The following is a 57,671-nucleotide window of genomic DNA, read 5'->3' as shown; positions in this document are numbered from 1 at the left end:
GAAATGTGGGTTAAAATTGCTATCCAAAATACCACCAGAACTCAGGTCTTCGGCTATGGTATCAATTGATTTGAGGTAGCTGATCTCGCTTTCAATGTACCTCAGCAGTGATTCATCAATATTGGGCAAATTCCTGTTATATGATATGCTTATAGTTTTAAAGACCTGCCCAATTAGCTTTTTAAAGAAATGGATTAATCTATTTTGTTCGCTAATGCTTTCGCACTTTTGAAGTTCTTGATTAAAATGGTTGCAGCAGGAGTGATAAAAAGATGGATGATTGAAATTTAAGGAGGTGAGGAGTAGGATAATCCCTGGCATTTGTAAAGGAGCCGCAAATTTCTTTAACTCTATTTTAAGCGATTCGAAAAAATCATGGAGATATCCGGCCTGTTCGAAAGTGAAACGGCCTATACCGCTATTTAGTTGTTCAAAGATATGCGTAAAGATCTCGATGGTTTCATTATCAGTATGCAGTCCTTCGAGGTTTTTTAAGATCTGGCTGGAATTTTCCGCAATAACTAATAATAGTTGTTTCTGAGTAATTACGGAGACAGGGCTATGATAGTCGAAATAGTATGGGAAATAATGCTGAAGGTCCAATACCATCTGGTTAAGCAGATTTGATATGCTACTAATTTCTTCAGTTTTGTTTTTTTGACCAGCATTATGATTATCCCCATTCACTATAGTTTCTAACTCCTCCATTAATTGGATCAACCCTCTTTGGTGTTGTGTTAAATAAACCCTTAATCTATCAGGCGCTATTTGAGTAATATTATGCTGAATGGAGCTGAGTATTCGTTTACTTTCCTTTAAGATTTCACCTTGTAGTTCCTTACGCGGCCGTTTATATGCTGTTCCTGCGGTAAGGGCATCTAAAATTGTTTCCCTGAAGCTTATAAGTTCATACATCATTTGCTTAGTAACCAATTACTTAATTCTAGGCTTTTATTTTCATTTTTTTGTATTTAGTGTGGTAAAACGAACCGTTAACGTGGTGATACTTAATTTTAGCACGGTTTGTTGGCTAGTTTGTATGTCTATTTGATTTTAATAAGTCTTGGTATATTCAGCAAATTAGTTGCGCAGCTAAGCAAACTGAAATATTTTGATGCGCACCTGTAGAAATTTGTTCAACACCGTTAAGTTTAAGCCCTAAACTGTGGTTATTTATCATAAAAATGCCCCAGAAAGTGTTTAACTTTTTGGGGGCATCCAATTGAGTTTTTTAGTTAAAACAGCCTACTCTGAAGCGGCTTCAGCATTAACAGCACCGACAGCAATTTCGGTCAGGGCTATGTCTGTTGCTTTTTCATTCTCCAGGGTTTGTCCTAGTAGCTCAGCTACATCCGAACGGTCCATATTTTCTGCGAATACTTTTAAGGTTCCATAGGTGGCAATCTCGTAATGCTCTACCTTTTGAGCAGCAACGATCAATCCGGCATCGCGGATCATGGTGCCAGTATCGGTATCTTCTATAATACCATTTGCTTCTTCCAGTAATCCTGCCATTGCATCGCATTTTTTTGCTGCAGGTTTCTCATCCAGTAACCCAAAAACCTGTTCCAAAGTATCTATATGGAGCTGGGTTTCCTGCGTATGTTTTTCAAAGGCTGCAGCGAGCTTGGGACTGGTTGCTGCCTTTTTCATTTTGGGAAGTGCTTTTACCAAATGTTTTTCTGCCCAATAAATATCCTTTAACTCATCAATAAAAAACTCGTGGAATTCAGATGATTCAATTTTTCCTGTTGTATTCCCCGCTGTTTTATTTGTTGTTTTGGTGCCAGCCTTAGCTGAAGCTGATTTTGTTTTAGTTGCCATATGCTTTATTTTATTTATAATTTTCTTTATTATAAAAAACTGTACATATGGCTAATGGTTTAGGAAATTATGCAAAACGCGTATTCCCCGTGGGCATGATAGGTAGTTATCACCGCATGGGTACTGGCTACCTATTTTAAGCTTATATATAAAAAGGCAAAACAATTTTGTGACTAAGAGGATTTTTCAGTAAATGGTTACAATGGAAAAACAGGAACTGATACCCACCCAGCAGATCGGTCAGCAAACCGATGCTGAAGAAGAAAAGATACTAGTTTCGACTGTTGAAGCTAAGGCTACATATCAAAAGGTAGTTCAGCACCTGTTGGACGTTAACGAGTGGTATAGGATTTCTACTATTGAAGCCAGCTGCTTTAAACTGTTTGACCAGAACGGATCTCCACTTAATAGAGCCGCTCTTGAGGGTGATTATATTAGAATAGACATACCCGGTCCGGGAACAGCTGCTGGAAAAGGTTTTGATTGGGTATATATTGAACAGTTAGAGAAATATGCCGATGATGGTTCGGACATCGACTTTACCCTGTTTGTAGCGAGGCCCAGTAGGGTTCCAGGTATTTTTGGAGGAAAGATAGCCCATTTTTTTACCGATAGGGCCACATCTACATTTATTGTTTTCCGTAGAGCTAACGTACTTAGCGTTGAAGTGCATGGACGGAATGAAGTGCCGAACACACAGGACCAAAACCTATTAGACAAGACCAGGAACCTAGTGGTGAATGGTGGAAGTACCATTGGCATGTCCTTTGCGCAATGGCATCTTTTGGTTTCTGGGATTTTGAAGCAGACTAGGTTGGACCTGTAGAAGAAAAGAGCACTGAGGTAAAGTCTGCAGAACCTGAAGGCATTGCCCAATGGAACGATTATACAAAGGAATTATAATACCCACTTTAGGCTGATAAGACCAGGTACATATGTCTGGTCTTTTTTGTTTTGAATGCTCCTCTGATTCTTAATCAATGTAAGATTAGTTAAGATGAATTAAAACTTTATGGAATGCGAAATGTTGTTTAAATAAATAACTCTTGCGACAACCATAAGGCTTGTCTTGATGAGGTAAAATCATAATGAAGAATATTATTTTAGCAGAGGATCATGAGGTCATCAGGACCGGACTTACAATGCTTCTGGAATCCACCAACGAATATAAAATTGTTTTTGCTGCAGGTAATGGACAGGAAGTACTCAATGCGCTGGATCAGGGATGTCAAGCCGATCTTGTAGTTTCTGACATTGGGATGCCCGTTATGGATGGGATTACAATGATCAGCGCACTTAGGGAAAAGTATCCAAAGGTTCCTGTATTGATTATTTCGATGCTTGAAGACGAATCACATCTATATCAGGCCATGGGCGCAGGGGCAATGGGTTTTCTCACCAAGTCGGTAAATTCTAATGAACTGTTTTTCGCAGTTTCCAAAATTTTTGCAGGTGAGCGCTATGTTTGCTCGGGACTTTCAATCAGGTTGGTCGATAAGATGATTGATACTGCCCTTTCATCAAGACTGGGGATGCTAAGTTCTGAATTCTCTTCAAGAGAGATCGAAATTCTTCAGCTTATCGGGCAGGGTCTTACCAATGCAGAGATCGCAGATAAGCTTTTTATTTCTCGCAGAACTGTTGAAGGGCACCGTCAGAGCTTGATCGATAAAACAGGTGCCAAAAATACGGCTGTCCTGATGCGTTTTGCCTACACTAATGGAATTCTAAACTAATGTAGGATATGGTTGGCAATTAAAAAATTTATATTATGAACGGCGGAAGGATCTGGTTTGTTCGCGAAGAAGGCACAGGCACAACTTTCTTTATTGAACTTCCGAAAAATTAATTTTTGGGTACTTCGCTCAGAAAAACAAGTATTTTCCACAAGTGACGATTTAGATAGGAGGAGGTGTTTTAGTGATAGTGTATAAAAAAGAGGATAGCAGTTTTGTAATTGCTATCCTCTTTTGAATTATGCTTGGTACTGCTTGAGGTATCTTTTTAAGAGGATTCTGGCCTCATGAATATAAGTTTTAACCGTTCCTAGCGGAAGTTGCATTTCTTCGGCTATTTCATGATATTTATACCCTTCAAAGTAGCGGATAAAAGGGGCTGAATATTTTTCAGGAAGCAATGCAAGTGCACGGTTAATGTCTTGTAGCGCGAAATTGCCTTCTGAGGCATTTGTTGTTGCGCTAAAATACAGGTTTGCCGAGGTAATCTCTTCTTCCTGTACAGTAAGGTCTCTGGTTTTTAGATTTTTTCGATAACTATTAATAAAGGTGTTCTTCATGATCACGAACAGCCATCCCTTAATATTGGTACCATCTTCAAACTTGGAGAAAAAACGGGTTGCCTTGAGCAACGTATCCTGTAGCAGGTCATTGGCATCTTCTGTATCCCTCGTAAAATTAAGCGCGTGCAATCTCAAAGACGACGCGTGAAAGTTAATGGTCTCGCTGAATTCTTTCTGTGTCATAAGGCTCTGTTTTAGCGTTTAATGATAAAGTACAAAAGCTATACCAGCGGTGGCATCCGTTAGCATTCAAATTGAGCCCTATAGGTAGATTCCGCAACCGCTGTATTTTTACCTGCCTTCAATCTTAGTTGGTCAAAACGCTTGTTCTTAAATGCACAATATGTTGCCTAAATGATAAACTGGTATATATTATGCCCAACAATTTAGTCTCTAATGTTGTTGCTAGTAAAACAATGAAACAAAATATCAAAGGTTATTATTCCGGTACCAGCGGCCTGTTGTTGCCTGTGCCAAATAAAATGCATTATCCCGATGCGTTTAAGGAGCGTTCAAGGTTATGTTATTACGGTTCATTAATGAATAGTATCGAAATCAACAGCTCATTTTATAAGATTCCGCTCGCCTCCACTGTAAAAAAGTGGAGTGAAGAGGTTCCGGAAGATTTCCGCTTTACTTTTAAACTTTTCAAAGGCATCACCCATGCTCCACAGTTGGGATTTGACCCTGCAGATATTGCCAGGTTTATGGAGGTAATTGCCAATGCCGGGCATAAGAAGGGTTGTATTTTGGTCCAGTTTCCGCCGAGCGTGAGGATTGCCAATTTCCCCCAGCTTTCCCGATTAATGTCTTGCCTGCATGAACATGATTCCGAAAACGCCTGGAAGATTGCACTGGAGTTCCGGCACACATCATTATATGTAGAAGAAGTAATGGAGCTATTGGATGAAAATGGACTTGGTATTGTTACTCATGATAAAGGTACAGCAGCGAGCCCTCTTGATGATACCGATAGCAATTTTCGTTACCTGAGGTTTCATGGACCAGGTGGCAATTATCGGGGTAGTTATCCTGAAGATGTGCTTGCTGAATACGCAGGTTATATTGCCGAATGGCTATCGGCGGAAAAGGAGGTTTTTGTTTATTTTAACAATACCATGGGAGATGCTATTGGTAATCTAAAAACCCTCAAGCGTTTTGTAGCGGATATCGTTTAATGTTTAATACGTTCTAGCTTTTTTTGCACGATCTGCAGTCTTTTTTGCCACCTCGCAACTACTTCGTTTTCAATCAAAGGAAGACCCTTTTTACCAAGCAATCCAAGGCTCATGGCGAGTGCTCTGGTATCACTTGCCTTTTCAGGATGTTCATCTATATAACGCTGTTGCTGTCTTTCCGTTTCCTGTTCAAGGGCATTGACCGCTTTTTTAATGAGTTCAATTTCTTTCGAATATTCATGCAGTTTCCGGTAAGCCATCATCAAACGGTTATTGGCATCAATATGGGCAGGCTTGTTCTTGAGCAATAGCAGGTATTGCTTAACCGCTTCTTTAAGCAAACCATCTCTTTCGGCCTGCCTTCCCAACTCAAAATATTTGGCTTCCCGGATCTTTTTGCTATTCATCATTATCAATTGGATTACAGCAAGAATAACACTTATGCCAATGGGATGTTTGAATCTTACACAATTATAACAGCGTGCTGCTACCGATAAGCAAAACAATATAGCCTAAATAAGGATTATATAGATAAAGCTGAATATGGAAAATGATGATCTATATCCAAGTGGCCATGAAAGCCATAAGATAAATGCCCCAGAGCCAAAAAAGGATGCTGCTAAAGTGTTCCACAATATTGAAAGTGATAATGATACATTGGAACCACAGAATTTTGGTCCAGATTCTGGAACTATCAATGCCAATGACCCTTCGGAGTTGGAGTATTGGGCCAATGAATTACAGATCAGTTCCGGAGAATTAAAGGCCACCATTATCCTTGTAAGCAATAAAGTCTCAGACATTAGGAAATATTTAAGCGTTTAATTATGGCAGAGTTACCAGACCTAACCGTATTTGCCCAAATCCTTGAGCGGAGATATAAAGGCAAAACATTGGCAACGCTGGAGATTAGTGTTGCCAAAAAGATTAATGTGCCGGCCAAGGAACTAAGAACTGCACTTGAAGGCAGGGAGCTCTTGCACGTAAAAAGAGTGGGGAAAACGCTCCAGCTTTATTTTTCGGGTAATCAAATTTTGGGCCTTCACCTGATGCTCCGCGGTGAGCTTTCTGCAATTGAAAATGATGAACCTTCGCGTTTCCAGATCATCGGCTTTCATTTTGAAGGGGGAGAGGGATTTGCTGTTATCGATATGCAGAAACAGGCCACTCCCACATTGAACCCTAATCCTGTTGCGGTACCTGATGCGCTAGAAATTACGGAAAAGGAGTTTCTGAAGCTGCTTTCCGGAAAACGTACCTTAATCAAAACCCTGCTGATGGATCAAAAATCCATCACGGGAATTGGCAATTCCTATTCTGATGAGATCCTTTACCATTCGGGTATTTCGCCTTTTTCCATTGCCAAAGCTATACCTGAACAGCATGCCAGGGAACTTTATAAAAGTATTTCTAAGGTACTCCATACCGCCATTGAAAAGATAGACAAAGAAAATGGCAATGAATTAAAGGGTGAACTCAGGGATTTTATGAAGATACATGGCGCTTCCATCAAAAAAGGACCAAAGGGAGAAGAAATCCTGTCGGAAAAGATTGGAGGAAGAAAAACTTATTATACCAAAGGACAGGAACTATTCGAATAATCTTTGACTTTAGCAATAAAAATTCATCCATGATAGCCAATTATACAGCAGATGGCTTAAGAAAATAACCGATATGGAAAACAGCGCGAAAAAGAAGAAAAAGGTAAAACAGGCATAATCCCCAATGAAGAAATCGAGGGCAGCGATGCGGATAAAGCCTATGATGAAAACGGGAATTTTGAAAAGTCGGACAGTTTAGCAAAAGATCCCGAAAAGAGTGATATTCCTCCTGGAACTGATGCGGATAGTTAATTCGTGATATCCGGGTAGACACTGTTCCAGATCCGCAGATCATCTGTCCACCTGTTATTTTATTTTAAATGGTTTTCGATTTCGCCCGCAATCTGGTTAACCTCCGCTGCGCCAAGCACAATGCGCTTACCTTCAGGAGTTAATTTATTTTCAAAAGGGGCGAGCTCGCCCGGTGCGATCTCATCTGGTTCCATCAAAATCCAATCTGCACCTTCTTTTTTAATCGCCCCGAGTATTCCTTCGGCATAGGCAATCTTAAAATAATCGTCTTTTGGGATAATAGTGAGGGTAATGGCATCTCCGCCATGGCTGATATCGATATTAAATGCTGTCATGTTAACAAAACCTTAAAGGAGGCACTTTTGTTTTATGGGAAACGATAGTACACGAACCCGTAATTGAAGATATATTATATATCTAGAGTTAAGCCGCATTTTCTTATTTCCAAATATCCTATTGTTGGCTGCATACAAGAGAGTTTATCTATGCCAAATCTTGAGCAGGCTAGTCTGTAGAAAGATCCTTATGTTTATCTGATTGTAGGACAATCAACATTAATACCAAGGTTTCTGCGTTCATAAAGGGCCCTTTGTTATGATATGGAAATAGGCTAAAACCCATTCTCTGGTCGTCAGAGACATTTTAAATAAAAAAAGCCCTTCATTTCTGAAGGGCTAGCTGTTAATCTAATCGTCCCGAGATCTGATTCTATGGCTATAAAATTAGCCTTAAGGATTTGCTTATCATAAGGGATTTATACTTGAATTAACAGGAAAGATACTCTTTTGCCACATATGTTCACAGATAAATACCGTGGGCTAGAGCATAATAAGGAGGACTTGATGTCTAAAATCGAATCTTCACTTGCCATTCCAAAATTTAACCACGGCATATTTCTGGAAAATTGTGCTGGCAAATGGAGCTTACAAAATAAAAAATCTGTAAACCATATTTTTTTTTATATGTCTTATAAATAAAAATCCAAGTACAGGGTATAAGGGATCAGTAGGCATTGATTTCATATCCCCATTTGTTCGGGATGCTTTTAAAAGCATTGCACAGCTTTCTACAGTAGCCTCGATGATGGCCTGTTGTTGTGCCCAATAGAACCAATATGTTGAAAGCCATCCTGTTTAAGCTTCGTGCGGTAAACCCAAAGCATAACAAGATGGCTTGCCGGTTTTAATCCTATCCGGCCTATTCATAAATGTGGTGTAATAGATGTAGGCCTGATGATTTATATCGGATTATGCTGCACCCTTTATCAGCCTAAGCACTACTGCAATAACTGCAATAACCAGAAGGGCATGGATAATTCCACCGGTATAAAAGCCTCCCAAGAAACTAATTGCCCAGATAATAACCAGTACAACAGCGATAATATAAAGTAAATTTCCCATAGTATTATTTTTTAATTTTTGCTATAAAACAAGCTGGAGAACGAAAAAGTTTTGTCTTTCCGGTTTTGAATTTATCAAAGTTGGATTTCACTGCTATTGTTCCGGCTCATTTTGTTTTAAACAGATCGCCAGAGGCCAACTATTTTTTTGAGGTAATGGCTTTGTTGTTATCGCATATTAAAGCTTCGCTAAAGATGTGTCCACCCGATAGGGTATAGAACAGGAACAACGACGTTTGTGTCTAAACATTAGTTTCTCTGGAACCAAGTTTCTTTAATTGCGGGAAAGATGCTGATCGAAGATTCGGGACAGCATGATGATATAGATCTCCTACTTATTCCTTCAACTCTTGATAATTGTCAGCTAAATATAAGCTCGGGGCGTTCGATATAAGTAGGTTAGACAATTATATCTTCCATACTCCCACTTATTGCTGCATTGAGTTTAAAGCTAAAAGTTGAGCCTTCACCTGGTCTGCTTTTTACGGTGATCGCAGATCCGTGCAGTTCGAGTATCGATGATACCAGGTGTAGGCCTATTCCGAAACCGGCAATTAATCTGGTCTCTTCAGTGCGGATCCGGTAAAATTTCTGGAACATGTTTTTTTGGTCTTCTTCTGCGATGCCTATCCCTTGGTCCTGGATGCTGACTGAGAAAAATTCGTCTTCTCTGTCGCAACGGATGGTAATCTCGCTGCCCCTGGGGGAGTACTTCTGTGCATTGCTGATCAGATTGGTCAGTACCAGTGATATTTTCTCCTCATCCGCATAAACATAAGCAGTTTCTTCACCCTGAAAAACCATGTCGTGTTTTGAACTGGTGATGGCAGCATCTGCTGCACAGCTCCGGATTAGCGTGCTGAGGTTAAAGTTAGCCTGTTCGAGTGTCATCCGACCATCTTGTAGCCTCGAAATGTTGAGGAAATCGGTAATCATTTTCTCCATTTTTTTGGTCTGCACTTCTGCTTTAGAAAGTGCATGACTGATAAAGCTGCTCTGCGTCTGCTTTGCTTTATGCAGTGCAACCTGTATGTAAGACCGTAATGAGGTTAGGGGAGTCTTGAGTTCATGGCTAACCAGGCCAATAAATTCGTCTTTTTTGTTTTCGATCTGCTTTTTTTCGGTAATATCTCTTGCAATCTTAGACAGGCCTATAACCTTTCCAGATCTATCTTTAATTGGGGATATGGTCAGTGAAACATCGATCAGGGTTCCATCTTTTCTCATGCGGACAGTCTCAAAATGATGAACCCGCAAGCCTTTTTTTAACTGGGAGAGGATTTTTGGCTCTTCATCTACCCTGTCGGGCGGGATGATCTTAAATATTGAATTTCCAATCATTTCATCAGCAGAATAGCCGAACATCCGGGCGGCAGCACTATTCCAGCTTGTGATAATACTGTTTAGGTCTTTACTGATGATCGCATCGTCTGAGGATTCTATGATGGCACTGAGCCTTTTGCCCATTACCTCTGCTGTACGCTGTTCGGTGATGTCTCTGGCAATCTTAGATACCCCTATAATCACTCCGTTAGAATCGAGGATTGGTGAAATGGTTAACGATACATCAACCAGCGTGCCGTCTTTACGTTGTCTTTTGGTTTCGAAATGATCAATCCTTTCCCCACGCCTTAGCTGGGCAAGAATTTCTGCCTCTTCATGTTCGCGGTCTGCCGGAATTAATTTAAGGATTGAGGTTCCTATCATTTCATCTGCCACATAACCGAAAATCCGCTCAGCAGAGCCGTTCCAGCTGGTAATAATACTGTCTAGGTTTTTACTAATAATAGCGTCGTCCGAGCATTCAATAATCGAATTGAGCATGGCACTTTTTTCCTCGGCAATCGTCAATGCCAGGTTCAGGTGGCGCAACTGCTCATTGTCGAGTTTAAGATCTGATTCACGTCGTTTCAGGTCTTTTATCAAAGCGACTATCTCATTGTTATCTTTCATGATTTAGACAAAATAGGGATATTAATGGTCTGTTTTCTTATAATCGGTTATTCTCTTAGGTTCTAATTGCAAATAAACAAAATAGCCTGATGATTTGCTTCACTAACGCGTATATGTATTATAAATTCACGTATTTATACGGAACATAACACTACCACGAACAATAGGGCGGCATTAACTATCGTTAAGGGATAAGGATTGTGTTTACGGTGTTCGAAGGTAAAACTATTTCAGTTTTAATTCCTATGGGCATCGCTGCTTTTGAGAAGGAATAGGTGCGGCTCACTGATTAGGATCAAAAAAGTAATTAAAAATGCTTGTCATTCTTAACAGACAGATCACAGCCTACATAACCTGATCTTGTTAGAAACTGCGTTGGTGTTAAGGTTACTATTTTGTAAAATCAAATATTTTCACTGCTTTTGTTTGAATCTTCCGCTGTTCCGTTCAATAATCCGGCGGGCACTTTAAGCCCACGGTTTCAAACCAGGCTTATTCATAATCCGGTCTACCACGGCCTGATTCTGACCAGGAGCTGGTTTATTTATTAAATAGCTAAAAATGGATTTTTATCTGCGTTTAAACCCTGGCCAGGTCAGATCATTAATAAATATGAAGATCTTGCAAACTTTGACGATGTTTAAAAGGTTGTTTATAGGATGGGCATCAAATGGCATGGATTATTAGGATTAAAGGATACAATAAGGTGTAGAACGGTTTATACATGATGCGTAATGAGAATTTAACACAAGGAGCGTTCAGTTTTGTAAATGGTAGCAGTGAAATGGCCAGCCTGATCCGGATGAAGAACTGGTCAGGATCTCCATTGGGTGCCTTAGAAAGTTGGCCAGAGATGTTGAAGAGCATGATTGCTACTGTTCTGGCTTCACCATTTCCGATGCACATATGTTGGGGGAAGCAGCTTTTCCTTTTTTATAACGATGCTTATAGACCTATCCTTGGCTCAACAAAACATCCAGTCGCCATGGGCAATCCTATTGGAGATTCTTTTCCTGAAGTTTGGGAACAGGTAGGACCTCTTTACCAGACCGTTCTTGAAGGTCAGTCTGTAAGGCATTCAGACCGGGAACTTATATTAAACCGTAATGGATCTCCGGAAACCTGTTATTTTGATTTTTCTTATAGTCCCATAATCGGTCGTGGGGGACAGGTGCTTGGGGTAATGACCTATGTGGTGGAGACAAGTGTCAGAAAGTTTGCTGAAATAGAAAAACTAAAACTCTCAAAAAGCGTGTATGCAATAAATGAAGAACTTACCACATCCAATGAAGAACTTGTTCAGGCCAATGAAGAATTAATGGCTGTTCAGGAACATCTAAAGCAAACCATTAACCAGTTGGAAGAAAGCGATACTTCTCTAAGGCTTGCTGTTGAAGCAGCCGATTTTGGTATATGGCATATCCACTCCCTGAGCCGAGACTTTATTACCACACCCAGGCTACGTGAACTCTTTGGGCTGGGACATTTCGAGAAAATTATTATTGAGCAGGCCATTACCCAGATTCGGGAAGATTTCAGGGACTATGTATCTACCACACTTGAAAATGCGATCTACAATAACGGAGAATATGACGTGACCTATCCCGTAATTGGCCTGAACGACAATAAGCTACGGTGGCTACGGGCTATTGGTAGGTTACGTGCCGACCCTTCGGGTGAATTTTCCGATTTTACCGGAGTGGTAATGGATGTGTCGGATATAAAAAAGGATGAGGAACGTAAAAATGATTTTATCGGAATGGTCAGCCATGAACTTAAAACACCGTTAACCTCTATCAGTGCCTATCTGCAGTTTCTTGAAATGCAGATCAGTAAAGCAGGCGCAGATAACCTGCAAAGACCTGTGGCACGTGTAATAATGCAAGTGAGAAAAATGTCAAAAATGATCGAAGGCTTTTTGGACCTCGCGCGCTTTGAATCTGCAAAGATCCAGCTTAATAGGGAAATATTTGATCTTGCAGGCCTTTGTACAGAACTAGAACTGGAATTTGCCGACCAGATTGGTACCCACATCATCAAATTCTCCGGAAAGGAAAGTGTTATGGTTTTTGCCGACAGGGATAAGATTGCCCAGGTAATAAATAACCTCGTTGGCAATGCAGCAAAATATTCACCAAATGGCAGCACAATTTTAATGTCCTGTGTACGCAAGAAAAATATTGCCATGGTCAGTATACAGGATCAAGGCATCGGAGTTGAAGGAAATGAACAGGTAAAGCTTTTTGAACGCTATTATCGGGGTGAAAACAATGGGACTATAGCCGGTTTCGGAATCGGACTGTATCTAAGCGCTGAAATAATCAATCGCCACAATGGAAAGATCTGGGTAGAAAGCGAAGCAGGCAATGGCTCAACTTTTTGGTTTACAGTTCCCCTGGCCAACTAATTCTATTGTTCGGGAAAGTTTATGGTAACAGCTGAGAGAAATCGATACGATTGGTTGTTAACAAGATTTAGTCGCTATCAGTTATATAGCAAAGTATTACTGCGTACAATGGGCTATCCCAATCTGCGGCGTTTTATAAATAGTAGACCTGTTATTAGCGGATAATACCCTTGAATCCCCAAGTACCTTGTCACTGAATTCGCGTAATTATCTCTCGGTCCGATACCAATACCTGATCAGTTAAATTCTTCCGTATTGTTGCTCTTATTAACTAACTTGCCATCATTATTAAGGAAGGGATGAAAAGGATTTTGATTATAGATGACAATGGGTCCAACCTGGAAATGCTCGGGCTAATATTTACAAGTGAAGGTTTCGAGGTAAAACTGTTACCAGATCCACAAAATATCGAAAGCGTATTAAGGAGTTTTTCTCCCAGGGTTGTGTTAATGGATATTGTAATGGGCAGGTTCAGTGGGACGGATGTTTGTCTATGGATCAAGAAAAATCCCGATTTTCCTTTGGTTAAGGTTCTACTGATGACTGCTTCGAATGCCTTCAAAACTCTTAGCCCTTCGGAGACACTTGCCGATGGCCATATCGATAAGCCATTCGATATCCATGAAGTGTTCGCATTGGTCGATGGGCTTTTAGATCAAAATGCTGGTTAATCCTTTAAGCTATATCAGGCTCATTAATTAACATGAAATCAGGATTATTTTCCAGAGATATACATTTACCAATGGCAGCCCGGATTTGGGGTAAATACCAATTGGATCACCTCAGAATTACTGAGATCATCATCTAATACCAGGATTTTAGACATGGGATTTCAAGTTTGATTCTATGTACTAATTTAATACAATTATTGCCCTCAAAATCATACTTGTCAAATTCAGGTATTTCGCACCCTTTTAATTGCTGTAAATACGTGGTAGATAATTTAAGTACGCCCTTACAGATAATTTGTGTATTATCTTTACCTATTGACCTTTCAATGAACCAGTCCATGAACCACCGCAAGCTTAATAAGTACAGCGGTATTCCTTGATCCTGTTTTATCCATTAAGCTCTGCCGATGGCCTTCTACGGTCCGTTTACTAAGAAATACCTTATCTGCAATTTCTAGTGTAGTCATTCCCTGCGATAAAAGCTCCAGAACCTGGAGTTCACGCTCGGAAAATTCTGGAAGCTTTTCAGGTCCGCCTGTCATTTCTGTCTTAAAAGACCGGTTTTTGACTATCTTTTCCACTGTATCGGAACAAAGATATTTCTTTCCGGTTGCTACCTGTCTGAGGGCAAAAATAAGTTCCGCGGGTTCGACGGCCTTTGTAAGGTAGCCAGAACAACCTGCCTGAAATGCCTTTTCGATATGCTGTTCCGTATCCAGCATCGATAATACAATTGTCTTAACCGGAAGACATGATTCTTTAATGTGTGCAAAAAGGGCGTATCCGTCCATGACCGGCATATTAATGTCCGAAATCACAATATCTGCCGACATCCCGGCAGCCAATAGGTTTACCACTGACTCCCCATCTGCCGCTTCCGCAACTACAGTCATATCCGGTTGGGCATCAATGAGCATCCGGATCCCGTTCCGGACCACAGGATGGTCCTCTGCAAGTATAATCCTCAAGGGCTTTCCTGTTTCAGGATTATTCAGTAAATTCATAGTGGAAAGGGTTATAGGACCCGGTTTATTGGGTGTAACGGCCCATTTTAAATAGCAAAATACAAAACCATCCTTAATATTCAAAGTTTTAGGTACAATTCGCGTATATTTTTTCGATAATTCAGGTATTTCGCCCCGCCTCCTTGGCCTTATTTGCTTTTTCTGTTTTAACCGCTACCACTGTTGGGCATTGTCTTGTCTGATACTTTTTTGATAAACATTTAAAGATAGGGGTGGAAATATGCCAGATACGACGATAATTGCGCTTTATTAATCTATTTATAGCATTCTAATAGACCGTTACCCTCAAGACTAAGCCCTGTTCAAATTTACCCTGATTAAAGACTGTGAAAATCAGCTAACAACGGTATGCTGTTATTCTTGGATAGGAAATATACCCTTTTTTTACAAAAAACTACCTGACTTTTATGGTAAGCGCTTCCTTTTTATCAATAAGGCTAAATTTGCTTCCCCAATAAAAATAGAAATATGAGAATAGGCAAAGTCCTTTCCTATAACAAGAAAGCTGGCGTAGGTCTCATTGGTGATTCCAATGGTGAGCGCATTTTATTCTCTCCGAAGAGTAATATATCAATACCTAGTAGGGGTGATCTTGTAACCTTCGACATCTGTTTCTGTGATGGCTCACTCAGGGCTGTTGATATCGCCATACTGAAATTATCCACAGACATCAGGGATATACAGTTGAAACGGTCTAGTTATTTCAGAAAGACTGGATTAAGGACTTTTGATAATACAATATAGATGACATATATTTTTTTTGCAGTGATAGGCTGCGAGGAATCGTCATTGCGAGGAACGAAGCAATCTTATAATGAGCGCTACTAGCGTGCGCTTTAAGATTGCTTCGTTCCTCGCAATGACGACCTTTCTTAAGAGATATGTCTTTTGATACAGCCTCCTTTATCTGTAGCATTTTAATACCTAATACACCAATAAGGGCCAAAGAGATTAATAATCGGCCAATCAAAAAAAGACTGAAAGTGTATGATCTTCTGCTGTCAAAACTTTTAAAGGAATATCTTGTTTTGTTTAAAACCAAGACTATGAAAAAAGTAACGCCGCTCACATCCACACAGGATCTTGAAAAGGTTAAAGTGGGCGATCAGATTTCCGATAATACCGGAAAGTCTGGAACTGTAGAAAGTGTTGAGGTGCTGCATTATGACCGGGAAAATCAATACTATTATAAGATAAAAAACAACGGTACCGTATTGGTAATCAAATAACCATTTATTTTTTAGGCCATACGCAGGTAATCCACACTTTTTAGTTAGTCAGATGTCAGGAATACCCAAGATAAAGCTATTCTTAGGAATTACGGGTTGCCATTTAGCTGTTCAAATGTAAGATTAAGTTGTTCAAAAGTTTAAGTGTTGGCATTAATCAACAATATATAACCATCCAAAAGATAAATACCTACCTTTACCTTACCCGGTAAATAAAAAGGCATAATTGTGCATTATGGAAAAGAGGAACATTATAGTGATCGGTGGATCTACCGGAGGTTTTGAAGCATTTAAAAAAATTGTAAAGGATCTTCCTCCAGACCTGGATGCTTCTATTTTTATTGTCTGGCACATGGGTGCCACTGTACGGGGTATATTGCCTGAGGTTTTAAATAAACTGGGGTCGATTAAGGCCGCTAATGCCTACGATAAAGAACCTATTCTGCCCAACCGCATATATGTAGCGCCGCCTGACCATCATTTGCTTATTGAAGAAGGGCGCGTGCGGGTAACCCATGGCCCCAAGGAAAACAGGTTCCGCCCCGCGGTTGACCCATTGTTCCGTTCTGCGGCATATACCTATGGGGCACGGGTAATCGGCGTGGTACTTACCGGTGGCCTTGATGATGGAACTGCAGGGCTATGGCGGATTAAATTTAGCGGCGGCCTTACCGTGGTGCAGGATCCTGCAGATGCGGAAGCACCCTCTATGCCTGAGAATGCGCTGCGGGAAGTAGATGTTGATTATTGCGTGCCGGTTGCGGATATCGCGGCGCTGCTGACCAGGTTATCTTCACAGGAGATTACCACAAATACAGAGATTATGAAGGATGAGAAAACAAAAATTGAAATTAATATTGCCGCCGAGGAAAATGCCCTGAAACAAGGTTCTTTGAATATCGGCGTGCTCTCACCATATACCTGCCCGGAATGCCACGGGGTGCTGTCAAAGATCATGGACGGTGACCTCTCGCGTTTCCGCTGTCACACCGGACATGCCTACTCTGCAGATACACTCATGGCCAGCGTAACAGAAAAGATTGAAGACAGCCTGTATATTGCGATCCGGAGCATGGATGAAAGTATCCTGCTGATGAACCATATTGGAGATCATTATGCCGAGGCCAATCTGCCCAAGCTGGCTGCCGTCTGTTTTAAGAAAGCAAAAGAGGCAGGAGATCGGTCTGATCTGGTACGTAAAGCTGTACACAGCCATGAACTGCTGAGCAATATCAAGCTTGTGGAAGACGCGGAAAATGAAGGTTAAAACATCTTTGTTCGCTCGGATTCAATTTATTAAGGACTATTTATTTATATGGTAAGCATTCGCTTCCCCAATCTATGAAAAAAAAAGTAGCGGAACGTAAAGGCAAATTATCGCCGGTCGCGCAATTGCAGCAAAAGGCAAACGGTTTTTTGATTGTCGGTATTGGGGCATCTGCCGGCGGTATACAAGCCATGCAGGAATTTTTCAGAAACGTGCCTGAAGGTTCGAATATGGCCTATGTTGTCATCCTGCATCTCTCACCCGATCATGATAGCCAGTTGGCGGCCGTGCTCCAGCAGGAAACCCAGATCCCTGTATCACAGGTAACCGTTAAAACAATTATCAAACCTGACCATATTTACGTTATTCCGCCCGACCGTCACCTTAAAATTGAGGGTGACTCCATTGCCGTTATGCCCAATATCCATATCGAGGAACGCAGGGCACCGGTGGATATTTTTTTTAGGACCCTGGCAGACCAGCATGGACCAAGGGCTATCAGCGTAGTCTTATCGGGCACAGGTGCTAATGGCTCTATGGGCCTTAAGCGGATCAAAGAGCGTGGGGGGGCAACCTATGTGCAAAATCCCCGTGAAGCTGAATTCAACGAAATGCCCCGTAATGCCATCGCTACCGATCTGGTTGATGAGGTGCTGAACGTGGGCGAGATTCCGGCCCGTATTATCGCCTACCGTGATAGCATGGGCACAGTACAAATTATTGAAGAACCAGAAAAACGGCCGGAACCGCAACAACAGGCACTCCGTGATATATTCACGCAGCTCAGGGTACGAACAGGTCATGATTTTTCCAATTATAAAAGGCCAACACTGTTGCGGCGCATAGAGCGGCGCATCAATGTACACAACCTTCCCGACCTGCCTTCATATACGGCGTTTCTGCACGGGAATCCTGACGAAACAAATGCACTTTTAAAAGACCTTTTGATTTCGGTGACGAATTTCTTCCGGGATAGTAAAGCCTTTGAATGCATTGAACAGGATGTGGTACCCGGGATCTTTGCTGGCAAAACATCTGAAGACCAGGTACGGATCTGGGTGGCTGGCTGTGCTACCGGGGAAGAAGCCTATTCGCTTGCCATGCTGTGTGCAGAACACGCACTTAGGACATTTGACGCGCCCAAGGTACAGATATTTGCTACCGACATTGATGAATCTGCCATAACAACCGCAAGGGAAGGGTTATATACCCTTAATGATGCTGCAGATGTATCGCAGGACCGCCTGCGGCGTTTTTTTACGCGTGACGGCGATGGTTACCGGGTGCGTAGGGAAATCCGGGAAATGGTCCTTTTTGCTCACCATAACTTTTTAAAGGACCCGCCTTTTTCCAAACTTGACCTGGTGGCCTGCCGGAATGTTTTAATCTACCTGAACGGCACTGCCCAGGAGCGGGTAACAGAAACATTTCATTTTGCATTAAGGCCTAAAGGATACCTTTTTCTTGGCACCTCTGAATCGGTGGATGGCGCCAGCGACCTTTATTCCATCTATAACCGGGACAACCATATTTTTCAGGCGCGGGAAGTTAGCTCCCGCAGTTATCCTATACCTGAGTCGGTACCCCAGTTCCACTTTCTTAGGAACGATCCGTTGCAAAAGCCGGATGAAAGGGAAAATTGGACCCAGCGCATTTCTTTTGGTGACCTTCACCAAAAAATGCTTGAGCAATATGCACCACCTTCTGTAGTGATTAACTCAGAATACGAAATCGTGCATATGAGTGAAAAGGCAGGCAGGTATTTTGAGTTTTCCGGAGGTGAGCCTACCCAGAACCTGCTTAAACTTATACGGCCAGAGATCAGGTTAGAACTGCGTTCTGCACTTTATCAGGCGGTACAGAATAAAACAGTTGTTGAAGCCCGCAACATTAAAGTATCTGGTGAGGTAGAACCGCTGTCACTCGACATCCAGGTTCGTCCGGTTTTGGAGGACGGTGACACCATGAAAGGCTTTATCCTCGTTATTTTTAAGCCTGCCCAGGAGCCTTTTCAGGAAGGTACAACCGTTAAGATGGCCTCGGATGAGTCATTGGCCAGGCAGTTGGAAGAAGAACTGATCAGGCTGAAGATCCAGCTCCGCAGTTCGATAGAACAGCACGAATACCAGGCGGAAGAGCTCAAAGCTTCTAATGAAGAACTACAGGCCATGAACGAAGAACTCCGTTCTGCAGCTGAAGAACTCGAAACCAGTAAAGAAGAACTCCAGTCGATAAACGAAGAGCTGCGCACGGTAAACCAGGAACTGAAGGTTAAGATCGATGAGACCGGCGTGACCAGCAACAATCTCCAAAATCTCGTCAATTCTGCCAATGTTGGTACGATATTCCTCGACCGCAGTTTTGCCATCCGGCTTTTTACACCGGCCATACAGGATATTTTCAACCTAAAGACAGGCGATTATGGACGTCCTGTTACAGATATTACCAATAAGCTGCAGTACAGCGGCCTATTGCAGGATGCTGAGGCAGTTCTTGAGAAACTAACCGTTGTGGAGCGGGAAGTCACCACGAGTGACAACCGCTACTTTATGATGAGGCTATTGCCCTACCGTACTGCTGAAGACAGAATCAACGGCGTGGTTATCACATTTTTTGACATTACAGGAAGAAAAGAGTCAGAAGAGGCATTGCGGATTTCGGAAGAAAAGTACCGTTTAGCACTTGAAAAGGAAGTAGCTGACCGTACACGTGAGCTGAGAGAAAATTATGCCTTGCTGCAGACCATTTACGATACTACCCTGATCGGGATGTCGGTCTTTGCACCGATAACAGATGCACAGGGTAAGATCACAGACTTTCATATTGTAAGTGCCAATAAAAAAATGGAACTGGCCTATGGCCATAAGGGACTGGTTGGGAAACTGTTCAGCGGGCTGTTTCCTGGCAAGGGTCAGCTAGGTATTTTTGATCTGATGGTCAAAACTTTTGAAACAGGTATGCCTGTCCAGATAGAACAAAAATATATCCACGAAGGGGTCGATATGTGGTATTCCACCATGTTCGTTAAAGGGGAAGATTTGCTGGTGAGCACCAGTCTGGATATCTCTGAGCGAAAAATACTGGAAGACAAACGTTTACGTGCATTTGCACTTTTGCAACAGTCGGAAGAACTGGCCGGTATTGGTAGCTGGGACTATGACCTGATGAACGGTAACTTTACCTGCTCGCAACGCATGTACTACCTTTTTAACCTTGAGGTAGGAAAGGAGCTTAGCCCTGATATTTATCTTCATTATGCTAGCAAAGAATGCCGCCCTACCGCAGAAAAAATAGTGGAGCATATACGGAGCGGTGATGAGGATTTTGAGGAGACAATAGAGCTGATGATTGAAGGAATGATCAAGGCTGTCCACCTGAAGGCTACTGTGATCCGTGATGAAGAAGGTAACCCGGTTCGCATGCTGGGGGTAGATATGGATATCACAGCAATGCGGGAAGCTGAACGAAAGTTACGTGATATGGAAAACCAGCAGCAGCAGGAAATATTCCGGATAACCCTTTCAACTCAGGAAGAGGAACGGCGGCGGATTTCAGAGAGCTTACATAACGGTGTTGGTCAGCTGCTCTACGGCACAAGGCTTGCCATTAACCATCTCACTGTTGATATGGCTACAGCGAAGCCTGATCGGTTTAATGAGTCTAAAGCATATACTGAGAAATTATTGTCCGATTCCATTAATGATATCCGGCGTATATCTCATGAGCTCATGCCAACGGTTCTAGCCGAATTTGGCCTCGACGCAGCGATCAAGGATGTGTGCGACCAGTTACAGGACGGCGTCAGGTTCGATTGCCAGATCACACTGGGCGATATCAAACTTGATAACTACATTGAGCTGGCAGTTTTCCGCACCGTTCAGGAGCTGATGATCAATGTGGTAAAGCATGCCAGGGCCACCAGTGCGGAGGTAGAAGTCAAGGTGGATGGTGGCAGTATCCTGATTTCTGTACATGACAACGGACAGGGAATGACGGCAACAACGCCTAGTAAATCAGGTATTGGCCTGCTTTCGATCAGGAACAAGGTAGAACTGTTAAAGGGCAAACTGGATATAAATTCAGTGGACGGTAAAGGCACAGTTATTGAAGTAAAGTTACCGATTGAATTTGATGGCGCTTAAGGCCTCACAGCATGCAGATAGGGAGTGCCTAAGGAAGATACAACATGGTGAAATAATCTGGATATTAATATGTCCTGAAATAGCGCTTCACTAAATACCTGCAGTATAGTCAAGGGTAAATGTGCTGTATCGCGCTAATAAGTTAACCCGATATTTTTTATGATCAATATTTTATTAGTAGAAGACAATGCAATAGTACGCAATACCATGGCGATGCTACTAGCAAGCGAAAATGGAGTGAAGGTTGTAGGGAGCGCTGAAGATGGAAACGTTGCCCTCGGGCTGCTTGCCAATGGCCTCAGGCCTGATATCGTTCTGGCTGACCTCAACATGCCGGGGATGGATGGGATCGAACTTACAGTTAAGATCCGGTCTCTTTATAGCCATATGGATATCGTAATCCTCACCATGCATAATAAATATATATTTGCCGAAAAGGCGTTCGGCGCTGGCGCAAAGGGTTATCTTTTGAAAGATGGCGATATACAAAAACTCTGCGCATCCATTACCCGGGTACACCTTGGAGAAACTATACTAGATGAGAACGTTTCAAGGAGAGATCCGGACTAACATTGAATCTACAAGCTTCGGACTGTATCGTATGCAAAATCCCATATCCCGCAACGATAAAATCACATTAAGAAAAATGAGGAAGAAATTGTCGCATACTGTATTTTTACGGTTTCCTGTCGCCTTCATAGTCGATCTTAAAATATACCCTGAATACCGAACCGCTTCCGGTTTCGCTCTCGATCTCGATTTTACCGCCTGCAGAACTAACAATAGTATTAACCAGGTACAGTCCTACACCCGATCCCTCAGTGTCGGTTTTTAGGCGTTGGAATTTTTTAAAGATTAGCTGCTGCTCTTCTGCGCTCATTCCGATACCGTTATCAGAAACGCTGATTACGATATATCCATTGCATTCCTCTGTGCACACGTTTATTTCAGGAGATCTTTCAGATGGGGTATATTTGATGGCGTTACTCAACAGGTTGTACAGCACGCTCCGTAGCTTCCGTCTAACAAAGGTAATTTCCGGAACGTTAATGTTGTGTGTAATGACGGCCCCGGTTTCCAGGACCTGATGGGACAAGGTCAGCCTTACGTCTTCCAGGATGCTTTGGAAGTCGAGTAGTTCCTCAGCCGCCTGGTAGCGCTGGCGTTGCCAGTGCGAGTCAACAAGGTCTTCCACTACTTTTTTCATGTCCAGCAGGCTTACCTCCAGACTATCCATCAGGAAGGGGAAATTTTCCATGTTTCCTTCAGTAAGTTTTTTGATCATCTGCACTGTTAGGCCAAGTGCATGGATGGGGTTTTTTATATCGTGCGCAATAGTATCTAGTAAAAGCTCATTTTCTGCGAGCATTCTTTCCTGCTCCTTCAGGTCCCTGATCCGGGAGGTAATATCCACAAAAGTGATGATCACGCCATCCGTCCTGTTCTCCTTTCTGATAATGTAGGGCAGGATGTTCATCTGGAACCAGCGCATATCGATGGTCTGGATTTCTTTTTCCAGAATCTTTCCTGTAGCAATCACGTTTTTGATGTTCTCGATAATGGTTGGATACCTGAAATTTTCCTTGATCTCCTCCATCGGCTTTCCGATATACTCATTCTTTAACGTGAACTGCTTCATTGCAGGCGGTGTGAATTTTCTTAACGTAAGCTGTGCATCCACGAAGAGCTGCGGGATGATGGTATTGGCAAAATAGTTCTCCAGATCCTCATTTAATTGGGTGAGTTCGCTGATCTGTTCGCTTTTGTTATGCATAGATTAGGATGAAAGGTTGGTTTACAAGGTCGTGATTATTACACCCGATTCCTAGTCATTAAACACATTTGCTTGTAAATTGTACGTTAAACGTAAAGCGGTTAAATACGTGGATTTTTACGCTCTTTTCCAGCCCTGTACTTGATTTTTAACTTTGCGGGGCTTATGTTGGGAATGAAAGGATATTGTTACAGAAGATAATGGACACTTATGGTGAAGTGCTGGAGGGCTTTGCTGCTTTTCTTGAAGAGCGCGCTAAATTTTTTCATACTGTCAACATGGAGGCAGCGTGTGCAATATTTCTGATTATCTGCATTTTAAGTCTTTGTTTGGTAGTGGATTTTCAGACGATAAACTGGTGGTCTGCATCATTTATACCCAGAAATACAAGATCCGCTTCCGTATCGTAAATGATGTTCCTGCTGATATAGAATATTTCGTGGCAAAATGCTGCGGCAGATTGGGCTTTATCCTCTGGAGGACAAACGAGATTGGGGTTATCAGTGATTCCAAATTCAGGGATTTTCGGTAGTTCTTTTTGCATTCTGGTTTAAATGTTTAGTTTTGACGCTGGGAATACCCTTCCGAGATAAAATAATTTAATACCCCGGCGGATCGGTATAAATGCAACTTTTAACGCTGGTGCGATCAAGTTTAACAACAAGTATATCTTAATTGTAAGGGTAGAGGGAACCGACAGGAAATCGTTTTTTGCCGTGGCGGAAAGTGATAACGGAATAGATGGTTTTAATTTTTGGGAGGAACCTGTAACGCTTCCCGAAGGAGATACCCCTGATACCAATGTTTACGATATGCGTATTGTTGCGCATGAAGATGGTTGGATGTACGGTCTGTTCTGTACCGAAAGAAAAGATCCCAATGCGCCTGCACACGACCAGTCTATGGCGGTTGCACAATGTGGAATTGTCCGTACTAAAGATTTAAAGACCTGGGAGCGTTTGGCCGACCTGAAAACCCCATCACCACAACAGCGTAACGTGGTGTTGCATCCAGAGTTTGTTGATGGAAAATATGCTTTTTATACCCGTCCGCAGGATGGCTTTATTGAAAGCGGGACCGGTGGCGGAATTGGGTTCGGATTAAGTGCTTCAATTGAAAATGCAGTTATTGAAAAGGAACTGATTGTAGACAATAAAAACTATCACACCGTTTATGAGGCTAAAAACGGAATGGGGCCAGAGCCGATCAAAACAGAACATGGCTGGTTGTTTTTGGCCCATGGGGTGAGAAATACAGCTGCAGGTTTACGCTATGTGTTATACATGTTTATGACTGATCTTAATGACCTGACTAAGGTGATCTATAAACCTGCAGGTTATTTTTTGGCTCCGGAAGGCGAAGAACGTATCGGGGATGTTTCTAACGTGGTTTTTAGCAACGGCTGGATTTTAGATGAGCAGGGAACAGTGTTTATCTATTACGCCTCATCAGATACAAGGATGCATGTTGCAACCAGTACACTTGATATATTAGTAGATTATGTAATGAACACACCAGCAGATGGATTGCGCTCAGCTGCCACGGTTAATAGGATTTTGGGCAATATTGAAAAAAATAAAGTGGGTTCTGTAATTTAGGGATAAGTTGAGATCGGATTTAATAAAATATAGGGAAGAATTAAGCCTGGAACTGGAAAATATTCTAAGCTATTGGAAGAGCTTTACTGTTGATGAAGTTAACGGGGGCTTTGTAGGTAAGATTGATAATAATAACAATATTGATTACTCTGCTCAAAAAGGGAGTGTTTTAAATGCAAGGATCCTATGGTCGTTCTCTGCTGCTTACAATCTAAATGCAGATCCTGAATATCTGGAAATGGCAGATAGGGCCTTTCAATATATAAATAACTATTTTATCGATAAAGAATTTGGGGGTGTTTATTGGTTGCTCAGTGCTAAGGGTACTCCTGTTGATACTAAAAAGCAGGTTTATGCTATAGCCTTTACCATTTATGCTTTTAGCGAGTATTTTAGCGCAAGCAAGAAGCCTTTTGCAAAAGAAAAGGCTATGGAGCTATACAATGACCTAATCAAACATAGTTATGATATTGAAAGGGGTGGATATTTCGAGGCCTTTAACCGCGAATGGAATCCTTTGGATGATTTGAGGCTGAGCGAGAAGGACGCGAATGAAAAAAAGACGATGAATACGCATCTCCATGTTCTGGAGGCTTTCACAGCGCTTTATCGGATCTGGCCAAATGAACACTTAAGGCATAAAATTATTGAGCTTGTGTACTGCTTTACAACGCGGATAATCAATAAGGAAACGGGGAGCCTGATTTTGTTTTTTGATGAGAACTGGGAAGCCAAATCAGATATTGTTTCTTATGGACACGACATAGAAGCCGCCTGGCTTTTGCTTGAAGCTGCCGAAGCTGTTCATGATGAAGCCCTGATTGATCTTGTAAAATTAATTTCAGTTAAAATGGCTGAAGTTGCTAAGGACGGCCTTGATGCTGATGGAAGTCTGTTGTACGAATACGAACCTTCTAAAAATCATTTTATAAGGGAAAAACACTGGTGGGTACAGGCGGAGGCCATGGTTGGTTTTTTTAATGCATGGCAGGTATCAACTGATGAGCGTTTTCTCGAGATTAGTATGAAAAATTGGGAATTCGTGAAACGTAAAATCATCAATTACCAAAAAGGAGAATGGTTTTGGGGTATAAGTGAACAGGATGAAGTAATGCCAGGCGAAGATAAGGTTGGTGTTTGGAAATGCCCTTATCATAATAGTAGGGCCTGTATAGAACTCATCAAGAGGATCGGATAGTTAATTCTTGCTAAAGCTTCGGCCAGATAGAAAAATGATCTTTGAGTGTCCTGCAGCATGAAGGTATCACCCGGTGGCTTGCAGAAAAATAAACCCATTTAATATATCCCGGTGGAGAAATCAAAAGCAGGGATTGAAAAATCCCTGCTTTTGACAGGTGTTAAATTATCTTTTTAATAATTATAAAGAAAATCTAAAATTTTGGGTCGAAGTTAAAATAAATTGGATTTGATAAACCAACCATATTTTCACTTAAAGCCATAGATTTTGGCACTTGTGGATAAGGTGTATTTATTCCTTCAATAGTTACCCGATAATAGGTTCTACCGTTTGTTTCTGGTGCATCCTCAAATTGAACCATGGGCGTTTCGCCTTTAGCATGGTAAGTATCCAATTTCTTTCCGTTTTTAATGATAGTAATGGTGTAATCTACATCTGGCAAAGTATTACCACTTAACTGAACCAAAAATTTCACGGGTTTACCTTTCGAAATTGCATTATCCCCCATCATCATTTCAAATTTACCATCTTCATTTGCATCAGCATAAAATTCTACTCTTGGCGCAAAGGGATTTGAACTCACTGAAACCTTTCCGTGGGTTAGCGCATCAACAATTGCAGTTAAACTTTTTTCCTTTGCAAAAACCCATGTTGTTGGCGTACCAACATAATTATATTCGGCCTGATAAGTATTTGCACCTGGCTTTTCAGATCCTGTGGGCACACCGTGATGTGCATCGCTTCCTCCTCTTCCCGTCATCATCCTTCCTGATGAAAGCATATCATCCCAAATCATAATTGCATTTGCATTTTTTGGCCAGACTGACGAATTCCAAACTTCAATCGATTGAACCAAATCATAAGAAAAACCAAAATTGTCTTTTCCGCTTGGATGGTTTGCCGATAGGTGAATAGCGAGTGATTTCTTCACTTTACCAATATTAACATCACGTTCGTCGCGAACATTAAATAACCGTTGATGATTATACGGTTTATCAGAAAATACATTTCCATGTCCTCTGGTTGTGGTCCATTCTGCACCATACAATAGCAAAAGCGAGTCTGATTTAAATTCTGGATCTGCCCAGGTATGGTGTTCCACATCTCCGTCTACATGATTATCGTGATCTGTAATACACACATAATCCATTTTAACAGATTTAGAGAAATTAATGATTTTTGCTATTGAATTATTTGATGATTCTGTACTATGCCGAGAATGCACATGCAAATCGCCTTTTAACCAAAACCCTTTGGAAAGAATAACAGGGTTAGTGTTGTCTTGTTGAGCTTTTAAGGTATATATGCTTAAAAGAAAAACGATAAATATCGTTGGAATTGCTATTTTATATTTAATCATTTTTTAAAATTTGTCCTTTAATAAAAAACACCTGATGATATTCTTAGCTTTTTTCGAATCATCAGCCCATTTCGCAATAGCATCACTTTTGCTTGCAAAGGGAGCTATCTGGTTTTAAATAAGGGATTAGCTCTGAAGTATTTGCCATCAGCAAAGCTGACAAAGTATTCGGAATTAAAATGTGTGCTTTTTTGATAATAATCTGTTGTAATAACCTGTGCGCCAGAATTACAAGCTGCATCGAAATCACTCTTGTCATTTTTACGGGCCTGTTGCGTATCGTTATCGGCTCTTGTTCTAATGATGTAACCTTTTTTAACCAGTTCAGGAATCTGTTTATCCTGCGGATTATTTCTAATCATAAAGGCAGCTTCGAGCGTACTAGGATCAGAATTCGCAAACATTACACGACCTTTCAACGATGGATGATTTTGAATATAGGTAGCTCTTTTTTTACCTGTAGCATCCAGCACAAAAATAAATTTACCTTTAGCTTGGCTTAATTTCGGCCAATTCTGATGAAGAACTGCGTCTTCAAGGGAGCTGTATTTACCTCTTACATCGTCAGGTAGAATGATATGTTCTTTACCTAAATTCTCTAAAATAACATTATCCAATTTATCAAAAACCTTTGGCGTAAATAATTCTGGCGATGTAAATCCGGGTCTTTTTATCGAATCATCTTTAGCCTCAAGCGTAATAAAAACCGGCGTATGATCTGGATGAGCCTCTGACCAGGTACGAAGTACTTTTAAAGCTTCTATAAAAGTTGGTACAGAACTTCTAAAATCGAGTTCGGGGATGTGTAAAACCTTAAAGCCAGGTTTTTTCATTTCTCCAGCAGCATCAAAAGCAGGCTGATCCTTTGCCCAATCTAAACCTTTTGGATGCGCGTAACGACCACCAGCAGAATCGGCGTAAACATCAATCTCCAGATTTCTTAATCCCAAATTCAACTGCGCTGGTATAGAAATATGTTCATAATCTATCTTACTGGCAGATACTGAATCTGTTTTCTTGAATATGCTAAATAATGCCGGATCGATGGCCTGTTTGTAGCTGTTGTGCGAACCAATAACCTGAATCTGATTGATAGTTGGATCTTCTTTAATCGTAATGAACGCTATTGCTGGCAATACCAGCAATAGGCTAATGCAACTGATGATTCTCATACACCTTTTTGATTGTTAATACCCCGGGTTTTGTTTCAGGTTTACATTAAGTTTTAACTCGTTTGCTGGAATAGGATAAATTCTTCTGGTTACATCCTTATTCATGAAAAGTACATCGTTTGGTAATGGATACTCTGTTTCAAATTGTCCGAAACGGATTAAGTCATTTCTTCTCCACGCTTCCCAGCTAAATTCACGGGCTCTTTCATCAAGTAAAGTGCTCAAATCTACCGAACTGGCTAAACTAGCACCAGCACGGGCTCTTATTTTATTTACAAGTACCAGTGGTGTTTGTAATTCGCTATTAACAGTTGTAGCGGCTGCACCCCTTAAAATTGCTTCTGCTTTCATTAACATTACATCAGCTAAACGTAAAACAGGCATATCGTTGCCATTTAAACGTGTGGCTTGAATTGCATTTACATCTGGCCAGTATTTCACTGATCGAACACCTTTAGCCTGATCTGCAACCGTATTACCCAAATCCATTGGCTTACCTGGTTTAAGAATCAGATCTGGAGTGATTTCGATTTGTGTAGTTGTTCCTGCAACAAGTACAGGTTTAGTTAAATCAGGTTTGCGATTGGCATCTGGCGCATATTGTTTTCCGATTAACCAGAAACTGTTACGAATATCATTGTTCAGATTAAAACGGTTATAATATTCTGGCGTTGTACTCATTGCAATACTAAAACCCACATTAATACCATACGCTGCTGCTAATGCAGGATAAAAACCAAATCTTGTGATCTGGTTGCCTGGAATCTGCTGATCGTAAGGAACAGCAAATATGGTTTCATTAATCTGAGGGCCGTTGTTTACATCAAAAATATCTGAATATTTGTTATCTAAAGCGTAGTTGGTGTTTTTCAGAATATTATCGGCCATAATTACCGCATCTGCATATCTAGGCTTCCCAGTATATACCTCAGCATTTAAGTACATTTTCTCTAATAAAGCATAAGCCATTGCCTGGGTTGGTCGGCCATAAACCAATACACGGTTATTATTATCTTTTATGGGTAATTGCGGGATAACGGCTAAAAGTTCCTTCTCAATAAATTCAAAAACTTTATCTCTGGTTTGGTTTCCAGGAAGCGAACTTACCGGGAAAGTATCGATAATTGGTACATTACCGTATAAATCCATCATAAAGTAATAGTATAAGGCCCTCATTGCTTTTACTTCAGCTAAACTGCTACTTTTTTGTGTAGCTGAAATTGAAGATTCATTGGTTAGGTTAATTAAGCGGTTGCAGTTATTGATACCACCAAATCCCCACTGCCAGATATCTCTCACATTGGGATGATCAATTGTCCAGGTATGGTAATGAAGCTGGCGGTATTGACCACCATCATCAAAATTTCCATCGCGAGCGGGAATAATTGCGGCATCTGTAGAAAGCTCTTGCATTCTCCAATATGGAACACCATATTGAGAAGAAAGGTTAGAATACATAGTGCCATAAAGTGCCGCGTAATCTGAATTGGTGTATGGAAAATTATCTTTAACATATTGCGATTCTACATCGACATCGAGCTTACTGCATGATGCTAAAACCATCAGGCAAGTAAGGATATTAAACAGGATTATAATCTTTTTCATCTTTATTTTTTTTTAGAATGATGCACTTACACCGAAACTGAAGGTTCTTGTTTTTGGGTAATAATTGTTGTTATCAATTCCTGGCGTTAGTCCACCGATGTTGATTTCTGGGTCTAAACCACTGTATTTTGTGATTACAAACAGGTTATTTGCCGTAACATATAACCTAATGGCTTTGATAGCTGGTGTTTTAGGTTTTAGTGTGTAGCCAAGCGTAGCGTTATCCAAACGCAGGTAAGAACCACTTTCTAGAAAACGATCTGAAATCAGATAAGCATTAATGTCGCTGAAAGATTCGCCCAAAGTAAATGTTGGAATATTCTGAAGTTTTGCATCTGCAGGATTATTTAAAGATGCCTTTGTGGCATTCAAAATCTTGTTACCCAAAACTCCTCTAACTAAAAAGTTAAAATCCCAGTTTTTGTAGCTGAAACTATTTACCCATCCGTAAATTAATTTAGGCTGGGCATTGCCCGCAATTTTTGCATCTGTTGTTAGAGGCTGTGTGGCAATAGTTTGACCAGCAGCATTGATATATGTACTTACACCTGCAGCATTTTTACCTGCATAATTCCAAAGGTTGAAAGTACCTAGTGCATAACCTGGCTGAATTAACTGACTGAAATTGCCCGACTGGCCTTTACCGCCAAGCTGAGCAGTTTGAATGGCTGCAATTTTATAGAAATCATCAGATAAGGTTTCAACAACGTTTTTATTGTGCGCAATATTTGGCGAAGTTGTCCACCTGAAACTATCTGTTTTGAAAACAGTAGCGTTTAATGAAAACTCTATACCTGTGTTTTTAATTTTACCAACATTTGCTGTAATGGTTGGTAAGAAAAACTGCGTTGTAGAAACTTCGTAACGATCGTAAATCAAATCTGAAGTTTGTTTGACGTAAAAATCTAACGAACCTGTAATCCTATCATTAAATAAACCAAAATCTAACCCTATGTTGGTAGTTGCTGTACTTTCCCATTTTAAATCTGGATTTGGGTTTCTAACCGGACCAATTGCATTGCTGATAGAACCGTTGTTTAAAAATTTATTGCTACCAGGAAGTGTTCCATAAATCAATAATGAAGAGAAGGCATCGAAACCTAAACTATTACCTGAAACGCCATAACCAGCACGAAGTTTTAAATCACTAATAACCGGAACAGATTGCATAAAATCTTCGCTAATAATTCTCCAGCCAGCAGAAACAGCAGGGAATAGACCCCAACGGTTATTTTTTCCGAATGCAGAAGAGCCATCATCTCTTAACGATGCCTGGAATAAATATTTCTCATTGTAGTTGTACTGAACCCTGCCGTAATATGAAATTAACCTTAAAGTAGATATAGGCGCATTGTTAAAGGCGATTTGAGAGAGCAAACTTGGATTAGACAAAAACAGATTGTTATAACCTAAATTATCATTTGAAAAGTTTTGTGTAGTTACGCCAAAACCATCATTGGTTCTATCTTCTTGCCAAGAATAACCGCCAAGCAATTTTAAACTATGTTTTCCAAAAGTTTTATCATAGTTAAAATAACCTTCCAAAACCTGGCTTTTGTTTAAAACATCGATTTTTTGCGCTTGTCCGTTTACGCCTCTGGCTAATCCCGATTGACTGTTCAGATAAGTGCTGTAATTATTCTGGTCTCTTTGAGAAGAAACACTTGCTGTAAACTTTAATCCATCTATGATGTTTACCTGCGCCATACCATTAATCAACGTTTTGTTATTCAAGTTATCGATTACGTTATTATCAACAATTGATAATGGATTTCTTGTTCCACTCCCGGTACGGTTGTAGTTTTCTTTATAGCTACCATCAGCATTAAAAGGATTTACCGTTGGCAAATAGAAAAGCATATTGGGAAGCGCTTGTGATTGATATACATCAGAACTTTTTGAATTACTGTTGGTTATGGTTAAACCCAGTTTAAGCCTATCGTTAAAAAACTTCTCGTTAAGGAAAGCACGAACAATTGTTCTTTTTAGCGATGTATTTTTAAGAATTCCTTTATTGTCAAGATAATTTACACTTGCACCATAATCTGATGTTTGACCAGCGCCGCCGTAAGAAAGATTGTGATTTTGAGAATAACCTGTTCTTTCCAAAAGTGATTGCCAGTTTGTGTCCGAACCGTCATCATCTACAGGGTTTAAAATTTGCTTGTTATCTGCAAGATATTGTCTCAACTCAGGAGCTGAAAGCATATCATATTTTTTAGAAACTTTCTCCACGGCAGCATAGCCGCTATAATTTAGGCGAGATTGGCCGCTTTTAGAACGTTTAGTAGTCACAATAATTACGCCGTTTGCAGCTCTTGAACCATAAATGGCAGTTGAAGATGCATCTTTTAAAATGTCGATATTTTCTATATCAGCCGGCGCTAATAAATCAATTGAAGCTCCCGGAACACCATCGATAACGTAAAACGGCTCTTGCGCAGCACCTTCACGTAAAGTAGATGGACCACGTAAAATAGTAGAGGGTTTAGCATTCGGATCGCCACTTTTAGTAACGTTTAAACCCGCAACTTTACCTTGTAAAAGTTGTGCTGGATTAACCAAAACGCCCTGATTAAATTCTTCTGACTTTACAGAAGTTACCGCACCTGTTAAATCTTTTTTGTTAGCAGTTCCGTAACCAATAACCACAACATCTTTTAACGTTTGGTTATCTGGCATCAGGGTTACATTAATTTTGTTTTGATTATCAACTGAAATTTCTTTGGTTAAACTTCCAAGTAGAGAAAATGTAAGTCTATCGGATGGTTTTGCCTGAATGGTATAAACGCCATATGTATCAGTTGATGTTCCTAAATTACTGCCTTTTATTCTAACTGTTACGCCTGGTAATGGCTGATTGGTTTCATCGACAACTTTACCCGTTACCGTTTTACTACCCTGAGCGTTAACATTTAATGAAAAGAAAAGCAGAATTGCAACGAGACATTGCCATTTGCTAATCAAAGACAAGTAAGTCTTTTCGTAGTTTTGTTTCATGAATGATTGGTTATGGTTTTTTGGATTATTCACAGAAACAAACGATTGTTCTATGCCCTGTGAATTTCCCACAAAGATGCCTTAACCCGATTAGGGATTTTGTCAATTAGAATTATGAAATTATTAAGAATTGAAAGGTTATTTAAAAATAATGTTAAGTATTGGTGATAAATAGCCTATAAATTAAGAATTAACTTAACACGATTTTGGCTGATACCGATAAACTTCACTAGTCCTGGCAAGGTTAGAACAATAAATTCTTTTCAGAAAAAAATACTGAAACCGTTGGTGATCCCAAGGAGAGTAAGCCATGAACAATCATTCATAAAGGTGGAGCTTATAGTTTCTAAGATGCACCAGGTGATGTAAATGCAGCTAAATTTAATATATAGTTAACATAGCTGCCGTAATTTTGCTGAAAATAATATTGGTTTATCATAGTCTTTTAATCCGGTCAATTTAATCCTTATGGTAAAGTACCAATTTCATAATGATCCGTTACAAGATAGGGCAACTTTCGGCCAGAACAAAATGGGGGACATGATGATGACATGGCGGTGGAAGAAAATAAGAAGGATGAAAGCTGGGGCTGGCTGATTAACCATAAAGCAAACCTGATTCAAACGGACCGTCCAAAAGAACTTATCGAATACCTCAGGGCTAAAAACCTCCACAATTAGACTTGACTTAAAAAAGGTAATTTATAATCATCATTGGAAGTTAATTAAAAAACATAATTTCCAGTGGTGATTTTTTATAGCTGTAACTGTAATTGATTTCAAACCAATTAACTGCATTCATAGAAACGGAATTCAGCCAGGGCAAGCGCTAGCCAAGATCATAAACATTCAGTTTATTTATTGCCGTTTACGCCTTCTGCAACGGGTTCCGGATTTAAGATAAACCGTTTGTTTTTTCGGTTAAAACCCACAGTGAGGTATCCGCCGACTCTGCCGATCTGATTGGATATCAGAAAATTATTGTCTTTGCCTGTTGTAATGTTATCATAGATAATGGTCATCAGATTACCTGTGGGTGTTTCGATGTTATCAAAATTAAGCGTTTGAATGATTTTGCCGTTTTCTTTATTGATGATCTTTAATGCACGCATGTGTGCTTCGGTAGATTTGCTTTTTTTGGCATAAACACCAATAAAGTAGTAATTAACCAAAGATGGGAACTGAAGGATTTCGATATTATCAAACTCCTCATCAGATAGATCGCTTAATCTATTTACAAGTTGAAGTGCTACATTCAGTCTGCTTTTACCGCTGTTCCAGATGCCTGTGAGTTTTTGAGGTGAAAAAACGAGGTGAAAAGTGGCATAAACCTTATCGTTAATCCCATATTCATAGATTTTAATCTCATGGGTATTTTGGTTAAAGACTCCTTCTAGCCTTATGGGATTATTAAATTTATCGTATTTGTAAACGCCGATAACATTGTAGTTTTTTTTTGCAGCTTCTCCAAAATAGCCTTCTTTCAACTGGAACGATAAGGTAACCGGATATCTGCCGATGGATCCCGCATAGTTATAGGTATTGTACCAGCCTGCAAAGGTTTTTACCGAGGTTAGAAGAAGGGTAGCAAGAAATACGATAAGCTTTGCTTTCATGTCTGGTTTTTTTATCATGCTAAAATGCTCATTTTTTTTAAGAATTGGGACGTGCTCCTTGCCGCGCAGGATACATTGGTGCGCTAAAACTGATTTCAGTGGAGTCAAATGGAGTTGAATATAAGGATTTAACTATCTGTTTGCCAGTATTTTGTGTTTGTTTAGTTTGGCTCGGAACAAAGGGCTCACTTTCACTGAAATATACACTCAAGGCAGATTATCCAATACAAGTTTGAGCGATCAATCAAGACCAATAACGACTGTTTTATATAGCGGAAAGTTTAAAAGGATGAAGTTGTAGGTCATAAATCCATTGCTTATGTAGTGGATTATTTTTTAGTGGATAAACCAATTTGTTTGACTCCGTTCCGCCTATTTCAGAAGGCCGTGAAACAAACTGGTTAGCAAAAGTAATCAATAATTAGCTTCTGGTGAAGAGGGGGCAATAGGTTGTGGTTTTTCCAGTTGGAGGATTAATCTCAAAAAACAAAAGCCCCAATCATTATGAATGGGGCTTTTGACAGGTTCCAAGTCCATGCTTATTTTAGAAATTGTGTTACTGCTCTTCCATCAGAATTAATCAAGGAAAAGCTAAGTAATCTGGCAACAGTCGGTGCCACATCTTCCAGGTTAATAGATTCCAGGACAACACCGTTTTTTATTCCGGCTCCGGCGATAATAAAACCGGTACGTATTTCCGGACTATCTGGAAAATAGCCGTGGGCACCTCCTTTTTTAGGAACTGAAACCGGGCCTGTTGCAGCATCCTGAATATATACCCCGTTAGCTGCAGCCAGCGCAAAGCTGGCATGTGGATCAGCTCCGATTTTATTGAGCTCATCACGCTCTACGATTCTGAACATCAGTTTATATTCAGCAGGCAAATCAGCTAGTTTCTGGCGGACTTTTTTAAGTAGCGCTAAATCTTTACTGTTCTTAAGATGGAAAAAGGCGGAACCACCGGCAGATTGGAACTTAGCCGCAGGTTCTTCTTTCCCCACTTTACTATCAATACCCATTTCGGTTAACCAAACATTTGGCGAAAGTGTTTTTTCAACATTAACAAAACCGTGATCACCCGTAATTATTATGGTTGTGCTGTCTTGTATGCCGGCTTTTTTAATGGCATCCATTAAATTCATCACTGCATGATCAGCCGAGGCAACGGCTTTGCTTACCCCATCCCCGGATCTTCCTTCCTTATGTTCTGCGCCATCAACGCCTGCAATATGTATGCTCAACAGATTTGGCTTATATTTTCGCAAGATGTAGGCAGCCATGCGGCTGTTGTTTTCATCCATAGCCAAAGAGCTCAGGTTTAAATCCTCCATATCAACATCACCAATGGCATACTTTTCCATCTCTTCCAGTAAACCTTTTGGTGTAGCGAGTGCGGAGATTGCACTTTTACGATCGGCCATATTAGTTTCTGACCAGATTTCCGGTAGGTTATAGTCGATCTCCGCGCCGACTGATATTGGCCAGGAAACGGAGGCAGATTTTAGTCCCTTTTTTCTTGCAGCCTGCCAAAGTGTTTCTGCCTTAATTTTTTTTGCATCAGTCGTCCATTCATACTTATTTTCAACATTTGGCATAGTGTTGTAAGTAATGCCATGTTTAGCAGGGAAGGTACCGGTAATCAAAGTCGTGTGAGAGGGGTAAGTAACGCTTGGGAAAATGCAGCGAACACCCTTGGCATAAGACCCGCTGGCAACCAACTGCTGTAAATTGGGGGTCGGCCAGCTTTTGTCCAGGTAAAAATCCGGGCGAAAACCGTCGATACTAACCAGAACAACATATTTGGCCGTTTGTGCCTGTGCGATGATGGTAAAGGCTACCAGGATATTTAGGGTTATTATTTTTTTTAAACGATTCATTTTCATCTCTTTATTAATTAATAAATGGAAAAATTTCTTTTGCTGTTTTATTGTTGATCAGGACCTTGTTCATATCGTATTTTATGGTAACCACGCCGCTTACCGCATTATTGGAGAAATCATCCATTCCCCGGTTTTTCGGGATGAATGATGGGATTTGAGCAATCAAGTCCGAGGGTTTTACATTAGTATTATTCAATTGTTCGGTTTGAGAAACAGGGAATTTGATGCCTAAATCGCTCATTCGTCTGCCTTCAGAAATGAAAATTTCCTGTCTCATTCTATAAACTAAATACAATAGCGCGTCCTGGGTAGTCGCCGCATCAATGTCCGTTGCGGTAACCTTCGTACCGGAAACGGTGGAAATATTGATATTGGCTGTTTTCCGGTCTAGTACATAACCTGAACGTTCAACATCCGTCTCATCAAACTTTACTTTAACTGCCGTTAAAGGATAATCGTTTCGGTTACCACCGTTCCTGGTTTCCTTCACATCGCTCAAAGAAACTACAGGTCTTTTAGCAATAACATCCGTTAAAAGGTTTTTTAGGGTTGTTTTAGTTCCTGCTAAATCACCGGTGGAAACCTGAATTTCTGCTAAAATTAGATAAGCTTCTTCACCTTTAAGGTAACTTACTGGCTTCTGATCCAGCGCAATTGTTCCTGTATTATAATATTTCGGATCCAGGAAGTCCAGGCGGGGAAGTGGGGCAAACTCATTCGTCGTTGATGAGAAAAGATAAGTCTGGAAATCATTAGAAGTTGCATTTTGTCCGTCAAAAGCCTGTTGCTTCAGTAACAATGGGGTAGCCATCACTGCTGTTGCAAATGTTCTAGCTTGTACTGCGTCGCCCAGATCATAATATACCCTGGCTTTTAACAGGGTATAAGCTAGTCTTTCATTCGCATTGGTTTGTAATGCAATCGCCTGGTCGAGGGCCGTAATTGCTATAGCATAATGCTGCGCTGGGGAAAGTACGACCCCTTTAGCGGCACCTGGGAGGCCTGTAAACAATTCACCACTTAGCACATTTGCATAAGCATTTATGAAATACATTTCTGCTTTCTGTATAGCAGTAGTTGATTTATCCGCATTTACCACAGTGGTTAAGCCGTATTCAGACATTTCTCTTAAACGTTGAATTGCAGACTGGATATTGTTAACGTCCAGATCAAAATTATCAATCTGAGGAATATCAAATACTTTATTGCTCAGCGTCCTGTTATTGAAATAATTATCTGATACCAACTCTGTATTTACGATGACCTGGTTCATTGTTAGCGCCATTTGGCGTTTTAATCCCGTTAGCCAGGTAGTGGAAACATTAGTTGTAGTCAAATAAACCTCATCGGTAATGTTGGGGTTATCTTTTGCGCAGCCCGCTAGCAGGATGCATGTTATGCTTGCAGCAAAAATATTCTTTATATATGTTTTCATCTGTTTATTTTTAAAAATTTATTCTTAGTGAGCCTACAAACTGTCTGGGAGCAGAATATGTAGAATAAGAAATACCACCGGTAGTGGCCCCATTCTGACCCTGTGCACTTCCGCTAATTGTGGTTTCCGGATCAAAACTTGAACTGGCAAAGTTGAGTGGGTTTACAACAGAAAAACCAATATTGATGCTTTTGACCGTTTTGCTCCAAGCTGCTGGCTTAAAGTTATAACCTATCCCAATGGTTCTGATCTTGATGTAATCGGTTTTTTCTACGAACATATTGGTTACATCCAGCCATCTGGTTCTTCCGCTTTTATCAATTTCAGCTTGCGGAATTCCCTCTGTCGAGGTACCATAATTAAACCTGAATTGCCTGTCAAATGACACGGCGTTTGCACCTTTCTGGTAATCGGCATTAGCAAATAAATTGAATGATCTGTACTGGAAATTCATGCCCATACTGCCAAAAAGATTTGGTACAGTTGTTCCCAGGTTTTGCTGCGCAGTGGTACTTACCAGAAGTCCCTGTGCATTAAATTCGCCATAATTCCCCCTGATAAAACCAATTGGGTAACCTTCCTGTACAACTGTTTGCACCGTCCTTGCACTGAAACCGTTGATGTTAAATGGAGCAGCACCGCCAGAACTCACCACCTTGTTGTATAACGTATTCACAGACAGGTTGAATCTAAGACTGGTATTGGTCGTTTTAATTGGGGTCAAGACCGTGTTGAATTCCAGCCCCCGGTTTAAAATCTTTCCGGTATTCTGTAACTGACTGGTCTGTCCTGATGATGGGGCAGGTGGAACTACAAATAATGCATCTTTCGTGATGGAATGGTAGAATCCTGCTGAAAGGATAATCCGGTCATTTAAGAAACCAAGATCAAGACCTGCTTCAATAGTTGTTGTTTTCTCAGGCTTCAGGTCATTATTTCCGGCCTGGCCGAATGATGCGGCCTGCTCTCCGTTAAAACCAATAAAGGAGATTGTACGCTCGTTAGCGAAAGGAGTAGGGAAATTACCAGCAATACCATAGTTTCCGCGGATTTTAGCAGACGATACAACTTTTGAAATCGACTGGAAATAGCTTTCTGCACTTGGGATGTAGGAAAGCCCAACCTTTGGGTAGTACTGAATGCCAATATTTTTTCCAAAAGCTGAGTTACCATCACCACGTAAACCTAAATCCAGAAACAACTTGTTTTTATAACCAGCATTTTCCTGCAGATACATACCATAACTGGTTACTGCTGAATAATACTCATCGCCCGTACGGGTAGCAGCAATATTAATGGTTTGGGCTCCGTCCCTGATGTTTGTTCCAGTGTACTGGATCTGGTGATCTTCATTTCTGAAAAGCTGGCCGCCTGCAGTGGTGATGAAAGAGAAATCACCAACTTTTGCCTCGTATTGACCATTAAATTCAAAGGTCAAGCCAAGATAATTTCTGTCAAAATTATCAATACTTCCCTGATTGGTAATCGAGGTGTTGGTGGTATGCGAAAGGTATTCATTGGTTGTAATGATGTTTTGCCGTTGGGCACGGTAATCAACGCCCCCTGTAGCCTTGAAAGTCAGGTTTTTTAAAGGCTGATACTTGAAAACCTGTGAAGTCTGGAACCTGTTAATGGTGATTCCATTATCCTGCAATGCTTCCGCTTTATCTGCAAAGGCGGTAATGGCAGCGAATTCATCATCGCTCATCGCATCGAGATCACTTTTAAATCTTGGCCCCGTAATGGAAGATGCGCCACTTTCTGCAAACCATAAACCAGTATAGCCGCCCTGGTTTCCGTTCCGGCTTCTTTTGTATTTGTTGTTAATGTAGCTGAATGAACTTTCGTAGGTTACCTTGGTGCCTAAAGATGCTCTCAAACCAGTTCTCAGATCAATTCTCCTGTTGCTGTTCTGATCGTAAATTTGCGTACCTGTACTGTTTTGGTAACCTCCCGAAAAGCTGTATCCGAACTTACCATCACCTCCATTCAAGGCAATATTATGCTTTTGGTAAAGTCCATTCTGCATCAATAAATCTTTAGTACGTTTAAAATGAAGAAAATCTGTTGTTGGAGTTTCAATGCCTAATTGGGTTTCTAAAGTGATGTCCGTTTTATCTGCACCACCTTTTTTTGTAATGATTTGGATAACCCCATTAGCAGCATCAGAGCCATATAATGTTGTGGCAGCACCACCGTTAACAAACTCAATTTTTTCAATATTATCCATCGGGATATCAGAAATAGAGCTAATTGCCGCACCTGTTGCACTGCCACCACCTAAAGCAGCTCTGGTATTCAAATTATCCATTCTAACCCCATCCACATAAATAATAGGGGTAGAGCTGATGAAGGCAGAATTAACCCCTCTTGAGCGGATGATAGATGTTGCCCCCGCCTGCCCACCAGTTAACCTGATCTGCGCATTAGGTAATTTTGATTGCAATAGCTGGTCTATCCTGGAAGCAGGGATATCCCTGATGTCTTTCTCAGAAATGCTCACCACGTTTGAAGAAAGCCTTCTTTTGCTCACATCAATTCCCTGTCCGGTTACAACAATCTCGTCTAAACCTAAAAGGTCTTCTTCCAAGTAAATGTTGATGGTGAGGTTTGTAGAATTTCTTGAAACTTTGAATTCCTGGGTTTTGAAACCAATTGACCTGGCTTCAATCACAACATCTTCCTGATCCGATGGAACCGTTAATTTGTAATTTCCTTTACTATCCGTCTGGGTGATTGCAGCGCCACCTTTTACCCTGATACTGACCCCTGGCAAACTCTCGCCCGTGCGTTTATCGGTAATTGTACCCGAAACATACATTGGAGGAAGTAATTTTTTCGTATTAATAAGGATGTATTTATCGCTGATCTGGAGAATCTCAACAGGCGAATTTTTCATTAATTGACTGAGAACTTCAGCTACGGATTTTCCCCTTGCTTCAATGTTGAAAGTCTTTGTGTTGATTGAACTGTTATTTTCATAACCAATTACAAATGGAGTTCTTTTCTCGATCAGATCCAGTACTTTTCTCAAAGAAAGATCTTTTGCTGAGAGATCTATTTTGACATCATTCATAGACTGTCCGGCAGTTGGTCCCGCGAAGAGCAATGCATTTGAAAGAAAAAGCAGGGCTATTGTTAGCTTCATTTTTAGATTAAAAAGTGACCATAACGGGTGTTTGCAACCCAGGTAATATTTTTGCATATTTGAATAGTTTTTAATGTTTTTAAGCGATCATTGGAAATGATGAGCATTGCTTCAATGCTCATAACTGGCCGAAAGTGTTAGCGCATTTTCGGCTTTTTTTGTTTTTTATACCTGTTACATAATCCTTATTTTATGGTGATTTGATTGGTTTGGTAGGTGAATTTTGTTTTCGTAAGTATGGACAGGATTTCCATTACCCTGTTTGCTGGTTCATGGTTAAAGCGGATCGTATATCTTTTACCTTTATCGATTTTTGGGTTGTAGACTACTTTTAGGTGATAGTATCGCTCAAGCTGCTTTGCGATTTCACTTATTGTCGCATTATCGATATAGAGTTTATTGTCTTTCCATGAAGATATCAGTGCAGCATCTTCAGTTTTAAGCGCTGCACTTCCTGTGGATTTATCAAAAGTTAAACTAGCGTCTTTGGTCATGCCAATAGCCAGCACTTCTTCTCCTGCTGCTGTTTTTCTAGCGATCCTCACTTTCCCACTGGCGACTGCAATTTTAATTCTATCTTGGTCAGGATATGCGTTAATATTGAATGAGGTGCCTACAACTGTTGTTTTGAGGATTCCAGATTTTATGATGAAAGGCTTTCGCTTATCTTTTGCTATTTTAAAAAATGCTTCACCTTGTAGTGATACATTTCGTTCGTATTTTCCAAAGTCTTGGGCTACAATTAATTCACTTCCAACATTTAGCAGTATAATTGAACCATCTTTTAAAGTTATTTCCTTGGCAGCCTCATGGCTGGATTTAAAAGTGATATCCGCTAGAGGTATTCTGCTGGCATGATAACTTTGGAAAATGATAAGCCCTGCGCTGATCATTAAAAGAAATATGGCTGCATACTTTATATACTGCGACCGCAATTTGGTTTTTCTTTGTTCCAGGATTTGCTGTAGTATATTATTTTTGATCAACCTACTTAAGTTATTTATCGCACCCGCATGGTTCAGGTATGGAGTTGAATCAGATTCTTTGCCCAGTTCTTCATACCAGTTTTCTACAGCCTCGGCTTCTTGTGGGTTTGCTTTTTCCTCAAGATATTTTTTAAGTACCGATTTTAATGCTTTTTGATTTTTGTGTTGTGACATCGTTACTATAGATATCACAGCTAAGGTAGTGGGGTACTTTAAGCGTGTGTTAAGCTTTCGTTAACTATTTGTGGTGAAGCAAGGCCGCAAATGCCAGGATATAAATAATTGTCCCCTCAGAATTGTATTTTCCTAACTTAAAACGTATTGCGCTTAAAGCTGCGCTGATATTGTTTTTAACAGTCTGTTCAGACAGGGAAAGTTTTTTTGCAATTTCCCTGATAGAGAGATCCTGTTCCCGGCTTAAGCGGTAGGGTAGTTGTAACCTTTCAGGCAGTTGGTTAACTTCACGCTCAAGTAAGTTTTGGAGCTCATTTATTAGCAACTTATCGTCCGTTTTTGTTTCAGAAGGTGCATTTAAAGCTGCCGATAATTTCTGCTCATCTGCAATAGTTATCCCTGGTCTGGAAAAATAATTGATCACCGCATATTTGGCCGACCTAAATAGATAGGGGGCAAGGCTATCTTTTTCATTAAGTGAAATGTTTAAGCGGTTTTTCCAAAGGCTAAGGAAAATATCCTGAACAATATCTTTAGCGTCTTCCGAATTTTTGATCTTTGGGTAGATATGTCTGAACAATTCTTCCCAGTATTTATCTATAATTGAAGTATAAGCCAAATGATTGCTGGCTTTTATCAATTCGAATAAATTACTGTCAGAGGATAGATTCATAACTGCGAGCAAAACTAGTCGCTAAGTATGAACTCCATATTAACTTTAAGTAAGGAATGATGTAGATTTCAGTGTCATGAACTTTTAATAGGTGAGCAGATCACATTATAATAAATTTCTTTAGCGAAAATTGTTTTATCCCTTTGAGTTGATTATGGAAACAAGTAATATCAGTATGACCCTAACGGGAACTCAATCTTTGATGGGCGGAATGGTTTTGCCCTGACTTATAACAGTCAAAACCTTCCGGTAACCGGAGTTAGCGGGTCAGTAAATATAACATATACATATGATGCGACTGATGAAAAACTCCGCAAAGTTAGCAATGGGACAATCAGGCATTACATTGATGGAATAGAGTACAATGGAAATTCGATCGATATCATCCATACCGAAACTGGGATAGCCAGGAACAGTGGTGGTAATTATAGTTATGAGCATAACTTAACCGATCATCTGGGCAATGTACGTTATACTTTCAATAGGCACCCAACTACCCTTGCATTGCAAACTCTACAGGTAGATAATTATTATGCCTTTGGGATGAGGAATACTGCTAGCGCAGGGGTAAATAAGTATACCTATAACGGCAAAGAACTACAAGAAGAGCTTGGCAGCTTGATTGTGGCGTGAGATTTTATGATCCGGTAATTGGGCGTTGGAATGTGATTGATCCACTGGCAGATAAGATGAGGAGGCATTCTCCATATAATTATGCCTTCAATAATCCAATCAGGTTTGTTGATCCGGATGGAATGGAACCAATCCCTTCCAGTGGAGCCGAAGGGAGTCGAACCTGTCGATTTATATGGCTGCAAATCAGTTGCTTACATTTTGTTGTCTGCCTTAAGACATTAAAAAACTCACCTTTATTTTTTTGAGTGCAAATTCTTAGGTTTAAAGGTAGCAAAATGATTAAAACTTTCAAAATCACTGCAAGCTGCACAGATTTTGAAAGTTTTCTTTTTTTATTGTTTTCATTTTTTTAAATGCAGATCAGGCTTAACTATTTTTTCTCTAGGTAAGGGGTGTTTTTTATCTTTTTGTAATGTTGCTTTTCCCCTTGCGCGTAGCTGTTTATATTCTGCCGGTTTGCTGGCGGAGAAGCGAGCTGAACATCAGCGTAAATTTATGGGCATTTGAGATCCTGATCCGCTCTGCCATTACCTGGTTTGCCGTTTTTTTTCTGATTTTATCAAAAAGTTTTCTATAATAGATATAAGCGAGATAAACACCATTTCTTGATGATCTGGGTAACTCGCGTATCCCTTCCAGTGCGGCATCGAATTCCGCTGCGATGTCCTCTTCGATCGCCCTCTTTTTTTCGTCAGAAAAATAGGATAGGTCAACACCTGGGAAGTATGTACGGCCAAGGAGATGAAAGTCTGCGTTTACGTCCCTTAGAAAATTGACTTTTTGGAAAGCTGAGCCCAATTTCATCGCCGACCCTTTCAGCCGCTCATAACTTGCACTATCGCCTTCGGTAAAAACATGCAGGCACATCAGGCCTACAACCTGAGCTGACCCCAGGATATAACGCTCATATTTTTCCGGCGAGTAAACTTCACTTTGTAGATCCATTTCCATGCTGTTGAGGAAAAGATGGATGAGTTCCAGCTCTATACTATACCTCTTGACTACCTCCTGGAAGGAATTGAGGACAGGGTTGAGGCTTATCGAGTCCACGATTGCTTCCAAACAATCCCTTTTGAACTTGGATAACAGGGATGCCTTATCATATCCATGGAAGCTGTCAACGATCTCGTCGGCGAGCCTTACGAATCCATAAATGGCATAGATAGGTCCCCGGATTTTTTTGTCTAGAAAATTAATACCCAGTGAAAAACTGGTGCTATATGTTCTGGTAAGGTTTCTACTGCACTCCGCAGATACTTTATCAAAGATTTCTTTCATTACTTTTTATACTGGTGAGAGACCACAACTGTGGCTCGGATAGATCTTAATGTGGCAATGTTATATACTTTATGCCAGTTGTTACAGTTTTCCAGATGACTTTTCGTGATGGAAATCTTCGAGCTTAAGCAGTAGGCGGATCAGGGCCATTTTTTCTGGGTCCGAAAGAGGCGCTGTAACGTTAGCAGAAGCGATCTTGATGTTTTCGATATGCTCTTTCAATTGCTGGCTGCCTTTTGGTGTAATATGAATAATCCTGCTTCTTTTATCGTTATCGGTGGTGTGCTGCTCTACCAAACCTTTTTTTTGCAACCTGTTTACGATCAGTGTACCTGTTGCTTTTTCATGGATATTTTGTTTAATCAGAGCGGTTTTGCTCATACTGCCGCCAGAGGCCAGGCTGATCAGGTAGATGAAATCATCGGGCGTGGAAAAAGAGGAGCCTGTTATAGCCGCTTTTGCATGGAATTTGGCATAACGGTACAAATGGACCAGTGAGGTATTGATCACGCTATCTGCAGAACGCCCCTTTGCTTTCCCTTCCCAAACGGGCTCATGGGCGCTGGCCTCCCGGTTTCCATTGCGGTCATTAAGCCAGCTGATGAATGAAGCCAAATCCGCTTTTGGGAGGTCAGTGCTGCTTTCGTAGGTTTTTACAAGTGCTATAAGTTCACTAAGAAGATTGTACATCATGATGGTATGGTTTATGTTTTTGACTAGAATTTTGTGTTCTGGTTATCTAATCGGCCGTCTGTCCGGTTTTAAGTATTTCAGCTACCACTAGATAGGCACTTTTTATTGCCCCGTTTATCGATCCGTTCAGCAGATAATCACCGCAGAGGTAGCATTTCTCATCTATTCGGATTATTTCCATATCCATTTCGTTCCTGGCAGTCCTATTATCAGGAAGGGCATGGGGGATAGCGTAGGTGGCCAACAGTTTCCATTGTTCGGCTCCTTTGTACCACTGCAGAAGTTCATTTCTCACCGCTTCTTCAAGGTCAGCCTTTCCGTGAATATTGGCTGTTATTACTGATACCGAAATCAGTGACTGCCCTTCAGGCGCGTATGATGGTGAAATTTGTTCCATAAAAGCGATATTATAGATCAACTGTCCACTGATGGCATTGAGTGCTATCCGTTTGCTGCGTACTGTCCTTTCCTCGGTTGAAAAATACATTGTTAAAGCGTCTTTTACCAGGTGCTTATCCATATCCTGGTTTCTTTGGGAAAGATTTTGGGTGCCCGTGGCGATAATGATATTATCGGCTTCATATGCTGCCCCTGAGTTTCCAAACGCCACTCCATTTTTTATATCTGTGATTTTCTCACCAACAAGAAGTTCATCTTGGTTTAGGCAACCGGCCAGTTGTCTGCTGATTTCGCCCATGCCGAGGGCAGGAACGGCAGCAGCCCCTTCACTAAGCATCTTAAATACGAATTCGAACATCCTGCTGGATGTCTCAAGTTTGTTTTCCAGAAAGATCCCAGAAAAGAAAGGCCTGAAGAATTTTGCTATGAATTTTTCGCTGAAGCCCAGGTCGTTTAAGTACGATAGTGTGCTAGTTTCTTTTTTTTGGAATATTTCTTCAACGGTGCTAAAGGAAAGCCTTAACTTTAACTTCAGTAGACGTAACTTATCGCCAAGGCTCCCGATAGGGGAAAAAAGGGTTCTGATCAGCATCAAAGGCTCCCTTAACGGATCCCCGATTTTATGGCTTCCCTGTTCATCGAGGATTTCTGCTCCTGGAAGAAAAGACCTGAGGTTAAGTTTTTTGTAATCCAACAGTTTTTTGGCCTCTGGATAAGCAGTGAGCAGTACCTGAAACCCGTGGTCTAGAATAAAGCCATCCTTATAGTCGCTTCTTATCCTGCCCCCAGGCACGTCTGATGCCTCGATCACCAGGATCTTTTTGCCTACCTGCTTTAGCAGCTTTGCAGCTGAAAGGCCTGCAATTCCAGCACCAATTATGATAATATCGAATTTTTCTCCTTTCATAACTGTTTTTGGATTTTTAAAATCGCTTAAGGGGAAGACCAGGCTTAGCATAGCTCAGTCTTGCAATATGCTGTGCTTCAAAATAGCTGTCCAATCCTGTGGTGGTAATAGTACCGGCCTTTCCGTGGTCGATATAACCATCAGTAGCAATTAGTGCATCATTCATGCTGATATAACTTATCTCGCCAATAACCAGAGTAGTTCCATTAATTTTAATGGGTAAGATTTCTTTCAAAGTCAGTGCAATCCTGATGGTGGATTCTGCAACGAATGGCGCATCGAACCCAGCTATAAAGAATTCCGTTAACCCGCATTCTACAAATTCAGAAAAACCGCTTGGGTACCTTGCGCTGGTCTGGTGTGCCTGCTCCAAAAAAGAACCAGTTACGTTGTTGAAGGTATAGAACCCTGTACGCTCGATGTTGCTTAAGGTGTCGTGATCTGCTGACTTTGGGCGGAAAACCATCCCGAGCAAGGCAGGAGAGGCTCCCAAATGAACTACTGAATTGAAAAGGCCAAGATTGCTATGCCCGTTTATTCCGGTAGTGCCAACCAGTTGCAGACATTTGTAGCCCGGAAGCGAGTTGATTAGTGTTGCCCGGTGAGCATGGTCCATCTGTTGTATTGTTTGTTGAGTGATATCCATATCCTGTTAGAGGTTTGTCCTTAAGCTGCTCATGCCACCATCTACCGCTATAACCTGCCCTGTTATCCAGCCGCTGTCTTCAGAAAGCAGGAATGCAATAGCGGCACTTATATCTCCCGGCTCTCCGTATTTTCCCAGGGGATGTCTTTTCGCCGAAGCTTCCATTTTATCTGGTGTATTAAGCAGTTTGGAGGAAAGTGGCGTATTAGTCAGGGATGGAGAAACTACATTTACCCTAATTCCGCCTGCGCTCAGCTCTGCAGCCAGCGATATTGCAAGTCCCTCAAGTGCGGCTTTAGCGGCAGCAATGCTGGAGTGGAAACCCATTCCTGTTCTGGCTGCTACCGAGCTAATGAATACAACTGAAGCTGAATGAACATTTTTTAATGATTTTAACGCAATTTGTACAGATAGGGCTGCACCTACAACATTCAGCCTGAAGTCTTCTATCAGGTCTTTTTCGCTTATCCTTGAAAAGGGCTTAAGGTTGATACTGCCAACGCAGTATACCAGTCCGTGGAGCTCATCGGGTAGAAAGGAAGAAAGGGGACTCATGTTGTCCAGCACATCGGTAGCTTGGTAGCGAACCGACGCTGGCCAGCTATCTGATCTAGTTCTGGATACGGTATAAACATTTACGCCCTCCCTGTCCAATAACTTTACCAGGTCGAAGCCGATACCCGAACTCCCCCCGATGATAAGAATGTTTTTATCCTTGAATCTCATTGTCCTATATATCTTAAAAATTCGTTTCTAGTAGCAGTATCCTTAAATTTTCCACTGAAGGATGTACTTATAGTCGAGCTGCCAGTGTCCTGGATTCCGCGTGAGGATACACAATGGTGGTTAGCATCAATCATGACCGCTACATCATCAGTTTCCATAACCCGTTTGATCTCCTCGGCGATCTGAACGGTCAGTCTTTCCTGTACCTGTGGCCTCCTCGAATAGTACTGTACGATACGGTTGAGCTTGGACAGGCCTATCACTTTTCCCTTGCTGATGTAGGCTACATGTGCTTTCCCGGTAATGGGGACAAAGTGATGCTCGCAATTACTGAAAACGGATATGTTTTTCTCAACCAGCATCTCACTATAGCGGTAATGGTTTTCAAAAAGGGTTGCAACAGGTTTGTTTGACGGGTTTAAACCACTAAATATTTCTTTAACATACATTTTAGCAATCCTGTCCGGTGTTCCTTTAAGGCTATCATCTCTTAGATCAAGCCCAAGGATATTTAGTATGCTGGTAAAGTGTTCTGATATAAGCGCAATCTTAGTGTCATCATCAATCTCAAACGCATTTGCTCTTAAAGGCGTTCTATAACGCTCTGGTTCGATTTCGTAATCTGCTAGGTTCTCTTCTGGCATATTTATTTATTTGTTTTTGTATATTATTATACTAAGTTACGATATTAAAGTATATAAATATACTAAATGTATGCATGATGTCTATTTGATACTAAGATTTTAAAGTTGGATGACCTAATATATTTTGGCAGGCTTACCCTTCATATTAGCTTTTGTATAAGGGCTTCATAGGTTGATATAATAAAAAAGCTATTTGGTATAATTAAGGAAAAAACTTTTACTACGCGGGGCTATATTTGACAATTGATGGCATATTTAGATTAGTCGAACTAAGCATAACTCATACGATTGAAGCAGCAGGACATTATAAACAAGGCCATTTTGATCAATTATCTGCTGTTGTTAGTAAGGAGACAACCTTGCGTTACAGCACTAGTTTTTCGTTGGGCATAAAATTCATCAACAAAGCACTAAGGCAACCCATCTATAACATTTACGGATTCGTTAGACTGGCCGACGAGATCGTTGATAGTTTTGGGGGTTTTGACCAATCTTCGCTATTAGCTGAATTTAGAGTTGATTGTTTCAAAGCGATCGAGCGCAGGATCAGTTCCAATCCCATCTTAAACGCATTTCAAAAAACAGTTAATGACTATAAAATTGAAACTGAACTGATCAACTGCTTTCTCAAAAGTATGGAAATGGATCTCTCGCCAGTCGATTTCAATGAGCAGCAATATGATCAGTACATTCTCGGCTCTGCACAGGTTGTAGGCCTGATGTGCCTGCAGGTATTTATCAATGGCGATAGTCAGATATACGAGCAGCTAAAACCATCAGCCATGCAGCTGGGATCGGCTTTCCAAAAGGTAAATTTTCTGAGGGATTTAAATGCAGATTATCTGCATCTAAAAAGGTCATATTTTCCATCTGTTGAAACCAGTACAAGAATACTATTGAACTAGTTTAAGGATTTATCTGTAACAGGCTATTCAGGCAACTTTTGGGAAAGGGTTTATCGTGAAGCAAAATGCAAAACTTTCCATGAATCGGTAATTTTCTATATTTACAAAAATAAAATAAGGATTTGTCAGACTCAACATTAGCCCAAACCGAACATGCATATGGCATACTAATCAAATTTTTTAATGGGATTTTTCCGTTAGACAAGGAAGCCGTGGAAGCTGCAAAACAGGTATTTAGCCTACGCAATTATAAGCGTAAGGGCCTGTTGCTTCAGGAAGGAGATGTGTGCAGGTTTTATAACTTTGTGATCTCAGGCTGTTTCAAACTCTATGGTGTAGATAATAATGGTGTGGAACATAATCTTCAGTTTGCAATAGAAAACCAATGGATTGCGGATTTCAATAGCTTTTATGAACAAAGCGCAAGCAGATTATTTATAGAGGCAGTTGAGCCTTCAACAGTACTTCAAATTGAACATGATGATCTGCTCTATCTTTATACCCATTATCCAAGGTTCGACCGGAACTTCCGGATTGTGATTGAACGGAAATTTATAGAACTGCAGGACAGGGTATTGCAGAACATCAGCTTTACGGCTGAAGAACGGTACCAATTATTTCAGCAAAATTTTCCTGACCTTATTCAAAGATTGCCCGGAACGCAGATTGCCTCTTATTTAGGCATAACCTCCGAATTTTTAAGCAAGATCAAAAAGAAGATTGTTAAAAAATAGTTGTGGTTTCCAAGCTGAAATGGTGAAATATGATCCAATGCGCTAATGGTTATCTGTCCTTAATTACCACTAAATTCCTGAAATACCCTTCTGTGCCTATATCGACCCAAAGACCTAACCCTCCGGTTTGATCAGCACCCATTTTCATTTTATTTACAATCAGGCTGGGGTTTTTATTTCCATTAATATAAAGTGTAGCATTTTCGCCTTTGACCACGATCTTCATTTTGATCCACTCATTTGGAGCAATGTCGGCGTAGGTTTCGAATTCTCCTAGATTGGTTTTTCTGGAATGATTGAACTTAAAATCAGGGTAGGAGAAATATTGAACCGATCTGTTTCTCCTGATTTGATTAGACGATACAGCGTTAGTTGGCCGCAGGTAAATACATTCAAATTTTGAATCATCACTGTTGATGTGAAAGGCCAGGCCGATGAATGCTCTTGCACTATCCGGTGCATTGGGTAGTAATCTCCCCATCACCTCAAGCTCAACTGTACCATTTCCGAAATTTAAGTTATTAATCTTTACATATGTGGGTTCATCCACTTTGATCACCTGAGGCGACTTCACCACCCTAATCGCATTTTTTCCATATTGGTCATCGAAAGTCAACTGGCTTAGGTGAGGGGTAAGATTTTCTTTATTAAGTGAAATTTTTTGGGCATATGCAGAGGAAATGCTCATGGTTACTATTAGTATCAGCCTTGCAGTATTGCTTTTCATATCGATTAGATCTTTGTTATGCAAATTTGAGTAATCAAAATAGCAGCAGCCAATAATATAGTTTAAGGAAAATACTTAAACTAGTTCAAGGGTATTTCTTAACCTTAGTCAAATGCTTCATTCTTCATCTATTCCCATCTTTGCTTGTCATAGGCCATCGGGTAAATTATACACCGGAATACCAGGCCATAAAATAAATATAATTAAAATGAGCACAGTAAACTTTAAAGGGCTTCTTATACTTTTATTTTTAACGTTAGCCTTTAGCCTTCAAGCTTTTTCTCAGGGCCAGCCGGCTTTGAGAGCGTTCATGCAGGCAGGGCCTTCACCTGAAAATGCAATTCCCTATGGTAATAACCCGAAAGCGGGACATTTTATTCAATCAGATGATGCTAAAATCTATTATGAGGTTTATGGAAAAGGTAAGCCCCTGGTTATCTTGCATGGAGGAATATTTGGTTCTACCTATGAAATGGGCCGCTTTATTGATAGCCTTTCCAAAAAGTTTATGGTCATTGCGGTTTCGACCAGAGGGCATGGGAAATCGGAAATGGGATCTGTTGAACCGAGCTATGAACAAAAAGCCAGGGATGTAAATGTGATACTGAATAAGGAAACAAGGGATAGCGCCATTGTACTTGGATTTAGTGACGGCGCTTATACCAGCTATTATCTGGCCGGGCAGTTTCCTTCAAAAGTAAAAAGTATAATCGCTATCGGTGCCGGTGTATGGGCAAAAGGAGAACGAATATTCAGCCTTTCAAAACAAATGGCATTTGGCCTGGATAGCCTGTACTATAAGCAGCAACTGAGCCTGATGCCCGAACCAAAGAAAATTGACCTGTGGTATACCTCCGTGAACCAATACTACAACAAACTGGAGGTAGGTAAAGAAGTATTTGAGAAAATTCATTCGCCCGTGCTCTTATTGGCAGGTGAACTGGATCAAAACGCACCCCTACAAACCGTTATAGATGCCTACCATATGATCTCAGTGGCTCAGCTTGGGATAATCCCAAATGCGCCACATCCGGCCTTTCTAGTCAATTTCGAGGCGGTATGGGCAGATATTGTTCCTTTTATTGGATGCAACTAAAAAAATAAAAATAATAAAACAAGATTATGAATAAGGAGAAAACCAGGTCAAGTAACGGAATAGGCTTACAGATATTCCAATAGATGGAGTTCTTCTTAAATCTCATTAAACACCCTAATCAGCAGCTATTGACGCATGATGATTTCTTTATTAGTCCAAAATTTTATTTTCGGAAAATCTTGGTTTTAAATAAAATCATACAATACCAAACCTCAGCTTCATTTGGCTAAGGCTTGGTAATGATATTCTTAATTGGATCTTCCTTTTTTAGTCAAGACTGTAAAAGGATTGAAAGAAATACCTACATTAAAGAAAAAGGTAGGATCGGGGCTGATTTCCAGCACTGGCGATGCAAAAGATTCTTCCTTTTTGAAAAGTCTGCCTGATGGGCTATACTTCATGCCCGTTTTGGCTGAAAGTACAAAGTACTTTCCTATTGCATGCTCATAGGTAAGTCCCGAGTTGATATCCAGTTGCCTATATTCATATCTCTGGGCTGTACCATCAATATCATATACGTAAAAAGAGGTTCTGTCCAGTTCTGTTCCGATAGAGGCCCTTCCGCTTCCAAACATATATTTGCGGAGATAAATGCTCCTTGGAAGAACGATGTCGGCAATAAGCCCGTTATTGAACTTATGTTCATAAGAAAATGTTGGAATTATAGGGCTCTGGGCACTTTGATCTATGTTTACGAGTACACCAGCAGTCATTTTTGTACGCTGATTGGCCTTCAAAACCATTGTTCCTGTAAATATACCTTTTATGCGCTCAAAATGTTTCTCACTTCCATCAACCAAAAAACTTGATGAATAAATCATCCTTTTTTTGAACAGGCTCGAGAAGTATGTAAAATTCAGTGAGCTAAAAAGATAACTGAAATTCTCATCGGTTCTGAAGGTCAAGCCTCCTGAAGCGGGCATGTTATCTGCTTGCGCCTTGGTGTAACGATAGCCAGCTGTTACGCCCAGCATCCAGGTCTTTCTCTTTATAAAATTCACGTTAGCACCGATCCTGGCCTGCGTAAAAGTATTAATCCGTCCGTTTGGCAGTGGCGTACCTTCGAGCTTTGAACTGTAATTGTAAGGTGCAGCGTGTGTAAACTCTATGTTCAGGGGGCGTGCTACTGCAAACTTATCTGCTGCAAAGGCAACCGTACGTCGGGCTATGCTATCTCTTTTCATTCCCGGAATGCTATCGGTTTTCTGGGCGAAACATTTGCTTGCCCCGATAAAAAGGATAGAGGCAAATAGGGTACTCTTTATTGGATTCATGATATTTATTTTAGTGTTTTTATAATTGATTGTGAGAAGTTGAAATAAAATACCTTATCGTATAAGGAGGTGACGTTGTTCTCATCTATAAAATTCTTACTGTCGTAGAAATAGTCGATAGAAAAGCTTTCCTCTACCAGTACAAACCATAGCTCATCAATCTTGGCTTTGTTCCTGAACGCAGTTATATTGGCTGCACTAAAGAAATACGTGTCAAAGAAATATTTGGTGTTGTAAATAAGGTCGCAAAAATAGATGCCCTTTTTTGTTCCTGCATCGTCTATGGTCATAATCTCATGTTCTTGGCTATTAACCAGTTCAAGATGATGGTCGTAACATTTAATAAAATGGCATAGATCAAAAACCTGGGTTATCCGATCTTCCTGCTGTTTATCTGTAAGCATGGTATTTTCCATGATCTCAGTGGTATGTTTTCGAAGCATCTTCGCTAAATCCATCGTTTCTTAAATTATAGACATGGGCAAAGAAAGCCTTTAATTGAATGCACAATTTCGTTTTTATACCAAACCTGTTACATTTTAGACTAAATCCCCATAGAAAATATTTGGTAGTCAATCCAGCCCGTTTGGTATAAATTGTTTCGCGGAGAATATGTATCATCCTATCTTTGTAACGGAATGAATAACTGGGATAAAATTAAATATGACCATGGAGACTTATCAGACACCAGGATGATAAGCTTTATCGTGGACAAACGCTTTAGGATACTGCGGCATTCAGTACTTCTGCTGGGTATGCTTATCATGATCTACTTTTCTAACGAGATCAATGAATTTCCAGGTTACTACCGCTTTTACCGCCTTGTTTGTGTTTTCGGTGCAATTGTAATCATGTGTTATCTGAACATGAATATTTTAGTTCCCCTGTTTTTCTTTAGGGGGAAGTACCTGATTTATATCCTTCTGCTGATTATTCTGGTTATTTCCTGCCTTTCCCTGGTCTCCCATATTTTTGACATACTTGCCCAAACAAAGGATTGGAAGGGGAACTGGAGGGAAGCGAACGAGGAGCGGAAATTCTATGAGGGAACCATAGTGGTAATTCCCATCATACTCGTCACCACCATGATCAAACTTTTTCAGCGATGGGTAAGGGATAGAAATAGTATAGCCGAACTGAAGAACATCACCCTCAAGATGGAGCTCAATGAGTTAAAAAACCAGATCAATCCCCATTTTCTCTTCAATATGCTTAATGGGATCAAATCACTTATCCGTACCGATCCGGAAAAGGCCGGGGTGGTAATATTGAAACTGTCAGAATTTCTTCGCTATCAGCTTTATGAGAATAACGAAGCACATACCATTCTCGGTGCTGAAATTCATTTCCTGACCAATTTTTTGGAACTGGAAAAGCTTAGAAGAGATAACTTTTCAGTCGAAATACAGAGTAAGACCGACCCTTCGGTCCTCAATAGTGTCTTTCTTCCCCCAAATCTGTTCACCACCTTTGTAGAGAATGCAGTAAAACACAGTGTTGATGTTTCAGGTGGTAAATCTCAGGTAAGGGTTGGGATTGAGGTTGTAGGGAAAAACCTCACTTTTACCTGTTCAAACTCCCGGGATCCGAACTATAGGCCACAGGATGAGAAAAACAGTGGTTTAGGACTTGCAAACGTTAAACGCCGCCTTGAACTACTTTATGCGGATCATTATACGCTTGATCTGCAATCGGGCAACCTTGAATATGTTGTAATTCTTAAAATTGAAGTATGAACTGCATTATAATTGATGATGAACCATTGGCAAGGGCAGAAATGCAAGCCATGGTGGAAGAGTATTCGAACGTTGAAATACTTGGGGTTTTCTCGAATGTTGCCACAGCACTATTCTTTCTGAAAGAGCATGCCGTTGATCTGGTATTTCTGGATATCCAGATGCCTATGATATCAGGCCTTGAGCTTGCAGCTATGCTCCCTGCAGAGACCCTTACTATATTTACAACAGCCTATCCGCAGTATGCGCTTGATAGTTACACGCTGGACGCAATCGATTATTTGCTTAAGCCCATAGATAAGGAAAGGTTGATAAAAGCGATAAAAAAGGCAGAACTTTACCGAACTCTACTCTCAGAAGCTACAACTAAAACTGTTGTTGAGGGAAATACCTCTGAATTCCTGCTCATAAAATCTGACCGGAAGTTTCATAAAGTCAATTTTTCAGATATCCGGTACATAGAGGGATTAAAGGATTATGTGGTTATCCATACCGTTTCAGGCAAGCTCATTACCGCGATGAACCTCAAGACCATCCATAGCAGAATCCCTGGGCATATCTTTTTACGAACGAGCAAGTCTTACGTGGTCAACCTAAATTTCATCAATGCTTTCGACCATAGAACAGTCTATATTGAGGATTCCGAAATTCCTTTGGGCGATGTCTATAAAAAAGATTTTTTTAATACCTATTCCGGGGGATCGCTAAACCTGGATGAATAGGGACTAGTACTCCCTTTCAAGGATACTTTTTTACCTCGAAGCGTTACACAGATATTAAGCAAGATCCCTCGGTATTTTTTTCTCTCATTATTCATATTCCTATCTATTTCAGCTACCCCAGGCATTTTTTCGTCCTGCCCCCTGTAATGAAAATTCTCAGTTATCAGTATTGTAGTAGGGCTGCAGCCTTGGTACGGCCGTATTTTCTGTCGATAATAAAACAATCGGTAACTCTCCAGCAATCAAACGGATAAAAAAGAGATAGCAGCTAATTGCCTACCTTTTGTATAAAAACTGGTCCATTTGGTATAATAAGCCAAATACGGATAGCTATGCCCAGTACTTTCGCCCATATAAAACATGGCTCCAAGTGGGGCCAGCAGTAAAATGATATGAGCAAAAAGAATATTGTATTAATACTATTAAGCCTTTGGTTAAGTGCCAGTGCCCAGGAAAAATGGACATTGAAGCGTTGTATCGAATTCGGATTAATCAACAATAAGAGCAATACGGTTTATGCCAATGAAAAGCTTGCCGCTGACGCAAGGGCAAGGGAGGCGTTATCGGATTACCTGCCCAAGGTTAGTGTAACTTCTACGATTGATAATAACCTAAAATTGCAGCAGAGTGTTATTCCAGCAGGGGTTTTTGGACCTAATGAACTGAAAGTGTCCCTTAGCCAAAAGTACAGTTCCAACGCAAGTGCACAGCTCGATCAGGTAATCTACGATCAGTCTATGTTAACAGGCCTTAAAGCCGAAAAGTACAACAAGCGGCAGGCAGCGCTGAATGTTGATCAAAACCAGGAAGCAATCATCTACAACATCAGCGGTGCTTACTTTCAGATCCTGGTGTATCAGCAGCAACTTGAACTCCTGAAGCATAATATCCAGACTTATCAAAAACAGATTGAAATATACCGCTTGCAGGTTGTGAAAGGTATTGCACTGCAAAAGGATCTTGATAAGGTAAGTGTTGATTATAATAATACCAATTCGCAGATACGTGTTGCCCAGAGCAATATTCTCCTTGCTGAAAATGAGCTGAAGTTTGAAATGGGATACCCCATTGGCGATCTGCTTGCAATTGATGATTCTACAAAAATGCAAATCCCGTTCGATCTTGAAGGTAGGCCCAATACATTTAGCCCATCATTAAGGGTAGATTATAAGTTATCTGAACTTAATATAAAAGTATTAGAAATCGAACAGGCTAAAATCAAAGCGGGTGGACTTCCTAAATTAACCGGCTATTTCCGTTATGGTGCTGTGGGTTTTGGGAACGATCTTAAAGGAGCTTATGATCAACTGCTCCCTTTTTCTGCAGTGGGCTTAAAATTAAGCTTTCCCATATTCGATTTTTTTAAGAGAAGTGCACAATATAAACAGGCAAAGATCAATAGGATCAACGCTATGGAAAACCTTAAGCTATCTGAAGGAAGATATAGGGTAGAATATGAAAACGCCCGCTCAAAACTCTTGCAGGCACAGGTCAATGTAGAAAATGATCAGCGAAATGTAGGTCTTGCCGAATCCGTACTAAAGGTAACCGATCTTCAGTTTCAAAAAGGTACGACCAACCTCACCGACTGGCTCAATACACAGAATGCGCTTAAGGATGCCCAAAATAGCTACCTAAAGTCATTATTCGACTATTATCAGACCCGTGTAGATATTGAAAAGG

49 protein-coding genes and 1 pseudogene (2 of these 50 cut by a window edge) are annotated in these 57,671 nt (G+C 40.6%); 21 read left to right on the top strand and 29 right to left on the bottom strand.

Features of this window, described 5'->3' with window-relative positions; all coding sequences use genetic code 11:
• Both EZ456_RS13325 and EZ456_RS13320 read right to left on the bottom strand, forming a co-directional pair.
• Window positions 1–918, bottom strand: the 5' portion of a protein-coding gene (locus EZ456_RS13325; protein WP_131530902.1) for a histidine kinase. Its footprint begins 531 nt before the window's first position; 918 of the gene's 1,449 nt are visible here — the first part of the coding sequence; its start codon is at window positions 916–918; the stop codon falls past the left edge of the window.
• A 327-nt stretch (window positions 919–1,245) separates the two neighbouring features.
• Window positions 1,246–1,824 carry a YciE/YciF ferroxidase family protein gene (locus EZ456_RS13320; protein WP_131530900.1) on the bottom strand — a complete coding sequence of 193 codons (579 nt, stop codon included), beginning with the start codon at window positions 1,822–1,824 and terminating at the stop codon, window positions 1,246–1,248.
• 202 nt (window positions 1,825–2,026) lie between these two features.
• On the opposite strand from EZ456_RS13320, the gene EZ456_RS13315 reads away from it, so the two are divergent.
• Together EZ456_RS13315 and EZ456_RS13310 are read left to right on the top strand one after the other, a co-directional pair.
• Window positions 2,027–2,650: a hypothetical protein gene (locus EZ456_RS13315; protein ID WP_131530898.1), complete on the top strand. Its 624-nt coding sequence runs from the start codon at window positions 2,027–2,029 to the stop codon at window positions 2,648–2,650.
• A 262-nt stretch (window positions 2,651–2,912) separates the two neighbouring features.
• Window positions 2,913–3,560 (top strand): response regulator transcription factor, encoded by a 648-nt coding sequence (locus EZ456_RS13310; RefSeq protein WP_131530896.1) that lies wholly within the window; start codon window positions 2,913–2,915, stop codon window positions 3,558–3,560.
• Window positions 3,561–3,799: 239 nt separating this feature from the next.
• Here EZ456_RS13310 and EZ456_RS13305 read toward each other — a convergent pair whose 3' ends face one another.
• Window positions 3,800–4,306, bottom strand: coding sequence for an RNA polymerase sigma factor (locus EZ456_RS13305; protein ID WP_131530894.1), 507 nt, complete (start codon window positions 4,304–4,306; stop codon window positions 3,800–3,802).
• Between the two features lie 233 nt (window positions 4,307–4,539).
• Between EZ456_RS13305 and EZ456_RS13300 the strand changes: the two genes are divergently transcribed.
• Window positions 4,540–5,301 carry a DUF72 domain-containing protein gene (locus tag EZ456_RS13300; RefSeq protein WP_131530892.1) on the top strand — a complete coding sequence of 254 codons (762 nt, stop codon included), beginning with the start codon at window positions 4,540–4,542 and terminating at the stop codon, window positions 5,299–5,301.
• Here EZ456_RS13300 and EZ456_RS13295 read toward each other — a convergent pair.
• Window positions 5,298–5,711 (bottom strand): hypothetical protein, encoded by a 414-nt coding sequence (locus tag EZ456_RS13295; protein ID WP_131530890.1) that lies wholly within the window; start codon window positions 5,709–5,711, stop codon window positions 5,298–5,300. The genes EZ456_RS13300 and EZ456_RS13295 overlap by 4 nt on opposite strands.
• 133 nt (window positions 5,712–5,844) lie before the next feature.
• On the opposite strand from EZ456_RS13295, the gene EZ456_RS13290 reads away from it, so the two are divergent.
• The gene (locus tag EZ456_RS13290) at window positions 5,845–6,126 is read left to right on the top strand and encodes a DUF3606 domain-containing protein (protein ID WP_131530888.1); all 282 of its coding nucleotides are present in this window, start codon (window positions 5,845–5,847) and stop codon (window positions 6,124–6,126) included.
• 2 nt (window positions 6,127–6,128) lie between these two features.
• The gene (locus EZ456_RS13285; RefSeq protein ID WP_131530886.1) at window positions 6,129–6,902 is read left to right on the top strand and encodes a DNA-formamidopyrimidine glycosylase family protein; all 774 of its coding nucleotides are present in this window, start codon (window positions 6,129–6,131) and stop codon (window positions 6,900–6,902) included.
• Between the two features lie 311 nt (window positions 6,903–7,213).
• On the opposite strand, the gene EZ456_RS13280 is transcribed toward EZ456_RS13285, so the two are convergent.
• The 3 genes from EZ456_RS13280 to EZ456_RS13270 all read right to left on the bottom strand — a co-directional run bounded on the left by EZ456_RS13280 (window position 7,214) and on the right by EZ456_RS13270 (window position 10,506).
• Window positions 7,214–7,489 (bottom strand): hypothetical protein, encoded by a 276-nt coding sequence (locus tag EZ456_RS13280; RefSeq protein WP_131530884.1) that lies wholly within the window; start codon window positions 7,487–7,489, stop codon window positions 7,214–7,216.
• Window positions 7,490–8,401: 912 nt separating this feature from the next.
• A complete protein-coding gene (locus tag EZ456_RS13275; protein ID WP_131530882.1) occupies window positions 8,402–8,554 on the bottom strand; it encodes a lmo0937 family membrane protein in 153 nt (50 codons plus the stop codon).
• Window positions 8,555–8,952: 398 nt separating this feature from the next.
• Entirely contained in the window at window positions 8,953–10,506 is a 1,554-nt protein-coding gene (locus EZ456_RS13270; protein ID WP_131530880.1) for a PAS domain S-box protein, read from the bottom strand.
• A gap of 727 nt (window positions 10,507–11,233) precedes the next feature.
• Here EZ456_RS13270 and EZ456_RS13265 point away from each other — a divergent pair.
• Together EZ456_RS13265 and EZ456_RS13260 are read left to right on the top strand one after the other, a co-directional pair.
• Complete coding sequence (locus EZ456_RS13265) at window positions 11,234–12,913, top strand: PAS domain-containing sensor histidine kinase (protein WP_205945087.1); 1,680 nt, start codon at window positions 11,234–11,236, stop codon at window positions 12,911–12,913.
• Window positions 12,914–13,212: 299 nt separating this feature from the next.
• On the top strand, window positions 13,213–13,584 hold the full coding sequence (locus tag EZ456_RS13260; protein ID WP_131530876.1) for a response regulator: 372 nt from the start codon (window positions 13,213–13,215) through the stop codon (window positions 13,582–13,584).
• Between the two features lie 323 nt (window positions 13,585–13,907).
• Here the strand turns inward: EZ456_RS13260 and EZ456_RS13255 are convergent, their stop codons facing one another.
• Window positions 13,908–14,588: a response regulator transcription factor gene (locus EZ456_RS13255; protein ID WP_131530874.1), complete on the bottom strand. Its 681-nt coding sequence runs from the start codon at window positions 14,586–14,588 to the stop codon at window positions 13,908–13,910.
• Window positions 14,589–15,655: 1,067 nt separating this feature from the next.
• Between EZ456_RS13255 and EZ456_RS13250 the strand changes: the two genes are divergently transcribed.
• The 4 genes from EZ456_RS13250 to EZ456_RS13235 all read left to right on the top strand — a co-directional run bounded on the left by EZ456_RS13250 (window position 15,656) and on the right by EZ456_RS13235 (window position 21,817).
• Window positions 15,656–15,838, top strand: coding sequence for a hypothetical protein (locus EZ456_RS13250; RefSeq protein ID WP_131530873.1), 183 nt, complete (start codon window positions 15,656–15,658; stop codon window positions 15,836–15,838).
• 235 nt (window positions 15,839–16,073) lie between these two features.
• Window positions 16,074–17,105, top strand: coding sequence for a chemotaxis protein CheB (locus EZ456_RS13245; RefSeq protein WP_131530871.1), 1,032 nt, complete (start codon window positions 16,074–16,076; stop codon window positions 17,103–17,105).
• 74 nt (window positions 17,106–17,179) lie between these two features.
• Window positions 17,180–21,247: a CheR family methyltransferase gene (locus EZ456_RS13240; protein ID WP_131530869.1), complete on the top strand. Its 4,068-nt coding sequence runs from the start codon at window positions 17,180–17,182 to the stop codon at window positions 21,245–21,247.
• A gap of 159 nt (window positions 21,248–21,406) precedes the next feature.
• Window positions 21,407–21,817 carry a response regulator gene (locus tag EZ456_RS13235; RefSeq protein ID WP_131530867.1) on the top strand — a complete coding sequence of 137 codons (411 nt, stop codon included), beginning with the start codon at window positions 21,407–21,409 and terminating at the stop codon, window positions 21,815–21,817.
• A 106-nt stretch (window positions 21,818–21,923) separates the two neighbouring features.
• Here the strand turns inward: EZ456_RS13235 and EZ456_RS13230 are convergent, their stop codons facing one another.
• Window positions 21,924–23,021, bottom strand: a complete 1,098-nt coding sequence (locus EZ456_RS13230) for a sensor histidine kinase (RefSeq protein ID WP_131530865.1) — start codon at window positions 23,019–23,021, stop codon at window positions 21,924–21,926.
• A 343-nt stretch (window positions 23,022–23,364) separates the two neighbouring features.
• Entirely contained in the window at window positions 23,365–23,565 is a 201-nt protein-coding gene (locus tag EZ456_RS25130; protein ID WP_165501319.1) for a hypothetical protein, read from the bottom strand.
• A 58-nt stretch (window positions 23,566–23,623) separates the two neighbouring features.
• On the opposite strand from EZ456_RS25130, the gene EZ456_RS13220 reads away from it, so the two are divergent.
• On the top strand, window positions 23,624–24,619 hold the full coding sequence (locus tag EZ456_RS13220) for a glycoside hydrolase family 130 protein (RefSeq protein ID WP_317130004.1): 996 nt from the start codon (window positions 23,624–23,626) through the stop codon (window positions 24,617–24,619).
• A 7-nt stretch (window positions 24,620–24,626) separates the two neighbouring features.
• Window positions 24,627–25,817, top strand: coding sequence for an AGE family epimerase/isomerase (locus EZ456_RS13215; RefSeq protein WP_131530863.1), 1,191 nt, complete (start codon window positions 24,627–24,629; stop codon window positions 25,815–25,817).
• A 193-nt stretch (window positions 25,818–26,010) separates the two neighbouring features.
• On the opposite strand, the gene EZ456_RS13210 is transcribed toward EZ456_RS13215, so the two are convergent.
• From EZ456_RS13210 to EZ456_RS13195, 4 genes are all read right to left on the bottom strand, one after another.
• Complete coding sequence (locus EZ456_RS13210; protein ID WP_131530861.1) at window positions 26,011–27,177, bottom strand: CehA/McbA family metallohydrolase; 1,167 nt, start codon at window positions 27,175–27,177, stop codon at window positions 26,011–26,013.
• Window positions 27,178–27,281: 104 nt separating this feature from the next.
• A complete protein-coding gene (locus tag EZ456_RS13205; protein ID WP_131530859.1) occupies window positions 27,282–28,349 on the bottom strand; it encodes a phosphatidylinositol-specific phospholipase C1-like protein in 1,068 nt (355 codons plus the stop codon).
• A gap of 15 nt (window positions 28,350–28,364) precedes the next feature.
• Complete coding sequence (locus EZ456_RS13200; protein WP_131530857.1) at window positions 28,365–29,954, bottom strand: RagB/SusD family nutrient uptake outer membrane protein; 1,590 nt, start codon at window positions 29,952–29,954, stop codon at window positions 28,365–28,367.
• Window positions 29,955–29,966: 12 nt separating this feature from the next.
• The gene (locus EZ456_RS13195) at window positions 29,967–32,954 is read right to left on the bottom strand and encodes a SusC/RagA family TonB-linked outer membrane protein (RefSeq protein ID WP_131530855.1); all 2,988 of its coding nucleotides are present in this window, start codon (window positions 32,952–32,954) and stop codon (window positions 29,967–29,969) included.
• Between the two features lie 533 nt (window positions 32,955–33,487).
• Between EZ456_RS13195 and EZ456_RS13190 the strand changes: the two are divergent.
• A pseudogene (locus EZ456_RS13190) lies at window positions 33,488–33,634 on the top strand (glycerophosphodiester phosphodiesterase family protein); the annotation flags it as partial.
• Window positions 33,635–33,807: 173 nt separating this feature from the next.
• On the opposite strand, the gene EZ456_RS13185 reads toward EZ456_RS13190, so the two are convergent.
• The 6 genes from EZ456_RS13185 to EZ456_RS13160 all read right to left on the bottom strand — a co-directional run bounded on the left by EZ456_RS13185 (window position 33,808) and on the right by EZ456_RS13160 (window position 42,865).
• Window positions 33,808–34,569: a hypothetical protein gene (locus tag EZ456_RS13185; protein ID WP_131530851.1), complete on the bottom strand. Its 762-nt coding sequence runs from the start codon at window positions 34,567–34,569 to the stop codon at window positions 33,808–33,810.
• A gap of 539 nt (window positions 34,570–35,108) precedes the next feature.
• Window positions 35,109–36,446 (bottom strand): alkaline phosphatase family protein, encoded by a 1,338-nt coding sequence (locus tag EZ456_RS13180; protein ID WP_225876540.1) that lies wholly within the window; start codon window positions 36,444–36,446, stop codon window positions 35,109–35,111.
• 13 nt (window positions 36,447–36,459) lie between these two features.
• Window positions 36,460–37,884, bottom strand: a complete 1,425-nt coding sequence (locus tag EZ456_RS13175) for a RagB/SusD family nutrient uptake outer membrane protein (RefSeq protein ID WP_131530847.1) — start codon at window positions 37,882–37,884, stop codon at window positions 36,460–36,462.
• 10 nt (window positions 37,885–37,894) lie between these two features.
• Window positions 37,895–41,032 (bottom strand): TonB-dependent receptor domain-containing protein, encoded by a 3,138-nt coding sequence (locus EZ456_RS13170; protein ID WP_225876539.1) that lies wholly within the window; start codon window positions 41,030–41,032, stop codon window positions 37,895–37,897.
• Window positions 41,033–41,217: 185 nt separating this feature from the next.
• Window positions 41,218–42,192, bottom strand: coding sequence for a FecR family protein (locus EZ456_RS13165; protein ID WP_131530843.1), 975 nt, complete (start codon window positions 42,190–42,192; stop codon window positions 41,218–41,220).
• 64 nt (window positions 42,193–42,256) lie between these two features.
• Window positions 42,257–42,865 carry an RNA polymerase sigma factor gene (locus EZ456_RS13160; protein ID WP_131530841.1) on the bottom strand — a complete coding sequence of 203 codons (609 nt, stop codon included), beginning with the start codon at window positions 42,863–42,865 and terminating at the stop codon, window positions 42,257–42,259.
• 629 nt (window positions 42,866–43,494) lie between these two features.
• On the opposite strand from EZ456_RS13160, the gene EZ456_RS25555 reads away from it, so the two are divergent.
• Complete coding sequence (locus EZ456_RS25555; RefSeq protein WP_225876538.1) at window positions 43,495–43,746, top strand: RHS repeat domain-containing protein; 252 nt, start codon at window positions 43,495–43,497, stop codon at window positions 43,744–43,746.
• A 196-nt stretch (window positions 43,747–43,942) separates the two neighbouring features.
• Here EZ456_RS25555 and EZ456_RS13150 read toward each other — a convergent pair whose 3' ends face one another.
• The 6 genes from EZ456_RS13150 to folE all read right to left on the bottom strand — a co-directional run bounded on the left by EZ456_RS13150 (window position 43,943) and on the right by folE (window position 48,794).
• Window positions 43,943–44,779 carry a phytoene/squalene synthase family protein gene (locus EZ456_RS13150; protein ID WP_131530839.1) on the bottom strand — a complete coding sequence of 279 codons (837 nt, stop codon included), beginning with the start codon at window positions 44,777–44,779 and terminating at the stop codon, window positions 43,943–43,945.
• Between the two features lie 81 nt (window positions 44,780–44,860).
• Window positions 44,861–45,472 carry a MarR family winged helix-turn-helix transcriptional regulator gene (locus tag EZ456_RS13145; protein ID WP_131530837.1) on the bottom strand — a complete coding sequence of 204 codons (612 nt, stop codon included), beginning with the start codon at window positions 45,470–45,472 and terminating at the stop codon, window positions 44,861–44,863.
• Between the two features lie 46 nt (window positions 45,473–45,518).
• Window positions 45,519–46,778 (bottom strand): FAD-dependent oxidoreductase, encoded by a 1,260-nt coding sequence (locus EZ456_RS13140; protein WP_165501318.1) that lies wholly within the window; start codon window positions 46,776–46,778, stop codon window positions 45,519–45,521.
• Window positions 46,779–46,794: 16 nt separating this feature from the next.
• Window positions 46,795–47,424, bottom strand: a complete 630-nt coding sequence (locus tag EZ456_RS13135; RefSeq protein WP_131530833.1) for a flavin reductase family protein — start codon at window positions 47,422–47,424, stop codon at window positions 46,795–46,797.
• Between the two features lie 6 nt (window positions 47,425–47,430).
• On the bottom strand, window positions 47,431–48,150 hold the full coding sequence (locus EZ456_RS13130) for an SDR family NAD(P)-dependent oxidoreductase (RefSeq protein WP_131530831.1): 720 nt from the start codon (window positions 48,148–48,150) through the stop codon (window positions 47,431–47,433).
• A complete protein-coding gene (gene folE / locus EZ456_RS13125) occupies window positions 48,147–48,794 on the bottom strand; it encodes a GTP cyclohydrolase I FolE (RefSeq protein WP_131530829.1) in 648 nt (215 codons plus the stop codon). Before folE ends, EZ456_RS13130 begins: the two co-directional genes overlap by 4 nt.
• Window positions 48,795–49,153: 359 nt before the next feature.
• Between folE and EZ456_RS13120 the strand changes: the two genes are divergently transcribed.
• Window positions 49,154–49,699: a phytoene/squalene synthase family protein gene (locus EZ456_RS13120; RefSeq protein WP_225876537.1), complete on the top strand. Its 546-nt coding sequence runs from the start codon at window positions 49,154–49,156 to the stop codon at window positions 49,697–49,699.
• A 122-nt stretch (window positions 49,700–49,821) separates the two neighbouring features.
• Window positions 49,822–50,433: a Crp/Fnr family transcriptional regulator gene (locus EZ456_RS13115; RefSeq protein ID WP_225876536.1), complete on the top strand. Its 612-nt coding sequence runs from the start codon at window positions 49,822–49,824 to the stop codon at window positions 50,431–50,433.
• A 49-nt stretch (window positions 50,434–50,482) separates the two neighbouring features.
• On the opposite strand, the gene EZ456_RS13110 is transcribed toward EZ456_RS13115, so the two are convergent.
• Complete coding sequence (locus EZ456_RS13110; protein ID WP_131530827.1) at window positions 50,483–51,160, bottom strand: family 16 glycoside hydrolase; 678 nt, start codon at window positions 51,158–51,160, stop codon at window positions 50,483–50,485.
• Window positions 51,161–51,368: 208 nt separating this feature from the next.
• Here EZ456_RS13110 and EZ456_RS13105 point away from each other — a divergent pair, with 208 nt between their 5' ends.
• The gene (locus EZ456_RS13105) at window positions 51,369–52,256 is read left to right on the top strand and encodes an alpha/beta fold hydrolase (protein WP_131530825.1); all 888 of its coding nucleotides are present in this window, start codon (window positions 51,369–51,371) and stop codon (window positions 52,254–52,256) included.
• Between the two features lie 248 nt (window positions 52,257–52,504).
• Here the strand turns inward: EZ456_RS13105 and EZ456_RS13100 are convergent, their stop codons facing one another.
• Window positions 52,505–53,530 (bottom strand): hypothetical protein, encoded by a 1,026-nt coding sequence (locus EZ456_RS13100; RefSeq protein ID WP_131530823.1) that lies wholly within the window; start codon window positions 53,528–53,530, stop codon window positions 52,505–52,507.
• 5 nt (window positions 53,531–53,535) lie between these two features.
• Window positions 53,536–53,988: a hypothetical protein gene (locus EZ456_RS13095; protein WP_131530821.1), complete on the bottom strand. Its 453-nt coding sequence runs from the start codon at window positions 53,986–53,988 to the stop codon at window positions 53,536–53,538.
• 180 nt (window positions 53,989–54,168) lie between these two features.
• Between EZ456_RS13095 and EZ456_RS13090 the strand changes: the two genes are divergently transcribed.
• The 3 genes from EZ456_RS13090 to EZ456_RS13080 form a co-directional block, all read left to right on the top strand.
• Window positions 54,169–55,266 (top strand): sensor histidine kinase, encoded by a 1,098-nt coding sequence (locus EZ456_RS13090; protein WP_131530819.1) that lies wholly within the window; start codon window positions 54,169–54,171, stop codon window positions 55,264–55,266.
• The gene (locus EZ456_RS13085; RefSeq protein WP_131530817.1) at window positions 55,263–55,988 is read left to right on the top strand and encodes a LytR/AlgR family response regulator transcription factor; all 726 of its coding nucleotides are present in this window, start codon (window positions 55,263–55,265) and stop codon (window positions 55,986–55,988) included. Before EZ456_RS13090 ends, EZ456_RS13085 begins: the two co-directional genes overlap by 4 nt.
• 392 nt (window positions 55,989–56,380) lie before the next feature.
• On the top strand, window positions 56,381–57,671 hold the 5' portion of the coding sequence (locus EZ456_RS13080) for a TolC family protein (protein ID WP_131530815.1). 38 nt of this gene lie beyond the right edge of the window; only the first 1,291 of its 1,329 coding nucleotides appear in the window; it begins with the start codon at window positions 56,381–56,383; the stop codon falls past the right edge of the window.

This window comes from Pedobacter psychrodurus, assembly GCF_004331735.1.
In the GTDB taxonomy this organism is placed as follows: Bacteria; Bacteroidota; Bacteroidia; order Sphingobacteriales; family Sphingobacteriaceae; genus Pedobacter; species Pedobacter psychrodurus.
The sequence above is the reverse complement of the archived record's forward strand: the minus strand, read 5'-3'. Positions and strand labels throughout refer to the sequence as shown.

What these genes read in the sequence shown, in the direction of transcription:
- EZ456_RS13140 (WP_165501318.1), bottom strand. Translation starts at nt 46,778, where the DNA reads ATGAAAGGAGAAAAATTCGATATTATCATAATTGGTGCTGGAATTGCA.
- EZ456_RS13145 (WP_131530837.1), bottom strand. Translation starts at nt 45,472, where the DNA reads ATGATGTACAATCTTCTTAGTGAACTTATAGCACTTGTAAAAACCTAC.
- EZ456_RS13185 (WP_131530851.1), bottom strand. Translation starts at nt 34,569, where the DNA reads ATGAAAGCAAAGCTTATCGTATTTCTTGCTACCCTTCTTCTAACCTCG.
- EZ456_RS13245 (WP_131530871.1), top strand. Translation starts at nt 16,074, where the DNA reads ATGGAAAAGAGGAACATTATAGTGATCGGTGGATCTACCGGAGGTTTT.
- EZ456_RS13095 (WP_131530821.1), bottom strand. Translation starts at nt 53,988, where the DNA reads ATGGATTTAGCGAAGATGCTTCGAAAACATACCACTGAGATCATGGAA.
- EZ456_RS13260 (WP_131530876.1), top strand. Translation starts at nt 13,213, where the DNA reads ATGAAAAGGATTTTGATTATAGATGACAATGGGTCCAACCTGGAAATG.
- EZ456_RS13270 (WP_131530880.1), bottom strand. Translation starts at nt 10,506, where the DNA reads ATGAAAGATAACAATGAGATAGTCGCTTTGATAAAAGACCTGAAACGA.
- EZ456_RS13150 (WP_131530839.1), bottom strand. Translation starts at nt 44,779, where the DNA reads ATGAAAGAAATCTTTGATAAAGTATCTGCGGAGTGCAGTAGAAACCTT.
- EZ456_RS13235 (WP_131530867.1), top strand. Translation starts at nt 21,407, where the DNA reads ATGATCAATATTTTATTAGTAGAAGACAATGCAATAGTACGCAATACC.
- EZ456_RS13175 (WP_131530847.1), bottom strand. Translation starts at nt 37,884, where the DNA reads ATGAAAACATATATAAAGAATATTTTTGCTGCAAGCATAACATGCATC.
- EZ456_RS13210 (WP_131530861.1), bottom strand. Translation starts at nt 27,177, where the DNA reads ATGATTAAATATAAAATAGCAATTCCAACGATATTTATCGTTTTTCTT.
- EZ456_RS13255 (WP_131530874.1), bottom strand. Translation starts at nt 14,588, where the DNA reads ATGAATTTACTGAATAATCCTGAAACAGGAAAGCCCTTGAGGATTATA.
- folE (WP_131530829.1), bottom strand. Translation starts at nt 48,794, where the DNA reads ATGCCAGAAGAGAACCTAGCAGATTACGAAATCGAACCAGAGCGTTAT.
- EZ456_RS13090 (WP_131530819.1), top strand. Translation starts at nt 54,169, where the DNA reads ATGAATAACTGGGATAAAATTAAATATGACCATGGAGACTTATCAGAC.
- EZ456_RS13170 (WP_225876539.1), bottom strand. Translation starts at nt 41,032, where the DNA reads ATGAAGCTAACAATAGCCCTGCTTTTTCTTTCAAATGCATTGCTCTTC.
- EZ456_RS13100 (WP_131530823.1), bottom strand. Translation starts at nt 53,530, where the DNA reads ATGAATCCAATAAAGAGTACCCTATTTGCCTCTATCCTTTTTATCGGG.
- EZ456_RS13135 (WP_131530833.1), bottom strand. Translation starts at nt 47,424, where the DNA reads ATGGATATCACTCAACAAACAATACAACAGATGGACCATGCTCACCGG.
- EZ456_RS13205 (WP_131530859.1), bottom strand. Translation starts at nt 28,349, where the DNA reads ATGAGAATCATCAGTTGCATTAGCCTATTGCTGGTATTGCCAGCAATA.
- EZ456_RS13195 (WP_131530855.1), bottom strand. Translation starts at nt 32,954, where the DNA reads ATGAAACAAAACTACGAAAAGACTTACTTGTCTTTGATTAGCAAATGG.
- EZ456_RS13285 (WP_131530886.1), top strand. Translation starts at nt 6,129, where the DNA reads ATGGCAGAGTTACCAGACCTAACCGTATTTGCCCAAATCCTTGAGCGG.
- EZ456_RS13310 (WP_131530896.1), top strand. Translation starts at nt 2,913, where the DNA reads ATGAAGAATATTATTTTAGCAGAGGATCATGAGGTCATCAGGACCGGA.
- EZ456_RS13290 (WP_131530888.1), top strand. Translation starts at nt 5,845, where the DNA reads ATGGAAAATGATGATCTATATCCAAGTGGCCATGAAAGCCATAAGATA.
- EZ456_RS13130 (WP_131530831.1), bottom strand. Translation starts at nt 48,150, where the DNA reads ATGAGATTCAAGGATAAAAACATTCTTATCATCGGGGGGAGTTCGGGT.
- EZ456_RS13165 (WP_131530843.1), bottom strand. Translation starts at nt 42,192, where the DNA reads ATGTCACAACACAAAAATCAAAAAGCATTAAAATCGGTACTTAAAAAA.
- EZ456_RS13315 (WP_131530898.1), top strand. Translation starts at nt 2,027, where the DNA reads ATGGAAAAACAGGAACTGATACCCACCCAGCAGATCGGTCAGCAAACC.
- EZ456_RS13085 (WP_131530817.1), top strand. Translation starts at nt 55,263, where the DNA reads ATGAACTGCATTATAATTGATGATGAACCATTGGCAAGGGCAGAAATG.
- EZ456_RS13250 (WP_131530873.1), top strand. Translation starts at nt 15,656, where the DNA reads ATGAAAAAAGTAACGCCGCTCACATCCACACAGGATCTTGAAAAGGTT.
- EZ456_RS13240 (WP_131530869.1), top strand. Translation starts at nt 17,180, where the DNA reads ATGAAAAAAAAAGTAGCGGAACGTAAAGGCAAATTATCGCCGGTCGCG.
- EZ456_RS13300 (WP_131530892.1), top strand. Translation starts at nt 4,540, where the DNA reads ATGAAACAAAATATCAAAGGTTATTATTCCGGTACCAGCGGCCTGTTG.
- EZ456_RS13200 (WP_131530857.1), bottom strand. Translation starts at nt 29,954, where the DNA reads ATGAAAAAGATTATAATCCTGTTTAATATCCTTACTTGCCTGATGGTT.
- EZ456_RS13320 (WP_131530900.1), bottom strand. Translation starts at nt 1,824, where the DNA reads ATGGCAACTAAAACAAAATCAGCTTCAGCTAAGGCTGGCACCAAAACA.
- EZ456_RS13275 (WP_131530882.1), bottom strand. Translation starts at nt 8,554, where the DNA reads ATGGGAAATTTACTTTATATTATCGCTGTTGTACTGGTTATTATCTGG.
- EZ456_RS13230 (WP_131530865.1), bottom strand. Translation starts at nt 23,021, where the DNA reads ATGCATAACAAAAGCGAACAGATCAGCGAACTCACCCAATTAAATGAG.
- EZ456_RS13160 (WP_131530841.1), bottom strand. Translation starts at nt 42,865, where the DNA reads ATGAATCTATCCTCTGACAGTAATTTATTCGAATTGATAAAAGCCAGC.
- EZ456_RS13105 (WP_131530825.1), top strand. Translation starts at nt 51,369, where the DNA reads ATGAGCACAGTAAACTTTAAAGGGCTTCTTATACTTTTATTTTTAACG.
- EZ456_RS13305 (WP_131530894.1), bottom strand. Translation starts at nt 4,306, where the DNA reads ATGACACAGAAAGAATTCAGCGAGACCATTAACTTTCACGCGTCGTCT.
- EZ456_RS13265 (WP_205945087.1), top strand. Translation starts at nt 11,234, where the DNA reads ATGCGTAATGAGAATTTAACACAAGGAGCGTTCAGTTTTGTAAATGGT.
- EZ456_RS13295 (WP_131530890.1), bottom strand. Translation starts at nt 5,711, where the DNA reads ATGATGAATAGCAAAAAGATCCGGGAAGCCAAATATTTTGAGTTGGGA.
- EZ456_RS25130 (WP_165501319.1), bottom strand. Translation starts at nt 23,565, where the DNA reads ATGCAAAAAGAACTACCGAAAATCCCTGAATTTGGAATCACTGATAAC.
- EZ456_RS13180 (WP_225876540.1), bottom strand. Translation starts at nt 36,446, where the DNA reads ATGAATCGTTTAAAAAAAATAATAACCCTAAATATCCTGGTAGCCTTT.
- EZ456_RS13280 (WP_131530884.1), bottom strand. Translation starts at nt 7,489, where the DNA reads ATGACAGCATTTAATATCGATATCAGCCATGGCGGAGATGCCATTACC.
- EZ456_RS13110 (WP_131530827.1), bottom strand. Translation starts at nt 51,160, where the DNA reads ATGAAAAGCAATACTGCAAGGCTGATACTAATAGTAACCATGAGCATT.